Here is a 57671-nt window from a genome sequence, read left to right on the forward strand (position 1 = left end):
CCTAAGCAAATGGCAACTGATGGTAGTTTCCCATTAGAGTTAGCACGCACTAAAGCCTACGGCTATTCTATTTTTAATTTGGATGCATTTACAATGATTTGCCAAATCCTGTCTACATCAGGAGATGATCTATGGAAATTTGAAACAACAGATGGAAAATCAATCCAAAAAGGAATAAACTATTTATATCCATTTGTTGCAGATAAAAGTAAATGGACGTTAAAACCAGATGTCATGTTTTGGGAGAACTGGCCAGTTGCACAACCATTTTTAGTGTTTGGTGCGCAAGCGTATCAAAATCAGAATTGGTTTAATACCTGGAAAAAACTGGATTTAAAACCGACAAACGAAGAAGTGATTCGAAATTTACCAATTAGACACCCATTAATTTGGATGTAAAATCAAATAAGATTGAAAACAAAAACACGTATTATGAAATTGAAAGTTAATTTAATTGTAGGGTTAGTGTTAGGTTTTGGTGCTTGTAAAGCTCAAAAGATTGACGTTGCAAAATCGTTTGCAAATGCTGCAAAACAAACAGATGTGCTAGTGAAAAATGTAGATTCTGCTAGATTAGTTAAACCAGCATTGGTTTCTCCAAGAACAGTAGAAAATGGCCAATTTAAAATGGTGAACTCTAGAGATTGGACTAGTGGATTTTTTCCAGCAGAATTGTGGTATTTCTATGCCTATACAAAGGATAAAAAGTGGCTTGATTTAGCTAAGAAATATACTCAAGATATTAAAAAAGAACAATTCAATAAAGGTACACATGATTTAGGTTTCATGATTTATTGCCCATTTGGTAATGGCTATAAACTAACAAAAGATACCGCATACAAAGCCGTAATTATTCAAGCAGCCAAATCATTATCTACTCGATTTAATGCTAAAGCAGGTGTCATTAAATCATGGGATCACAATGGTGATAAATGGAAATATCCTGTAATTATTGATAACATGATGAATTTAGAATTGCTTTTCGAAGCTACAAAGTTTACAGGTGATTCATCATTCTATAAAATAGCGGTTTCTCATGCCAATACGACCATGAAAAACCATTTCAGATCTGATTTTAGCTCTTGGCATGTAATTGATTACGATACCTTATCTGGCAATGTACGCAATAAGTTAACTGCACAAGGCTACTCAAACGAATCAGCATGGGCTAGAGGTCAGGCTTGGGCATTGTATGGGTACACCTTATGTTACCGTTATACCAATAATCCGGCTTATTTGGCTCAAGCAAATGGCATTGCTAATTTTATTTTAAGCAGTAAAATTACGCCTGAAGATGGCATTCCATACTGGGATTACAATGATCCACAAATTCCAAATGTTTCAAGAGATGCTTCTGCTGCCGCGATTACTGCTTCTGCGTTATACGAATTAGCAACTTATAGTAAAGAAAGTAAAAGATACAAGGCAGCTGCCGATAAAATTTTATCTTCCTTAAGTACAAAATATACAAGTAAACCTGGTACAAATTATGGATTTATATTAGAACACAGTACAGGTCATCGTCCTGCTAAATCTGAAATTGATGTGCCTATAAATTATGCAGATTACTATTATTTAGAAGCTTTGTTGAGAAATAAAGGATATAAACAATGAAAAAAATTATAGGGATTTCCTTAGGAATTATTACTGTATTTACCTATTCAGTAGCAGCTCAAGATAGTTTAGATTTCAGCCAAAAAGTCGAGGTAAGAAAAGTATTAAATAACTCAAGCGAAAAAGCTTCTTTTACTGCATATAAACCTTTTTCCACAAGAACCTTAGCTAGCTTATCTAAATTTAAATCTAAGGCGATTAGAACAGATAAATATGGTGGTAGAATGGATAGAAAAGAGAAGGCTACTGGGTTTTATTATACGAAAAAGATAGCTGATCGGTGGTGGGCTATTGATCCTCAAGGCCATTTGTTTATTCATAATGCATTGAATGCTGTAAGCATGGGTTCATCGGACAGAAACAAAACTGCTTTTGCTAATTTATATGGAGATGAAAAACAATGGATCACTAAAACACAAGATTTTTTAGTTGCTAATGGATTTAATGGTACTGGGGCATGGTCTAATACAAAAGCAATTCAAAGTTCACCACTACAATCAACCAAGCCTTTGGCATATACTATTAATCTTGATTTTATGAGCGCTTATGGCGATAAAAGAGGAGGTACGTACATTGTCCCTGGTCATAAAGGCTATCCCAATAATGTTATTTTTGTATTTGATCCTGCATTTGAAACCTTTTGCGATGAAGCAGCTAAGAAATTGGTTGCTAACCAAAATGACGCCAACCTTTTCGGTTATTTCTCTGATAATGAAATGCCTTTAGGAATTAAAAATTTAGATGGTTATCTCACTTTAAAAGATCAACAAGATCCAGGATATGTTGTAGCTAAAAAATTTATTGATGATAGAGGAATAACACCAGATAAAATTACAGATGTAGATCGTCGTGAGTTTTTAGCTATAGTGGCTGATAAATATTTTTCTATCGTGTCAAAAGCAATTAAAAAATACGATCCAAACCACATGTATTTAGGGTGTAGATTTCATGGGCAGCAGGGTTTTATAGCAGAACTATGGAAATCCGCCGGCAAGTATTTAGATGCCATTTCAATGAACTACTATAATGCGTGGACACCAGATCAAACATTAATGGCTAATTGGACAGCATGGTCTGGCAAGCCTTTTATCATTACAGAATGGTACGTAAAGGGAGATGACTCAGGATTAGGGAATACAGCAGGAGCAGGCTGGGTGGTTAAAACGCAAGCAGATAGAGGGTTATTCTACCAGAACTTTACTTTGGGTTTACTTGAATCTAAAAATTGTATTGGCTGGCATTGGTTTAAATACATGGATAACGATCCTTTACAAAAGGAGCAGAACCATCTAATACCAATGCAAACAAAGGTGTTATTGATAATAATTACCAAGTCTATCAACCCTTGATGGAAAAGATGAAAGCATTAAACTTTCAGATGTATCAATTGGCAGATTTTTTTGATCAAAAAAAGAAATAGATGCGCTAAAATCAATTCCATGAGATATTTAAACTTAGTTATTGCCGTACTTCTTTGTATATCGAGTTGTTCAAAAAACAAGCAAACTAGCATTGCACCAGTGGTTACACCCATAGTTGTAAATCCAGTAAATGCCACTTTGAAAGACATGCCATTTAAATTTGGTGCTTCAGTTAATGCCCAACAGCTGGTAAATAACCAACCGTATAAAGCATTGGTAATTAAAGAATTTAATAGTCTAACCACAGAAAATGCATTGAAGTTTGCAACTGTTCATCCTTTAGAGGGGCATTATGATTTTACCGATGCAACTAATATTGTAAATCTAGCTATAGCCAACGGAAAACGCATGCATGGACATACGTTAAATTGGTATAAGTCATTACCTGCATGGGTTACTAATTTTCAGGGGACTACCGCAGACTGGGAAAATCTATTAAAAACACATATTCAAACTGTAGTTGGGCAATTTAAAGGAAAGATAGCCTCATGGGATGTAGTGAACGAAGCTTTTGAAGACGATGGTAGCTACCGAAACAGTATTTGGGTACAAAAATTAGGAACTGATTATATTGCTCGTGCTTTTGAATACGCACATCAGGCAGACCCTAACGCCTTGCTCTTTTATAACGATTACGGACAAGAATATAGCACGGCAAAACGGACTGCCATATTAAATTTGGTCAACAATTTAAAGGCTAGAGGTATTCCTATTCACGGGATAGGGTTGCAAATGCATACACGTTACAATCAGTCAGATGCAAACATTACCTTAGCTATTACTACAGCTGCAGCAACTGGTTTACTAGTTCATATTTCAGAATTGGATGTAGCCTTAAATCCAGATAATAACTTGTCTTTAACCTATACTGCAACTTTGGCAGAACAGCAGGCAGCCAAATACAAATCAATTGTAAAAGCATATTACACCATTCCAAAAGCACAACAATACGGCATAACAACTTGGAACGTTACCGATGCCGATAGTTGGATATCATCAACATACAACCGACCAGATTGGCCATTGCCTTTTGATGCAAATTTTCAACGTAAAGCTGCATACCAAGGTATTTTAGATGGTGTAAAATAAGTAACAACTGTAGTGTTTTTGATGGGGCTATAAAATCCGTTTACATCAACTATACAACTAATTTAGCAAAGCATAAAAGAATATAATAGAACATAAAATGAATAAATTTTCAAGCCTAATCCTACTACTCTTTATCGGATTTACCCCTAAACTAAATGCCCAAAAGAAGTCTATCGACCAACGTGTAAATTCAGTCCTAAGATTAATGACCCTAAAAGAAAAAGTAGGTCAGCTGAATCAATATTCGGGTAAAGAAGTAACAGGGCCAACAAGCGATAGGAAAAATTACCTACTAAACGATATCAAAACAGGTATGGTAGGTTCCATGTTAAACGTTAAAGGCGTAAAAGATACCCGAGAAATACAAGCCATTGCTTTACAATCTCGCTTAAAAATTCCTTTGTTATTTAGCTTAGATGTTATTCATGGTTATAAAACGGTATTCCCAATCCCTTTGGCCGAATCTGCATCATGGGATATGGCTGCCATACGACAAACTGCACATGTTGCTGCTGAAGAAGCTGCAGCGTCTGGTATACACTGGACATTTGCACCGATGGTTGATATTGCTCGTGATCCACGTTGGGGTAGAGTAATGGAAGGCGCAGGTGAAGATACCTACTTAGGTTCTGCAATTGCTAGAGCACGTGTTTTAGGCTTTCAAGGCGATGTATTAGGTGGGGTTGATGCAATTATGGCCTGTGCAAAACATTTCGCGGCTTATGGTGCCGCAATCGCTGGGAGAGACTACAATCCTGTAGATATGAGTGAACAGCAATTAAACGAAATCTATTTACCTCCATTTAAGGCAGCTGCCGATGCTAAAGTAGCCACATTCATGAATTCGTTTAACACCTTAAATGGTGTTCCAGCAACTGCAAATTCATACTTACAACGCGATATTTTAAAAGGAAAATGGGGCTACAAAGGTTTCGTAGTAAGCGATTGGGGTTCGATGAGAGAAATGGTGCCATGGGGATTTGCTAAAAATGGAAATGAAGCAGCTGAAAAAGCAATCTTAGCAGGTAGCGACATGGATATGGAAAGTGAAGTCTACAAAAAGGAATTAGAAAATTTAGTGAAGAGCGGTAAAGTAGACATTAAGTTTGTCGATGACGCCGTTAGACGTATTCTATACAAAAAATTCGAATTAGGTTTATTTGATAATCCATACAAATTCTCTGATGAAAAAAGAGAAGCTAAAGTAATGAATGATCCTAAGCACAAAGAAATCGCAAGATCTGCTGCACAAAAATCTATTGTCTTATTAAAAAACGAAGGTAGCATCTTGCCTTTGCAAAAGAATATTAAAAACATTGCCTTAATTGGGCCAATGGTAAACGCAAAACGCGACCAAGCTGGTAGTTGGGTGGTATATGCAGATACGGCTAATATCACGAGTGTATACGAAGGTTTACAAACCAAATTTGGTAAGTCGACTAAATTCACCTATACACAAGGCGCATCGGTAACAGATACAAGCACAGCAGGTTTTGGTGCTGCTATAGCGAATGCAAAAAATGCAGACGCTGTAATTATGGTGTTAGGTGAAACCTGGGACATGAGTGGTGAATCTAAATCAAGAACAGACATTAGCTTACCAGGTCGTCAAGAAGAATTATTTAATGCAGTTAAAGCAACAGGAAAACCGGTTATCGTAGTCATTATGGCTGGTCGTCCTTTAATTTTTAATAGCATTGCTGATAAAGCAGATGCGATTGTGTATGCTTGGTTTTTAGGAGATGAAGGCGGTAATGCGATCACAGATGTGTTGAGTGGAGATTACAATCCTTCTGGTAAATTGCCAATCAGTTTCCCTAGAAATGTTGGACAAATTCCAATATACTATAACCATTACAATACAGGTCGTCCAGTTACAAAACCTAAAGATATTACGTACAAATCTGCGTATATCGATTCACCAAACGATCCTAAATATGCATTTGGGTATGGATTAAGCTATACCAACTTTACCTACAGCGATCTAAAACTAGATAATACAGCAATTCAAAAAGGACAAACAGTTAAAATTAGTTTTACGCTCACCAATAGTGGTAAAGTAGTTGGAGAAGAAGTAGCTCAATTGTACATGCAAGATAAATTTGCATCAATCGTACGACCAGTTAAAGAATTAAAAGACTTTGCAAAGGTGAAACTAAATCCAGGAGAAAGTAAAACGATCACATTCCAATTAACCCCTGAAAAATTAGCATTCTTTAAAGAAAACTTAGGATGGATTATTGAACCAGGAGATTTTAAAGTAATGGTAGGCGGTTCTTCAGATGCAATTAAACTAGAAACAACTTTCGAACTGAAATAAGAGTAGAAAATATAGAATGGAGAATAAGAAGACTAATATCTTCTATTCTCCTTATTCGGACTTCCCAACTTTCGGACTTCCCGACTCTTTACGCTAACGTTTCCGTAACTATTTTTAGGATTTCCAAGAGATCAAATTTTTTTATTTCTTAATATTGGTCATCCATTATAAACAAAATGAATACAAAAAACCATAAACTACTACAAACATGGCGCTGGTACGGTCCATCAGACCCAGTAAGCCTACAAGACGTTAAACAAGCAGGTGCAACTGGCATTGTAACCGCTTTACATCATATTCCGCATGGCGAAGTATGGCCTTTAGCAGATATTAAAGAACGGAAAGCGCTAATTGAAGCATCAGGTTTAACATGGTCAGTAGTAGAAAGTGTACCTGTTCACGAAGCGATTAAAACCCGCAGACCAGATGCAGGAAAATACCTTGAGAACTACAATACATCTCTAAAAAACCTTGCCGAATGCTGTATAAAAACGGTTTGCTATAATTTTATGCCCGTGTTAGATTGGACTTCGAACACAGTTAGATTTAACCATGACAGACGGTTCTAAAGCCTTATACTTTAACTGGACAGATTTAGCCATTTTCGATCTATACATATTCAAAAGGGAAGGAGCAGCTGCAGATTACCAAGAGAATATCCTTGCAAAAGCAAAAGCTAAATACGCTAAAATGACGGCAGCAGAGCTCGATGAATTACGTATCAACGTATTAATGGGTATTCCTAACGAAAAGGAAATAGAAATTGAAGCCTTACGCACCGCAATCGATGAGTATACCGCAATTGGTACGGCAGGCTTAAAAGAAAACCTAACGTGGTTCTTAGCAGGCATCGCCGAAACCTGTACACAAAATGGGATCAAAATGACCATTCACCCAGATGACCCACCGTATCCAATTTTAGGCTTACCTCGCATTGCAAGTACAAAAGAAGATTTAACCTACATTCTAAAAAGCGTAGATCAACCGTTTAATGGCATTTGTTATTGCACCGGCTCATTAGGAGCAGGGATGGCGAATAACCTAGTCGATATTTTCGAAGCCATAAAAGAACGAGTTTACTTCCTACACCTGCGTAACGTAACCAAAGATGAAGAAGGAAATTTCTACGAAGCAGACCATTTAGGCGGCGATGTAAACATGTACGAAGTCATGAAAGTAGTGACTGCCGAAAACAGTAAAAGAGCAGAACCTATCCCTTTCAGACCAGATCATGGTCACCAAATGTTAGATGATCTAAACAAAATAACAAACCCAGGCTACTCAGCAATTGGCCGTTTACGCGGCTTGGCAGAATTGCGTGGCTTAGAAGTTGGGGTAACAGGAAATTATTAAATTTCTGAAAGTCCGAAAGTCAAGAAGACCGAAAGTCCGAAAGTATTAAGCTTTCGGACTTTTTTCTGTAGGTATACTTGTCAATATCTTTAGGCTTTAAATGAATAATTAATTAGTTTAGTATAAAATTTATAGACCATGAAAAAGCATATTATCATCGCTACACTAGCCTTAGCAAGCAGCCCATTTTTTGCAGTTCAAGCACAAAACAAACCAGAAGATACCGAATTTTATACCCCAGTCCCAGCAGTAGTTACACCTGGAACAACAAATGGCAATGCACCTTCAGATGCAATTATCCTCTTTAATGGAAAAGATTTAAACGAATGGGTAAGTGTAAAAGATAATGGGCCAGCCAAATGGATCGTAAAAGATGGAGCCGTAACAGTAGATAAAAGTACAGGCAACATTGAAACCAAAAGAAAATTCACCAACTACCAACTACACATCGAATGGCAAATCCCGGCTAACATTACAGGCGAGGGACAAGCAAGAGGAAACAGCGGTTTATTTTTAGCCTCTACAGGAAGTGGCGATGCAGGCTATGAATTACAAATCTTAAATTCGTACACCAATAAAACCTATACCAACGGACAAGCGGGTAGTATTTACAAGCAAACTACACCGTTAGTAAATGCAAATCGCAAACCAGGAGAGTGGCAAAGCTACGATGTAATATGGACAGCCCCTGTATTTAATGAAGACGGAAGTTTAAAAAGCCCAGCTAAAGTAACGGTGCTATTTAACGGCGTATTAATACAAAACAACTTCGAATTAAAAGGCCCAACACAATACATTGGTAAAGCAAGTTATGCAAAAGCACATGGTGCATGCCCAATTAAATTACAAGCACATGGTGATAAAAGTGAACCTATCAGCTTCCGTAACATTTGGATAAGAGAATTGTAGACTAATTTTTATGTAGCCAGTGCCACATTATAGCTGACACAACAGACTGTAATTAATTATAAATCAATACACAAACAAGGTTTATCACTAATTAACAACTGATAATTTTAAAATTTATTAAAATTATACGTTCAAAATTATATCTTTGCAGCATCAGACAAAAACAGTATCCATTGTTTCTGTTTGGAGATGCCTCCATAGCTCAGCTGGATAGAGCACCGGTTTTCTAAACCGTAGGTCATAGGTTCGAATCCTATTGGGGGTACAAAAGCCTTAGCGAAAGCTGAGGCTTTTTTTGATTCTATGCTATCTGCTCATTTCTATCCTACCCCATAGCTACTTTGTGAATTCTTTAATAAACATTTATTAAATCACAGGCACAATGCTTCCACCAAAATCAGTAACCACATTTACAAAAACATACAATCATGCAACCAAAATTTGTATTTATACGTCATTATCATATATTCACAGTGATATGAAAAAACTCCTTGCCCTTTTGTTAGCATGTATTCCCTTATCGTCATTTTCACAGCAATGCGATTGTCAACTAAACTTTGACTACACAGTTAGTCATGTAAAATCAGATTATGCAGGTTTCAACGATAAAATTAAGAGTAGCAATAAAAAGGCTTTCGAAAAATTTACAGCCGCATTAAGAAAAAGAGCAATAGCGGTAAATAATACCGATTCATGCTATGTTATCCTCAGAACATGGACCAATTATTTCGAAGACAGTCATCTTCGAGCACAGTTAGATTGGAGATACAGAGAAAAGCACCCAGAAACAGTCAAACGGTTAAACCAACAATTTGCGAAAACAAAGCGCATTTCAACCCCAACGGAGAAGCTGGAATCGAAAACTAATTTTAAACTACTCGACAATAAAACAATAGTATTACGATTGCCTTCCTTTCTATGGGATGAGAAAAGAAACATTGACAGTCTGCTTAAGGCGTATGAACATCAACTGAAGACGCTACCGAACTGGATTATCGATTTAAGAGGGAATGATGGAGGTACCGATTATGCTTTCAGTGGACTAATGCCTTACATCTATACCACGCCAATAAAGATTAAGCCCGATGAATACCTCTCTTCCAGTGAGAACATTAAAATCTTAACCGAAAACCTTAACGACAGTCAACTCTCAAAAGAAGGGAAGGATTTCATAGCCAACCTAATTAAATTGATGAAGCAATACCCCAACAAATTCGTCAATCCCTCTGGAAAAGATAACTTTGAAATCAAGCTCGACACAGTGTATCAATATCCAACTAAAGTGGCAATCCTAATAGATAGAAACACCGCTAGTTCAGCCGAATCATTTCTACTCAGTGCAATGCAGAGTACTAAAGTAAAAGTATATGGCGAAAACTCATCAGGCATGTTAGACTATAATAACACTCAATATTTTGATATTCCATGTAAAGATTTTAACCTCGTTATACCCATTGGGCGCTCAAAGCGTCTTCCCGAAAACCCAATCGACAATATAGGTGTGAAACCAGACATAAAAATGGATGTGAAAATAACTGACAAAATTGGATACATCAAAAAAGCAATGTAAATCCAACAAACCTTTCCCAAACCACAATCCATCACCAAGTACTAGGACATGTCTAAGTATCCCCGAAGGAGAAAGCAGTAAAAACTCTACATAACCCGGTTAATTGCTAAGAAAAACATTAAAAGAGAGTAAGAAATATTGCTGCTGCTTTAATGCAGTATAAGGATCAGAACCCGTTACAAAGGCGGCACCAATAGAAAGTTTCGCAGGATCCGACATAAAATAATAATCTACTCCAGTCCTAAACAGGTGGCTGTATTTTTCCGAATCCGAAGTGGTGTTGACTGCGGCATATCGCTGTGTAAAACCAGCTGTAAACCCTAATTTAGGATCGAGGTAGTCTTTTTTATTCAATAGATAAAATCCAAAATCTACCGTTGCAAGAGGGCGAAGCTTGAATCCGCGTTTTGTTTCATCCTTATCTGAATCGAGCACGTTTTGGACTTGGGTACCCATGATGAACGACAGTTTGGTAGAAACCCGTTTGTTTTTGTCATAGTTGGGTGTACCTCCGAAATTTACTTTCTTATTTGTACTCGTCCAGGTAAACAAGAGATTGCTCTGCAGCGAACTTTTTTCTTCAACAAGATCACGTGCGAACTGGGGATCAAAAATCAATTGATAAGCAGTGTTGCCATTAGTGCTTTTTGCAAATTGGTAATCACCTTTAAATCCTAACTGTATGTTATGTTGTTCATCATCTGTTAATGAATTGCGGTGGTATTCGCCAGTAAAAGCAGAGATAACATTTTTCATGCCCTTAAAATGTGGGTTAATGCCAATACCCAAATTAATAAGATAAGAAGTGCTTTTATCCTTTGGCATTGTTATGGTAAATTGAGCGGGCAATTCTTCTTGCTCAGATGTAGCTAACGATTGGCTGATGGTTACATTTCTGGTAAACCAATTGGTCTGACTTTTTGCAGTTAGGAAAACCAGTAGACTTAAAACTATGGTGAGAAATAATCTATTTTTCATATCTTTTTACTTTAGGTTTTCTTCAATCAAGTCAATAAGGTCTTGAACAGTGGATGCAGCCTTAACGTCATTTGCATATAGCGTTGGTGCATTAGGTTTATCCGCTAAAAGGGCAATGTTCAGCCGACCAGTTAAAATGTGGATATGTCCATCTTTGAACTTATAAACTGATAATTTTTGTGTATTATCGATAGTAGTGGGATTCGGTTCCTTAATACCAGACACATTAAGTACGGCAACTCTCACCCTATTTTCCAACTTTATGGTTGTATTAGCAAGATATTGGTTGACATTGAAGGCGCTGTGTTGTTCAAGTTCACCAGAAAAGGTTTTGCTTGGGTATTTCAGAACGATAATGTAAATAATAGATGCGATTAACCCTAGAAGGGTGATCGCGAGAAGCCAGTAAATACCACTGCGTGGTTTCTCTTTTAATTGATTCGAATTCATTGATTAAGAAGTTAAGTAAGAGTTAAATAATATCTTTTTGTAAAATCTCATTACCCTAATTTATGTAGAAAAGAGGGATTGTTTTACCGTAAAAAGACCTATAAAAACACCGTAAAAACACCTGTCATCAAGTAATTCAACATTAGATATAGCACAAGATAGCACCCATCACCAAGAGCTAGGACTGTCCTTGTAGCATTACAAAGTTTTAGTTATCTCCTCTGTATTCAAGAATATCAGCAGGCTGACAATCGAGAACCTTGCATATAGCTTCCAAGGTGCTAAAACGTATAGCTTTTGCTTTTCCTGTTTTTAAAATAGAAAGGTTAGCAAGGCTAAGTTCAACTTTTTCTGATAGTTCATTCAGTGACATCTTTCGCTTTGCCATCATTACGTCTAAGTTTACAATAATTGGCATAGTTATACAGTTAAATCGATTTCGTTTTGAATAGCAACTCCTTTTTTAAAAATAGTCGCAATAATATAGATTACAGCGCCCATTAAAATAAATGCCTGGCTGTCTGTCCAAAATTGATCCAAATTATCGGTAGCAAAACCATAATGCGTTAAATTTTTAGCGAAGTTTTTTCCAATGTAACTTAACAATCCAATTGAAAGAGTATAATAACTAATTTGTGAAATTTGCCTCGCAACAAAAGTGCTGAACGGTTTTGTTAAATCCATTTTGTGCATTAGCTTCACAACCATGTAAAATAAGCAAGCTTTTAAAATTGAAATGATTAGAATGAAGCTATAGATGCTGAAAAAAGCTAATCTATTACCTTCATATAGAGTAGATAAGTCTAACTTTTGGTAAAGATTTTGAACAAATTCAGGCTTGTATAGGCTGAAAAAGAAGTTTACTGCTAGGCCTCCTGCTTCAATGCTCAAGCCCACAAAAATAAGCCAAGCCACAATATATAGCCCCCAAAATACGAAGTTGTTTGTTTTTGACATCATGATAAAATTTAAATTACTTTGGCAAACTTAATAAATATTTATTGATAAACAATAAAAATATGATGATAAAAGGAAAATAATTACTATGCCATAAAATTAGCTATGGAAGATCTAGCAGCGGCGAGCTAGCAAACAGAAAGATCCTTCGACTACCCTCAGGATGACGAGCAGAGAGAAAAAGCGATAGTAAACTACACTATACAACTTTTCCCAACCCACAACCCACCGCCAAGTACTAGGACAGGCCTTGTAGCATCCCGAAGGAGAAAGTATTCGAACTTCTGCACACACGTTCAAAAACCATAACCCAAGACAGAAAGCAGTTTGATACTTCATCAAACCTTTTTCTGTCGCCCTAAAAGTTTGGATAGCTTAATCCAAGAGATGATACAGAGCCTTGATCTTTTGTTTCTTTTCTATCAAGAGAAAAGAAAGAGCCTAGCGGCGGCGAGCTAAAAAGAAAGATTAGGTTAGCTGAGCACTTCATGGTTCTCCACAACGATCCAAATAACAAGCATGGGGGAACATCAGAATAAAGAACAAGAAAACGAGCCCTATCGGCGGCGAGCTAGCAAAACAAAAAACTCTCGACTACATTCAAAACGACCAGCATGAGGGAAACAGAGCAATAATCTAAAATTAGTTTTGGCATAATTGTTGAAAAAAAATTCCAAACGATTATTTAATCGGTTTGTTAATATCGGATAATTACTCTTTTTAAGAATATCACTTGTAGTATATTATATACTTCTTTAGATTAGTCTTAAGATAAAATTAACATTATGCCAAAAGAAAAGGCCGCTCTTAAAAGCAAAAAAACAAACTTATTAGCAATAGCTAAAACACCAACCGGAATTAGTGGATTGGATGAAATTACCCTAGGTGGTTTTCCAAAAGGTCGCCCAACATTAATATGTGGAGGCGCAGGTTGCGGTAAAACCTTATTCTCTCTAGAATTTATTGTAAGAGGAGCCGAAGAATTTAATGAACCCGGCGTATTTATCGCTTTTGAAGAAAAAGCAGAAGAACTTGCCGCTAATGTTGCATCATTAGGCTTCGATCTTACCCAACTTCAAAAAGATAAAAAGTTAAGAATAGATTACATCCATATAGACAAAAGCGAAATAGAAGAAACCGGAGAATACGATCTCGAAGGCCTCTTTATTAGATTAGGCCACGCAATTGATAGTATTGGTGCCAAAAGAGTAGTACTTGATACCATAGAAAACCTATTTTCAGGATTAACCAATGAAGGGATCATCAGAGCCGAATTAAGAAGGTTATTCCAATTCCTAAAAGATAAAGGAGTTACAGCTATCATTACGGGTGAACGTGGCGAAAAAACATTAACCAGACAAGGCTTAGAAGAATATGTTTCAGATTGTGTAATCCTATTAGACCATCGCGTAAACAATCAGATTTCTACCAGAAGATTAAGAATAGTAAAATATAGAGGTTCGCTTCATGGTACCAACGAATATCCATTCTTAATTGACGATGAAGGTATTTCGGTACTACCAGTGACATCACTTAACCTTGATAAACCTGTTTCGAGAGAAATTATTTCATCAGGCATACCAGCTTTAGACAAGTTATTTCCAAAAAGGGGATTTTATAAAGGGAGTAGCATTTTAGTATCAGGAACAGCAGGAACCGGTAAAACGAGTATCGCAGCAAGTTTTGCAAATGCAACCTGTAAGAGAAAAGAAAAATGCCTCTTTTTTGCATTTGAAGAATCCCCACAACAGATCATGAGAAACATGGAATCCATAGGAATGGATCTTCAGCAGCATGTAGATAATGGATTTTTGAAATTTTATGCATCAAGACCAACACTTTACGGCTTAGAAATGCATTTGGTAGCTATTCATAAGGCTATCCAGAAATTTAAACCCAAAGTAGTAGTTTTAGATCCGATTACCAATCTCATTACCGTAGGCAGTTTTAGTGAGGTTAAATCAATGTTGGTTAGACTTATCGACTACTTACAACAAGAACAAATTACCGTCATGTTTACCGCACTTACACTCAATAATATTGTAAGTGAACAAACCGATGATGGCGTTTCTTCTTTGGTTGATTCATGGCTGTTTATTAAAGATATTGAAATTAACGGAGAAAGAAATAGGGGCTTATACATCATGAAAGCTCGTGGTATGCACCACTCTAATCAGGTACGTGAATTTGTCATCACAAGTGATGGCTTAAACTTAGAAGATGTTTATTTAGGTCCAGAAGGTATATTGACAGGTTCAGCAAGGGAAGCACAAATTTTACTCGAACGAACCGGCGAAGTTTTACACCATAATGCCTTGGATAGAAAAGACCGCGAACTATTAAGAAAGCGTAAAATATTAGAATCAAAAATAGAAAGCTTGAAATCAGAATTCGAATCGATGGAAGAGGAACTCAACAAAATCTACGATGACGAAAATATTAAACGAGAAGTAATGTCTACCACTAGAAAAGCAATTACAGATAAGAGAGGTGGACAAGATAAAGAAGAAAAGCAACAAAAAACTAACCCTAAATTGAAAAAATAGTGAGTAAGAAATATGAATTGAGGCTTTATGTTGCAGGTAAGACACAAAAATCTATTACCGCAGTTCAAAACTTAAAGCAGTATTGTGAAGAACATTTAATGGGTGAATATGTTATTGAAGTGATCGATTTATTAGAACAGCCTCAATTAGCAGAGGGGGATCAGATTTTAGCCATACCAACTTTGGTTAAAAAAGTCCCTGAACCTGTTCGTAAAATTATTGGCGATCTTTCCAACAAAGAAAAAGTGTTGGTTGGATTAGACATTCGACCTAAACTATAAACCCTATAACTATAAATTATGAATACAGAAGGCAGTTCTCTGCAAGATTGGGATAAAGCAGATGAGTCTATATATAGCCTTCGTTTATTTGTAACAGGTGCATCATCTGTTTCAATTCGTGCTATTAATAATCTTCAAGCTATTTTAGAAGAGCATCTGAAAGGAAGATACGAATTGGAAATTATTGATGTACACCAACAACCATTGATTGTTAAACAAGAAGATATCTTTGCAGTTCCCTTGCTCATTAAAAAATATCCAGCTCCTATTAAACGATTAGTAGGAGATATGTCAGATACAGCCAAAGTACTTCATGGATTAGGGCTAATTTAATAAGTTCAATGTTAGAAAATTCAAAAGCATATGAGGATATCTTAAGCGAGTTGGAAAATTTGCGGAAGGCGTATTTGGATTTAAAACATGCACATCAAGAAACCTTATATCGTTTAGAAGAAGCAACAGATACGATTGAAGCCATAAGAACTGGTGAAGTAGATGCTTTAGTAGTTAAAGGGAGTGAAGGACATCAGATTTTTACACTAAAAAGCGCTGATCAGAGCTATAGAATTTTTATTGAACAGATGACAGAAGGTGCCATCACCCTTAATGAAAGTGGCAATATCGTTTACTGCAATTCTCAATTCGCTAAACTTGCTGGCTCAAACTTGGAAAAAGTAATCGGTCAACCACTCCTCAAATATGTTATCCCCGAAGATCAACAATTAGGTCAGAAGTTAATTGATAGCGCATGGGAAAACATAGATACTAAAGGTGAATTGCGATTAGTAGATGATGGAAATCCAATCCCTGTACAAATATCCCTCAAGTTGCTTAATTTGGATGAAGGCATTTGTTTAAGTATTATTTTAACCGACTTAACTATCCACAAAGAGAATCAAAAACTATTAGAAGAGAAAAATTTTCAGTTAGGCATTGCAGAGCTGAAAGCAAGAGAACAAAATATTAACCTAGAAGCAATTGTAGAAGCCAGAACTAAGGATTTACAATATAGCATTGAAGATAAAACACGAATTGCAGAAGAATTAAATGCCAATAGATTGCAATTGCAAAACATTTTGGCAACAATGGCAGAAGGTGTGGGCATTGTGAATGAAGAAGGTAAGCTAGTTTATGCAAACCCTATGGCGCAACAAATATTGGGAATCAATATTGAGGAAATGGAAGAGAAAATCTATCACGATCCCAATTGGCAAAAAATAAAGTTAGATGGTACACCATTGTTGAAACATGAGTTTCCACTTTTCATTGTCATGAGCACCAAAAAACCAATCTATGATTTTGAAATAGGAATTATACCTCCAAATCGAGAACAATTTTATATTTCTATTAACGCGGCACCTATAGTAGATGAAAATGGCAACGTTACAGGTGGTGTAGCTACATTTATGGATGTGACCAATAGGCGTAAAATCATTCAACAAAAAGACGATTTCATTAGCGTGGCTAGTCATGAGCTCAAAACCCCAATTACAAGCTTAAAAGGTGCCTTACAATTGCTTAACCGTATTAAAGATAATCCGAGCGAACAAATGCCTAAACTTATTGAACAGGCAAATAAAAGCATGGATAAAGTGAGCTTAATGGTTGAAGATTTACTTAACGCTAGTAGAGTAACGCTTGGCCAGTTACACATGAATATGTCTACCTTTAAGCTCTCAGTAGCAGTAGAAGATAGCTATCAGCACATTAGAGCAATAGATAAAGACAAAATAAAAATTACTGGCGATTTGGAGCTGAAAGCAGTTGGTGATCCTACTAGAATAGAACAAGTAATCATTAATTTCATTAATAATGCATTTAAATATGCACCAAATACCGAAGAAATTCGAGTAAGCATTTTTAAACAAGGCGATCTTGTGCGCTTGGAAGTGCATGACGACGGACCTGGAATTGCAGCAGAAAAATTACCCTATCTTTTTGACCGATATTACCGTGTAGATGATAGCGGACTACAATATTCAGGTTTAGGCCTTGGCTTATACATCTGTGCAGAGATCATTAAAAAACACAATGGTAAAATAGGTGCCGAAAGTGAAGTCGGAAAGGGTAGTACTTTTTGGTTTACACTACCATTAGGTAATTAAAGCCTTACTATCAATAAAAAGTAAGCCCTAGCGGCAGCAAACTGTTAGCTTTTAACTGATCAATCAGGATATAAAAGATACTTTTTTCGTATAGCCTTAAATTTTTGCAGTTCAGGCTCCCAGCTTTTCCTGATTTCGGCTTCAGGAACTCCAGCAATAATCTGTTTTCTAAGTTGATCTGTACCTATGCGCAAGTCGAACGGCGATACACCTGTACTAGCTCTTTCCTGGCCAAAGAAGTGGGCCTTGTCTGGATACGCCTTATAGAGTTCGATTACCCATGTTAAATTAATCTGATGGCGCTTACGCAGGTTGTCTATATCGTAGTTGCGAAGGTCTAGACCATAACACACAGAATCTTTATGGTTCGGACGCTCACTCATTCCAGGAATACTTATTGGTTTGTAGGAAAACGAATATTTATCCTTCAGTGCAGGCGCACCCAAAATTGTAAATGGCATCTTTGTTCCACGGCCTTCATTAATGGCTGTTCCCTCAAACATACATAAGCTAGGGAAAAGCATCACAGCTTGTTGGGTATTTAGGTTTGGAGAAGGATTAATTGGTAGTACATAGGGCATGTCATGATTCCAATTGGCAACTGTGATAACCTTTATCTTGCACTTTTCCTTTAGGTATCCCTCACCGTTTAGGTATTGTGCAAATTCTCCTATGGTCATGCCATGGGTCATCGGCGTGTGGTGTATTCCAATGCCCGATTTAAATTTATCATCAGTCATTACTGGTCCGTCCACTACATAACCATTGGGATTGGGCCTATCCAAAATCAACAGTTCCTTGCCGTTTTCTGCGCAAGCTTCCATCACATATTGTAACGTATTGATGTTGGTATAATACCTACAACCCACATCTTGGATATCAAAAACCATCAAATCAACATCTGCCAATTGCTGCTTTGTCGGTTTCTCATTCTTTCCATATAAGGAAATGATTGGAATGCCGGTCTTGGGGTCTTTTTCATCTCCCACTACAGCTCCATTGCTGGCATTGCCCCTAAAACCATGCTCAGGACCAAACACTTTTACAATCGTAATGCCTAGGCTTATTAAACTGTCAACACTGCTTTTGCTGCCAATAAGCGAACTTTGGTTTGCCACAAGACCTATCCGTTTTCCTTTTAGATAGGATAAATATTTTTCGGTCTGGTCGGCACCGGTAATAATTGCATGTTTACTAGAAGTAGTTACGTTTGAAGAGGAAAGCTGAGGGACACAGTTGATTCCGCTAATTGCAAGGAAAGTCAATAAAAATATAGAGGTAAATCTCATCTTTAGCTATTTTTTAGGATGAACTAAGACCAATTGAGGCCTTTGTTTCCCAAATATAATAATTTTAGATAAGGATTTTTGACAACCAGAGCCAATTACTTTATCTCACTAATCCCATTTTTTATACCTAAAATCAAAAAAGCCAATCGCTAAAACTCCTGCTAAATAAGCAACAGACGACCATAAAACTGCCGGTACCTTTGCAGCGTATTGTTCTAAAAATATATAACCACTATAATTGATTGGAAATTTAGCTGCATCAATTACAGGATAACCAAGCATATTGATCATTCCTAAAATAAAAAGCATAACTCCTGCACCCATAGGGATTAAGAAACTTTTAAAGCGTATGCCCATCCAAAATTGTATAGCCGAAAGACCTAAAATTGCCACATAAGCTTTTGCAAAGGCCAACAGCATTTTTTCCCAGTTTAGCGGGTGTGCGTAAAAATGAAACTTTGGATTTAGGAAAGAAGAAATCACACCAGATAGCGCAATAGACGCAATGCTTGCTATAATGAAAACAATGATAACGAACTGAAAGATGATGAATTTAGAAAAATAAAGTTTCCCATATGATTGTGGCGAAGCCAATACCTGTTTCCATGTATGGTTTCGATATTCGATTTGTGGCAATAGCGTACTCGTTAAAATGATAAACATTGGCAAGAATACAAAACTGATGATCCCCGTGCCTTGATAATAATAATAATCCCAAGCTCCTTTGGCCATTTTTACAATATCATCAGAAGGTTTCCCACCATCGTGTGTTTCACTAATGGCCAAAAGTAATAATGCAGGAGCAAGCATAGCAGCTACGAAAGTTAATATCCAAATAGGAGAGCGCTTAGTTTTTGTAAATTCAGATCGTAAGGTAATCGCTAAACTCATGCGTGTTGTGTAGTTAAATCCATAAATAATTGTTCAAGGTTGTTTTGCTGCGGATGAAGCAAGTAAATGTCCAACTGCTTTTCGTGTAATGCTCTACTCATTGATGCAATTTCTTTCTCATCTGAGTAGTTCACTGAAATAGTATTTCCACTATGTGCTGGTTTATATGCATTAAGTACTTGCATTGCCAATGCGTCATCAGATGTATGAATAAGCAATTGAGATTGTTTCTTTTGTAATTGACTCAACTGTGGTAGTGAGCCCTGAAAAATGATTTGCCCTTTTGAGATAATCCCCACATGACTTACCATTTTTTCTATTTCAGAAAGTTGGTGGCTCGACATAAGAATAGTCATACCTTCTTCCTTGTTTAATTTTTTAACCAATTCTCTCAACTCAATAATCCCAGTAGGATCTAAGCCATTTGCAGGTTCATCTAAAATCAACAGCTCTGGATTGGGCAGTAGGGCCAAAGCAACAGATAAACGCTGTTTCATGCCCAAAGAGAATTGTCGTACTTTTTTAGTGCCCGTGTTTTCCAATCCAACAATTTTCAACACTTCAACTAACCTAGCCTTTGTTGCACCGTACAACTCACGATACACTTCTAAATTCTCACTTGCCCTTAAATGACCATATAAGGAAGGGTTTTCAATTAATGAGCCTACTTTTTTTAAAATCTCAATCCGATTACTTGCAAAGTCTTTTCCGAAGATTTCAATCTTGCCAGTTTGTAATTTGGTTAAACCCAATAGTAACCGTAAAGTTGTCGTTTTACCAGCCCCGTTAGGACCTAAAAAACCATAAATTTCTCCTTTTCTAACAGCAATATTAACATCGGTAAGTGTTTTTACACCCTTGGTATGGATATGCTCCAGCCCAGTAGTTTTAATACTATAATTTTCGTTCATTTTTATGTGTTTAATTAAGTAGAAGCTTGGAACGTAGGATTTACGCTCAACGTTCCAAGCCAACTAACTACAAACTTGTACCTTCAGAAACGTCGTTATTGTTAATTCCTTTTTTGTTTTTCTTAATGCTATCTTTCAATCTACCGAAGCGATAATTTAAGCTTGTGGTAAAATTGCGCTGATAGTTTTGGCTGTAATTTTCTTGAGTAAAACCAGTTCCATTGATGTATCTAATGTTGTCTCTATACTTACTAAAGGCGTTGTTAGCGGCAAATGAAAGTGAAAGTTTATTATCAAAGAAATCTTTATTTACACTAAATGAATAGAAAACGAAAGAGTTTGAAGTGCCTTGGATAGATAGGTTAGGGCCATTATAATTCACACTTCCACTAGCTTGCCAAGTTTTACTTGGACGATACGTTAATGATGTAAAGGCACGTCTCATTAATCCTTTTTTCTCTAGTTCTACACCGTTAATTTTGGCGTTGACCATACCGTAATTCGCCATAGCACCAAGAACACCTCTTAATTTGTTATTAAATGGATAGTTTAAATTAAGATTTAGCCCTATTAAAGTAGCCGTACCTGTGTTTGCATAACTATTTTGTGTAACAGTACCTACAGTTATTGCACTCGGCATAATAATATTGGTACCTCTAAGTGCACGTAAGCCTATATTAACTGCTAATTTTTTAAATCGGCTATAACTCACCTCAATGCTATGTCCTTTCATTGCCTTTAGATCAGGATTTCCTGATGATGTAAAGTTTGGATTAGAACGATCAACAAATGGATTTAATTGATTGATACCAGGGCGTTGTATTCTAGAGGTGAAACCGAAATTGAGGCTGCTCTCTTTAAATTTGCGGTTAACCGAAATCGAAGGAATTAAGTTTAAAGAGTTTTTATCTAGGATTGTACCAGATGAATTGGCATCAATTTGAGTTTGTTCTAATCGAACTCCAGCTTTAACACCCCATTTATTGAGGTTAAATTGATAGGTATTGTATACTCCATACACATTTTGCTGATTATCAAAAACATTTGTTCTTAATGGATCAAGTACATAATTGCCAGAAGAGTTTAACGATAAATACTCAAAGTCACTAGTGTTATCCCTAAATATAGCTTTGATACCTGCTTCCATTACCACTTTTTTAAATGGATGTACATAATCTACCTGAATGGTTTGCTCTACCGAACCACCCGTGTTATCTTGTTTGTAATTAGGTTCAGTATAAGCAACTGGATTAAATACGTTAACGGTATTAAACTGATTATTACTAAATTGATAGTAACGATAAGAGAAAGTTAACAACCTGTTTTTATCTTTTTTAAATCCTAACTGATAGTTAACAGCGGCATCAAAACCATCTCCAGAACCGTTTAAACTGTTGTTAAGGTTATAACTTTGCAGCAATGAACTTGTATTGTTAAGAACAGAATTTTGAGTGCTTAAGCTTTCATTCGAATTGGCATTATAATTTAACTGTCCAGAAATTAAATTCAAGCTATCAATTTCATAACTCAATTCTGCTCCCACATAGCCACTTTTTCCAGAAAAATCACTCGTACCAGTTTGAAATAACTTGGTAGGATTATTTTCTTGAGTAAGTCTTAAAATACTATTGCTTAATTGTGGCGAACTGTTTAAACTTCCACCTGCATTAGTTGCAATACCAAATTTTCCAGCCTTAGCTGTAAATGTTCCACCAATACCAGGGCCACCTACAGGGAAACGTTCACTTACATTAACGGTACCATTAGTGCCATTATCTGCTTTTTTATAGGTAATGATGTTAATAATCCCTGCTAATCCTTCGCCATCGTATTTTGCTGGTGGGGTAGTTATTACTTCTATTCGTTCAATACTAGAAGCAGGCATGCTTTTTAAAATATCTTTTGGATTTCGCTCCATCATTCCAGATGGTCTTCCATTAATTAAAATCTTATAATTGCTATTTCCTTGAAGTTGTATGTTGTCATCACCATCAACAGAAAGCATAGGTACTTTGCGCATCATTTCTAATACGTTATTTACTTTGCTTTCAGGGTCGGCCTTCACATCGTAAGCAATACGATCTATTTCTTGTTTAATAAGTGGGCGTTCTCCTGTAACCGTTACGCCTTTAAGTTGAGTAGGAGATGGAACCAAAGAGATAACATCTAAATTTTTTGAAGTAGCACCTAATACTACTGGAATTGTTTTGGTTTGATACCCTACATAGACAATAACAAGTCCGTAATTTCCAGCTGTTAAACCCGTAAGTGCAAACGAACCATCCTTTGCTGCTACCACTGATTTTACTTGAATTTTTTTATCGTTTTTAAGTAAAACCGTAGCAAAACTAATCGGTTTTTGAGCTGTGCTGTCGGTAATTTTCCCAGTAATTTGCAAAGATGGGGTTTGACTAATTGCGTTTAAGCTTATTAAAAGGCAACTAATGAAGATAAATATACGTTTCATACGTGTGTTGTTTGATTAGTGTATTAGTTAAATAATACACAAGTATACGTACTTTTTTTTTACTTCCAAATTAAATGTGATAAACTGCTTAAAAAATGTGACGAACGTTGAATTTTTGGTGATGCTGTTGCTCGCTAAAAGTTTGTTGTTGAGCAATGACAAGCATGCTGATAGAGGCAGTATTATTTGCATTTAGAGAATCGAACTTAACATGTTAAGGTGTAACCATCTTTTGCGCCAAAATTTGTATCTTTAACTTATCCCTTTATTCCTCGACAATAATTGTCAAAATTCAATAGTCTTTCTTAAGCTTACCGCGACGTTATGGCGACATTACAGCGACCTTACCGCGACTTATGTTCTGGTCATCTCCTAGAATACTCCACCTATGCTTCGTCTATTGATTAGGATTTGTTCTTAACGGCATACCTAAAATCAACGTTTCCTAGAACTAAACCAGACTAAGACTCGAACTTGATCACAATTCTACTTGCTGTTATTAAATGGATTGGCTAAACTTGTTTATTCAAATATGGACAGCGAATTTTCCGATAACACTCAACATAAACTGGTTACATCATTTGATGAATTGATACATACTCAATTTCAGGGTGCAATGAATGCAATTTGCTGGCACAGAAATCTAATTGGTGATTTTAAAGAAATTGTAACTAAGCTACCATTAAAAGAAAACGTAACAGTTGTTTCTGTTGAAGAGCTTTTGGCCTTATCGTTATCACCAGCAGGGGATATGGCTAGAGAAATTATCCTAAATGACTTTAATTTATTGAAAGATGTTGGCGCATCGCCAGTGCTCAATCTACTCAAAAACTACGAACGTGATGAGGAATTCGATTTCATTTCAACCGATGTATACTCTTATCATGTAGATCGTTCACCGATTGCTACCGATACTTTCTTATGCACCTATTATGGCGCTTCAAGTGATATTTTGCCAAATAGTGAAGTTGAACAGCTGATATTAATTCCTGAAATTCGACAAAAACTGCAAGAGGTATACGATGGTCCAACAGCTGAATTTGATACCTTCTTGACGGAATATTTTTTTGATTTACATTATCAACCTAAGCCGCATGCTCATCCTTTAAATTTAGGTGTAGGGCATTTGTGGAAATTGGCAGTTGATCATCCAGAACAACAGGCATTACCTTGTGTGCATAGAGCGCCTATAGAAAATGAAGGTGAATACAGACTGCTACTAATTTGTTAATTGTTTAGACATTGCACCTTGTGCAGTGTTAGATAATTTATAAGAGAAAAGTTCTAGCATTAGTTTTAACCTGGGTTGATTGAAATCAATATGCAATTGTTATTGCCAAAGGGATATGCCACTATTTCCATATGTTCATGATAATGGAATATACTTGACAAATTCTCACATATGTATACAATTAACGCATCAAACTCTAAATAGGGGTTGGTAAAAACAATAAGTCTTCCTTTATCATCAAAATGAGCAGCTATGGTATGCTCACCAAAATAATCAATGAATTCATTTAGAAAAATTGCAGAATGGCGTCGTCTTAACATGGTCGTCTTTTTATCTGATAACATTCTATTGAAACTTTTGTTTAGTATATACTCTCATCTTTGTAGTTCATACTATAATTTTTGATATATCCTGTAAACTCTATTTGCAACTATTTGTTAAAAACACTTTTACATTCAGCTTTGTAGTATAGATTAGTCATTTTGCCCATAAGTTTATGAAGATGAAAAGCCCTATTTCTGTTGATAAAAATCCATTGCTTGAAGGTCCAATTCTTCAATCACTATTAAAATTGACCATACCCATTATATTTTTGCAACTACTTCAGGCCGCTTACCAGCTTATTGATGCTTTTTGGGTAGGTAGACTTGGTGGTAATGCAGTTGCGGCAGTATCGGTTACCACACCTTTTGTATTTTTATCTATAGCAATAGGAGCAGGTCTTGCCATAGCTGGTTCGGTACTGGTGGCGCAGTATGTTGGCGCAAGAAACCAAGCCATGGTAAACCATGTGGCCGGGCAAACTCTGCTTCTTGTATTGTTAATTTCAATATGTTTAGGAGCCTTAGGATTTGTATTTGCACCTAATCTTTTACGCTTAATGAAAGTTTCTGATGCTGTGTTTGATGGCGCATTAGGATTTATGCGTTTTTCGTTCATTGGCCTAGTATTTAATTTCCAGTTCATCATGTTTACGGCCTTTATGCGTGGTGTTGGAAACCCTACTGTTCCAATCTACATCATTGTTGGAAGTGTGGCGCTGAATTTTGCACTGGATCCGTTGTTTATTTTTGGTTGGAAAGGTGTTGCTGGCTCGGGAGTAATGGGAGCAGCGATGGCAACATTAAGTACCCAAGCACTAGCAACTGTAGTGAGTTTAGCTATTCTATTTCGTGGCAAAAGAGGAATCAAATTAAGGCTTGCTAATCTTATACCAGATTTTACCTACATAAAGAAAGCATTTTTTCTTGGACTTCCTTCCTCTATAGAACAGTCTGTTCGTGGACTTGGTGTAACGTTGATGACTTTTTTAATTGCCACCCATGGCACACTATCCTTGGCTTCTTATGGAGTTGGAGCAAATGTATTACAGGTAGTGATGATTATGGGAATGGGTTTTTCTCAGGCAATTTCTACACTTGTTGCTCAAAACATTGGTGCTGGCAAAGTAACAAGGGCTGCCCGTATTGGGCGACTTGGCGCAATTATTTCTTTTTGGTGCTTATCGGTTATTGGACTTGTTGTGTTTATTTTTTCTAAACAAGTCGTTTCTTTTTTTGTGCCTGAGGATGCTGCAGTTATTTCTGGAACTAGTGTATTTCTTCGCATAATTGCACTAAGTTGGGGGTTTTTAGGGGTACAATTAGCTTTTACAGGAGTTTTAAAAGGTTCTGGAAATATGGTGACTTCAATGATCCTAGCGCTAGTTTCTCAATTCGTATTTCAGTTTCCCTTAGCTTTTGTGCTTTCTCATCATGGATCAATGGGGGTGATTGGGATTTGGTGGGCATTTCCGGTATCGAATGTAATGATGTCACTGATTGCTATTTCAGTTTTTTATAGAGGAGATTGGAAAAAGAAAAAGATTATTGAAGATCTAAAAGAGGAAGATGAGCTCATTGAGATTGTAAACCGTGAAACAATTGTACAAGAAGGGATAAAGTAAACTCATTACTTATTCTTATGTTCTAATCTTGATCTCACTGCGTATTTATAGCTTTTTAAATATATAGAAACCAACCACTTCTTCATTAAATACTCGAATTCATTTTTTGTGTCACAAAAAATTTGTGAAAGAAAAATCATTTTTCAAAAACTTTTATCCAGCTAAGAGCGTATATTGTCTAGATATTTTAATTAAAATATAGACAAAATGAAATTATCCATCTCAAATCTTGAGCAACTTAGTGGTGTTCCAATACATACTATACGTATTTGGGAACGTAGGTACAATGCACTCGAGCCGCAAAGGTCTTCAGGAGGCACACGTTTTTATACTGATCAAGACCTCAAAAGACTGCTCAACATTGTAAGTCTGCAGCAAGCCGGTATAAAAATCTCACAGGCTTGCGCTTTAAGTGGAGCACAGATGGACGCAATGCTAGAAAAGGATTTAAATACCTCGATATCCTCAAATGCAGGTCATGAATTTTATATTTCTCAACTGTTAAAAGATGGAATAGAGTATAATGAACTAGCTTTTAGTACCTTATTGGATCGTTGTATCAACGACTATGGCATGCTGGAATGCTACACAGAGGTTATGTTTCCGCTTCTGCAACGTTTGGGTTTAATGTGGCGATTAGATCATATTTGTCCAGCACATGAGCATTTTATAGCTGCAATTGTAAGGCAGAAGCTGATGACAGCTATTGGTTCTACTCCGCTTACTGAACAAACTGGATCAACATGGCTGTTATTTTTACCAGAAGATGAAGGTCATGATATTCCCTTGTTATTTGCTAGTTTTCTTTTACGTAGTCATGGTTTTAAGGTAGTTTATTTAGGAGAGCGTGTGCCTATGACATCACTTAAAGAAGCGCAATCTGTTGTACATGCTGAAAATTTGCTGTTTTTTATGGTGAGACAAAGACCGATTGGAGAAGCGAGCGATTATCTTTCGGAACTTGGGAAAATTTTTGGCGAAAGCAATATTTACCTTGCTGGAAACAGTAGGTTAATCAATGAACTTGAACTTCCAACTAATGTGACTTGGTTTTCTTCCATTTCAGCATTTAAACAGATTTTAAGTAGTGGAAATGGATAATAATGCAATACCATATAAGTCTAAAGTTGCCGTGATAGGTTCAGGGTTTGCAGGTTTAAGTGCTGCCTGTTACCTCGCAAAGAGTGGTGCGGAGGTAACTGTCTATGAAAAAAACCTTCAGATTGGTGGTAGGGCAAGGCAATTGGTCACAGAAAACAGATATAGTTTTGATATGGGGCCTAGTTGGTATTGGATGCCTGCGGTATTCGAACAGTTTTTTGCAGATTTTGATTGTTTGCCTGCAGATTTCTATGAACTATCACAGCTCGATCCTGGCTTTTCCATTGTGTTTGGCAAAGATGATACAATGCATATCCCAAAATCAATTGAAAAATTAGAAGAGGTTTTTGAACAGATCGAAAAAGGAAGTTCCATAAAACTTAGAAAATTTCTCTCAGGTGCAGCTTTCAAATACAAGGTTGGTATGGAAAATTTAGTGCAGAAACCTGGGCTTTCTCTTACTGAGTTTTTGGATATGGACGTAATTAAGGGTGCTTTTAGATTACAATTATTGCAATCCTTCCGCAAACACGTGAAAAAGTATTTCAGTCACCCAAAACTTATAGCGCTGATGGAATTTCCAATACTTTTCCTTGGAGCAACTGCAAAAGACACCCCAGCTCTATATAGCTTAATGAATTATGCAGGTCTTTCACTAGGTACTTGGTACCCTAAAGGAGGTTTGGCTGTTGTAATAGAAGGGATGCGCACATTAGCTGAAAACCTTGGTGTTAAATTTCTAACCGACGAGCCCGTATCAGGTTTCACGTATGATAAGCGTAAGATTACAGCTGTAAAATCTAAACGTTTCAATTTAAAATATGATGGTGTAGTTGCATCGGCAGATTATCACCATGTAGAAGCTAGCTTGCTAGGAGAAGAATTTAGAAATTATTCAGAACAGTACTGGGAAAAAAGGGTGCTTGCCCCATCAAGCTTAATCTTTTATTTAGGGGTAACTAAAAAATTAGATAGCTTATCACATCATACACTTTTCTTCGATGAAGATTTGGATGTACATGCTACGGAGATTTATGAGAAATCCGAAATGGCCATCAAAACCATTGTTTTACGTTTGTTGCCCTTCAAAAACGGATACTACAGTTGCTCCTGAAGGTCATGAAAACATTTTTGTACTGATGCCGCTTGCAACCGGATTGGAAGATACTCCAGAACTTCGTGAACGTTACTTTACCATTATTATGAAGCGTTTAGAAAATTTTTGCGGACAGGAAATCGCAAATCAGCTAGATTATAAACGAAGTTATTGTATACAAGATTTTATATCAGACTATAATTCTTATAAAGGAAATGCTTACGGATTAGCCAATACCTTGATGCAAACGGCAAATCTTAAGCCATCAATTAAAAACAAAAAAATTGACAATCTATTTTATGCTGGCCAATTAACTGTTCCAGGACCTGGTGTTCCTCCTTCAATCATTTCAGGAAAACTGGCAGCAACAGCATTAAATAAAAACCTAGGAAAAAACGATGAAAGAAAAATTTGATAATCTTTCTGCACAATGCAGCAAGATCACCACTATCCGTTATAGCACTAGCTTTTCGCTGGGAATATACTTCCTACACAAAAAAATAAGGCAACCCATCTATTCAATTTATGGATTTGTACGTTTGGCTGATGAGATTGTGGACAGTTTCCATGATTTTGATAAGGCTTATTTATTAGACAAATTTAGAAGAGATACTTATGAGGCAATTGATCAAGGGATTAGCTTAAATCCTATACTCAATTCTTTTCAACAAGTGGTAAGCCAGTACAAAATAGAAAGAGAGTTGATAGATCTATTTTTAAATAGCATGGAAATGGATCTCAAAGAGGAAACTTATACTAATGATAAATATAATCGTTATATATTAGGTTCAGCACAAGTTGTTGGGCTGATGTGTTTGAGAGTATTTACCGCTGGCGATAAAAAAGAATACGAAAATCTTAAGGAATCAGCTATGCTGCTTGGCTCTGCTTTTCAGAAGGTGAACTTTTTAAGAGATCTAAATGCGGACTACGTGCAGCTTGGAAGAAGTTATTTTCCTGGTGTAAACCTTTCAGCATTTGGCAATAAAGAGAAAAAACAAATAGAATTGGAAATTGAATCTGAGTTTAGGGCTGCGCTAAAAGGAATTAGATTGCTGCCAAGAGAGGCAAGAAGTGGTGTTTACCTTGCTTATATCTATTATCTTGAACTGTTCAAGAAAATTAAAAGAGTTTCCGCAGAAAAAGTATTAGAAAGTAGAATTAGGATATCTAATGGGCACAAACTAGGACTAATGTTCGATTCGATGATCCGTTATAAGATGAATGCGATATGAGAGCTTTATTGATTTTATTATTCATTGGAAATTGGTCGTCTAATGATGCTCCTGAGCTATCAACGCTAAGAAAACTTTACTATAGAGCAGCAGTGGAATCCTCGGCATCAACCTCACTTTCAAAAGAACTAAAATCTGTTGGACCAGATTCAGCACCCATTCTTTTATGTTATAAGGGCGCAGCATTTATGATGGAGGCTAAATATGCTTTCAATCCCATTACTAAGTTATCTAGATTTTCAAAAGGTAAAAAAGCTATCGAAGAAGCTATTGCTAAAGAGCCAAGTAACATGGAAATGAGGTTTATCCGTTTTTCGATTCAAACCAATTTGCCTGGCTTTCTTGGGTATCAAGGTCACATTGATTCAGATAAAAAGAAACTACTAGCAGGAGTGGCAAACGTAACCGATAAGGTATTAAGGGAAAATATTACTGCATACCTCATCGCTTCGAAAAAATGTACAAGTGAAGAAATTAAAAAATTACAACAGTGATGGAGAAAGTTATATTAGTGGATAGTAATGACAATCAAGTTGGCATGATGGAGAAAATGGAGGCTCATCTCTCTGGTGAGTTGCACCGAGCTTTTTCAATATTTGTCTTCAACTCCAAAGGAGAGTTATTGTTACAGCAGCGGGCTTTGAATAAATACCATTCAGCAGGGAAGTGGACAAATACCTGTTGCAGTCATCCACGTGAACATGAACATACCATTATGGCGGCTCACAGGCGCCTGAAAGAAGAAATGGGAATGGAATGCAAATTGGACTATGGGTTTAATTTTATCTATAGAACAGAAGTAACAGAAGGTATTTTGGAACATGAGTTTGATCACGTTTATTTTGGTGTTAGCGACGATAGCCCTATTTTAGCACCGTTAGAAGTTGCAGCCTTTCGATATATGAGTATGGATGAGCTTTCAAAGGATATCAAACTTAACCCTGGAGAATATACCGAGTGGCTGAAGATTTGTTTTGAGAAAGTGAAGGTCTATTATAAAAAAATGTTGGACGATGGATATATTGGTTAACATAGGTATTGTATTATTGACATTTCTTGTAATGGAAGGAGTGGCATGGCTTACGCATAAATATGTGATGCATGGGATTTTCTGGTTCTTACACAGAGATCATCATAATAAGGATCATGATGATTTTTTAGAACGCAACGATTTTTTCTTTTTGATATTTGCCATTCCTGGAATAATTTGCCTTGCACTTGGTAATTTTTATGGTAAAGAACTGGCTCTTTATATTGGGATTGGTATTACGCTCTATGGCGCATGTTATTTTCTGGTGCATGATATCTTTATTCATCAACGGTTCAAAGTGTTACGTAATTCAGATAACTGGTACCTTAAAGCCATTAGACGAGCACATAAAATGCACCATAAACATTTAGGAAAGGAGCAGGGCGAATGTTTTGGAATGTTGTGGGTACCGTTTAAATATTTTTTAGAAGCTAGAAAAAAAGCATGAGAAACTACACGTATCTTCTAGTCGATTTTTTTACGATTGTTGTTCCCTTTCTTTTTTCCTTCCATCCAAAGCTACAATTTTACAAAGCTTGGAAGGCATTTTTTCCTGCGGTAATATTAACAGGCCTGTTATTTTTGTTATGGGATATTTATTTTACCTACCTTGGTGTATGGGGTTTTAACTTAAATTACATCATTGGGTGGAAACTTTGGGGACTTCCTTTAGAGGAATTGTTGTTCTTTCTATGCATTCCCTATTCCTGTGTATTTACGTATCACTGCCTAACCTTGTTAATGGATTTAAAGCTAGCTAAGCCATTAGAGGATAGCATTACTTATGTATTAATACTCTTAGGGTTAATTAGTACAGTTTATTATTGGGGACAGTATTACACGGTATCTACAGGAATACTTATGATTGTACTTTTGTTAGTTGCAAAAAACGTGATGAAAGTAAATTGGCTAGGAAAATTCTATTTAGTTTATTTAGTACTACTATTTCCTTTCTGCATTGTAAATGGCATTTTAACGGGTACTGGGTTAAATGAACCTGTGGTATGGTATAATCCAGAACATATCATAGGACTTAGAATAGGGACTATACCTTTTGAAGATGTTTTTTATGGTTTAGACCTTATTCTACTTAACCTTTTAATTTATCATTGGTTGAGGTCAAGGCTGATTAAATAAATTTTTTACAAGGAAAGAAAGAATCTTAGCTTGTACGACATAGAAATAATATAACCTTATTGTTTTACTTCAACTGCATTTTTATTGATGTAAAAATTTCTATCACCCACTGATACCCTTGCTTTCCCTTTATAAAATCCAAAAGCATAATCGTAATTGAAACCAATAGTAGTTTTACCTTTGTTGTCTATAAAACCCCATTTTCCTCCAACCGAATTTCCAACATAATTTTTAGAAGCACCAGCATTTACAGGAGCAAGTCCTTCGCTAAAGCCGCCTGCACTATCATAACTATAAGGAATAACAACCGCCCCACTTTTATTAATAAAGCCCCACTTATTGTTCTTTTTAACGGGTGCTAACCCTTCACTAAATCCTCCAACCTTTTCAAAACTATATGGTATCATTAACTTAGCTGTTTTATCAATGTATCCCCATAAGTTATTGGTTTTATCATAAACTTCGGCAAAACCATCTGAAAATGAATTAGCTAATGCAAATTTTGGAGCAATAACTTCGTTTCCCTGTTTATCAATATACCCATATCTACGTTCCTTATTCCACCCATCTGTAAAATCAGTTCCTATACAACTTAAACCTTCACTAAAATCATAAGCATCATTAAATTTAAGTGGAATGATTATTTTGCCAGTTTTATCTATAAAACCAGTTTTGTAATCTAAAGATTTAATTCTTGCTAAACCATCTGTAAAATCTCCTATAAATTCATACTTGATAGGAAGTAGCTCTTTTCCATTATTATCTAATAAGCCGTATTTGTACTTAGATTGTACTACAAATACATCTACATTTTCCTTCCAATAAATTACATCATATGTAGGAGGAATGATCACGGTATTATTTTTATCCTTTAATCCATAACGATACGTTTTCTGATCATAAAACTCTGTTAAATTTTGTGCATTTAATTGGTATGTAAATGCAATAAAAAATAAAAAGACAAGTGTTTTTTTCATTTCTATACTTTCAATATTATATCAAAAATATACATGAATTTAAAAAATTGCAATACCTAAAATTAAGTATTCAATATCTTTGAATTGTGTAGAGATCTAATTCTTTTCCAAATGATCTTCAATACGTTTTTGAAGGTGATGCTTAAAACTATCATCTAATTTCAACTTAATAAAATCTGATTGAAAAAGTTTTTTAACCATTTGATTAAGTACCAAACTTTGCTGCATAAAGGTTATGCATATTGAACATCCAGCAAGGTGTATTTTTAATTCCAATTGCTCTCTTGCAGTTATCTTTTCTACTTGTTGCTTTTCAATTAAAAAAGTAGCTTTTCGGCAATTATAAGCTATCTTCTTTAGTTCGCTTGCATTTAATTCTTTCATGATGTTAAGTTAAATCCAGTTTTTTTGAAGACAAGACCTTAGGCTTACTTTAGTTCTGTGCATAATAACTCCAAAATTTGATGTAGTTACTTGCAATTCCTTGCAAATCGTTTGTGTCGATTCATCATCTATATGTTTTAACGTAAATACTGCAAACCATAAAGAAGGTAATTTCTTCATACAAGCCTGCAGTATTTTTTGAAACTCTTTATTTTCAAGTGCATTTGGTTGTTCAATTCCGAATAGGATAGGTCTGTACTCATCATTCCAATGTCCGTTTTTAGAATCGAAGAAATCTGCATCATCCTGTTCAGTTAAAATATTCTTTTTAAGTCCTGATGATTTAGCTCTATATACATCGATAATTTTGTTTTTTAAAATTGCAGTAAGCCATGTTTTTTCTGTACTTCTACCTTCAAAATTGTCTTTACGTTCCAATGCTGCTAAAAAAGTTTCTTGCAAAAGATCTCTAACCAAATTTTCATCATGAAGACGGGTTATCGCAAAAGCATACAAGTAATCAGCATATAGATCAACCCATAGGTGTGGATTAAGATGTTTTTTCTCACTAGTTTCTGGTTCGTCTGTTTGCATTCGTAAATTTAATATTCTAAAATTGTTTATGTCAGTTTGAATTACTTTAATACTTGTTTCCCGAAATCAATGAGCTGTTTTGCATTCAGATAACCTATGGAGCGAAAAACAACCTTTCCATTGTAATCAAGAATTAAAAGTGTGGGATATTCTTGCACATCCCACTTTAAAGCTAGATTAATTCCCTCACCTTTTTCCATATCTAGTCCTACGTTCACAAAGTTTGTATTAAAAAAATCAGCAACCTTTGCATCTTTAAATGTGGTAACTTTTAACTGTCTGCATGGACCGCACCAAGTTGCATAGGCGTCAACAAATATAAATTTACGTTCTGCTTTTGCTTTCTTTAATGCAATCGAAAAGGTATGCTCAATAAATGATATGCGTTTGTTTTTAACTATAGGACTGTTGAACGTAGAGAATGAACTCAGTGATAATAGTGCTCCTAATAGGAACAAATGATAGATTTTAGCTAACATAACTAATTAAATTTCTTCACGAAGTGCAGCAGAAGCAGCTTTCAATAATGGTGCGCTTAATCTTTGAGTGATATTTGGGTTGATGTATTCAAATAGAATCATTCCCTTTTTATTTAAAATAAAAACCGATGGAACTGGTAATAATTTATCAACGTTTTTTCCTCCTGAAGTCTCTGGTAAAAACTTATCGTAACTTTTTGGACTTTTAAAAGCAATGCCAAAACGCTTCGATGCAGCTAAGTTAGCATCAGATAAAAGTGTATAAGTGAGTTTTTGCTTATCCATTGTTTTACTCAAATTATCTGGGCTGTCTGTGCTTATTGCGATAATCTGATAACCCATCTTCGTCAAATCTTTTTCAATCTCCTGTAATCCAGCAAGCTGTTTTGAGCAATATGGACACCAACCTCCACGATAAAAAACAAGAATAGTAGGCGTTTCAGCAACCGATTTGTTCAAATCAAATAACTCACCTGAAGATTTTGGTAATTTCAAAATAGGAATTTGCTCACCAATTAATAAAGGACTTACATCTTCTGGTTTCAAAGGAACACCCGCTGTCATTTTAATGGTATCTACAGAAACAGTTGGTACTAAACCAATGGAAGAACCTGAACTTTTACTTGCAGTAGTACTCCAACTAAATGCTGAAAAACTGATAAAAATAAAGAGGAGCAATGAATTTTTTAAAGTAGTTTTCATAATTTTTTATGGCTTAGTCGAAAATTTCGTCGAGTTCTTACAGTAAATATTTTTTAATTTAATTTCTAAACGTAAAAAAGCTTATTACAAAAAAATGCCACTCATTTGAGTGGCATCTATACTATTAGAATTTAAAAAATAACAAAGCATTTAAACTATTAAGTAGGTCTTATTATATTCCTTTTGCTTAAAAAATAAAAACCTAATCCCCCTACAACAATTAGTAAAAATCCAATATAGTCATCAATAGGACACATGATATAACCTGTTAATTGACCAGACTGTTCATAATAATAATCAGTACCACCTCCAATTTTATAATCATAAGGTCCAGTACATTCAGTACAACGTGACCGTGTTCTAATTACACAATTACCTAGGTCTGTTCCATGACAATACATACCAGATCCTATTTGACCTGATGTAACTACGGCATTAGTTTCATAAGCAGGTCCGTACCAAGATCCACGTGGGCTATTAACCCCTGACGGATTTGTATAAAGATAACCTGTGTCATCAGAAACACATCCTGTAACGGTATAAGCGTAAACAGTATTACTTAAAAACAATAAAAGAGCAACGAAAAAATATTTTAGTCTGCTTTCGGCTTTTGCACCGCAAAGAAAATGGCGCAATTTATCTAGAGTATCCATAACTATATTTTTATGTCGATATACCATCTTCAAGGTATATGCCATAACTATTAAAAAAGATTACAAAAATAAATAAAAGCTTCTTAAAATGCAGTAAATGCAGGTTAATTTTAGGTAACATTTAAACAACCTTTCGGAATGAAGCAAGTTTTGCAATGAGTTCGCAAAGTCTATACTTAATAGTTACTGTCTCAATAGATGTGAAGGCTGATTTTTAAAATTCAAAAAAAAACGAAAAGGCCCTTTTCAAGGCCTTTTCGTTCAGTTTCTAACTGAGATTATGAATATTTCTGCAAAATTTTATTTTAGATAATTTTGATACTCTGCATCTGTAGCACAATCCCACCAAACAGGCATAGACCATATATTTGGATCAGTTGCATGTGGATTTAAAGCTAGGGTATTAATAGAATTATATTGTATTTCATATACAGGTGGCAATGCCCAACGGCGCATCCAATATCTTGGATCAGTTTTACCAGCACCTGTTAATTGAGCATTACCAGTAAATAATGGACCTCTATCATAACCTGGATAAACAACACCAAAACTTCCTACGTTACCTGCACTAAAATTAAAGCGACGCATATCATTCCAATTCTCAATGCTGCAACCCATGGCAATGAATTTTTGCAACATAATGTCTTGCATGGTTAAAACACCTCCATTTTGGGCAACTGCACTACTTGAAAGATAAGTTGCAATATCGCCTGCATTCATTGGTCGCATATCAGGATTAGTTGTACCATAAGTGCCTTGCCATTCAGTTAATTTTGTTTGCATCATATTAAGGTGTGCTGTAATGCCTCTTTTATAGGCATCATGTGCTTTGGCAGTTTCACCTTTTCGCAAATAGACCTCAGCCTCTATAAAGCACATTTCATGATAGGTTAAAATCTCAAAATCTGAAACAGGATGAAGTTGGAATGAACCTGTAGAACCAACTACGCCTGCATTAAAAGCTGTTGCATTCACATACCAATTTACATCTGTTTGACCTTGAGCTGGATTTCCAGAAGTGGCAATGGAGTTACTACGTAAACTTACATAAGTAGTATCGCCAGCTAATACATAATTAGTACTGTTAATAAACATTGAACCAGCTTTATAGGTAACAGTAACATCGTTTCCACTAACCGTATACGTTTTCCCTTTAGCCACCAAAGAAGCAATAAAATCAGCCCTGTCAGTGGAGTTTGAAATTGTATACTTTATATTTGTATTGGCGGCAGCATAAGTTGGCGTAGCAATAGATGTAGGACTTCCTGCCTTCAATAATCTTGTTGCAGGTCCATAAGAATCAACACCTATAGAGCGAATCCAATCATAAGATTGCACTTTACCGTTTCCATCCAATTTAACATTAGACATCGCAGCAGGTACAATTTTCGTCATCCTTGGATCTGTTATACCTGAAGAGCGCATATTAGTTAAGAGATTGTAATAGAACTGAGAGATACGCTGATTATTACCATAAGCTGCATAATTAAAGTTTCCATTTGTTACGATTGGGTCACCAATCAAATAATCGGTTACTGTACTGTTATTAAGACCTTGTTCAACTACGTTGTCGGCATTCGATTGTGGGCCTTTCGATAAACAGATCAATATAGAATCTGGATTATATGCATCTGCTTTTTTAGACAGTTTAAGCATGTAACGGGCTTTTAATCCCCAACATAATTTTATCCATTTGTCAATGTTTCCTTTGTTGATCATATCACCACCTGCAAGCGCTGGTGCACCTGCTTCCTGTGCTTTGCCGAATAGGCTGATGGCTTCATTCAATTTTGCCATACAGCCATAATAAATGGTTTTGCCGTTATCTGGCTTAGGGCTTGGGTTTCCTGTTCCCGCCTCTTTGTAGGGCATTTCTCCATAAAGATCTAGCATTTGCATATAACCTAAGGCATGGAAAACATCAGCTGCTGCCATATAGTGATAAGCACCTTGTTTTTTAGCGCTATTGTACATATCCTCTACGTTTGAAGATGTAGCTACAAACCAAGTTTGGTATGGAGTAGTAGAATTGGCATTGGAAGCTTGCCATGTAGTAGAGAACGTATTTTGAGCTGCTGCAATGGCATAATAAACACCTGATTGGCATGCAGTACGAAAATTAGTTACACCTGCTGAGTACATATAAAAATGCTGAATCCAAGGCAACCTGTTTTCAATCAATACCGTTTGGTTATTTGGGTTATCTGGATCTACGTTAACATCCAACCATTTTTTACACGAAGTGACCGTGGCTACGAGTATACACCCGAATATAATATATTTTAATTTTTTCATGATATATTTTTCAATTGATTAAAAAGAAACATTTAGTCCAAAGGTAAAGGTCCTAACTGCTGGTACCCCAAGGTAATCTATACCAGTAGAACCCGAGCCACCTGTTCCGCCCGCTGCACTTACTTCAGGATCCATACCTTTATAATTGGTCCACGTTAAAAGATTAGTTCCTACTACCGAAGCAGATAACCCTTTAATAAACGTGGCTTTCTTTACCAAATCTTTAAAGTCATAGGTTAATGATACGGAACGTAGTTTCAGCCAGTTTACAGAAGTAAGGAAGTTATAAGAATTAGCAGCATAGTTATCCCAATAGCGTTGGATCATGTTTGTACCTGCAACAGTAGTTGTTCCAATAGTGTAAGTTTTACCAGCTTCATAGGTCTGTGTAAAATCTGCTCCAGTAACACTATTCACTCCGCTTACAGTAACCGATTGTCTATCGTTTAGTAATGTACGTTTGCTTAAGCCATTTGCAACCAAAGCATATTCAGTACCATTAAACACATCACCTCCTTTACGAATATCTAGCAAGAAAGAAAATGAAAGGTTCTTGTATCGGAAATTATTATTAAAACCACCAATAAAATCTGGCTCACGATTGCCTACAACAGGGTTGTTCGTGTTTAATTTATACAGACCAGTAGTAGGGTCAACCTGGTAACGGCCATTTGGAATTTCTGCTTTATTTGCATCTAATTCACGAAGATAAGGAGAACCAGTCAATCCAAGAAAATAACCGCCATTAGGAACCGATGCTGCCTTTACTGTTCCAAATTGGGCATCTGTTGGGTAAAAGTAAGCTATTCCAGGAATAAAGCTACCTAATCTACCCTTGTTGTAAGAAAAGTTAAGTGTTGCATCCCAAGAGAAATCCTTATTGGCTATTGGCTTTGCTGTTAATGCAATCTCCATACCCTTATTAATTACAGTACCGCTGTTAAGTACACTGAAAATAAATCCACCAGATTGTGCTAAACGTGGCGACCCAATTTGATTTCTTGTTTCACTATGGTAATAAGTATAATCTAAGCCAATACGTCCTTTCAAAAATCTAAGCTCTGCACCGATTTCCCACGAACCCTGCTTCTCTGGTTTTAAATCTGGGTTACCAGCCGCCCATTGGTTACCAACGGCAGTATAAGAGCCAATAGTATAAGGCGCATTTACATAGGTCAATGTTGCATATGGGTCTGTATCTTTACCTACATCTGCCCAACTTGCCCTAATCTTTCCGAAAGATAGAATATCGTTTTTAGGGAAAAGTTCTGTAAACACAAATGACCCACTTACTGATGGATAAAAATAAGAATAGGCATCAACAGGTAATGACGATGCCCAGTCATTGCGTCCTGTAAATGTTAAATAAGCAATACTCTTATAAGATACGCCTGCTTCTCCATAAACACCTACCAAACGCTTTCTACCAGTTGCATCCGTAAAAAACTTATTGGTGTTCGCAATATTAGCTAAACTGATAGTACCTGATGTTATAAAATTATATCCCCAATGGTTCTGACGTAACGTTTCATTACTTTCAGTAGTACCACCTAACATGATATGAGCATCAAAGTCTCCAAATGTTTTATGCCAGTTGCTCATTAGCGTAGTTGTGATGAAGCTATAGTTCACCATATTTTTGCTTAAACGACCATTCTGATATAATGGAGCAAGTGCAGAACCTGGAGTAATGTAAGTGTAGTCATTGGTGGTATATTGATCATAACCTACACGGGCAGTAACATCCCACCAGCTCGCTATTTTATAATTAGCACTAAGCCCTCCGGTAAAGCGCTTGGTTTGTGAGGTTAACTTATCTTTATTAATGATCCAATACGGATTATCTCTATCAGATGCCAAATCAAGTGTTCCGGCATAAGGACGAAATTGAGTGCCATCTGGATTAACATAATTCTTAATATCAAATACAGTAGGCCAACTATACAATGCTTGCATACTTCCTACACCACTTCCATATAAACCAGAAGTAGTTAAGGTTCTATCGATATCAGCGACAGAATAAGCTGCATTTGCATCTACAGTCAACTTTCCGTATTTCTGCTGACCATTAAAACGGAAGGTGGTTTTATCATATCCAGTGCCCGGAACAATACCAGACTGATCAAAATTTGATGCTGATAAAAAGAAACTTCCGGTTTTTGAACCTCCAGAAACGTTAACATTATTATCATACACCGCACCGTTCTGAAAGAAAGTGCCAATGTTATCATATGTTGGTGTACCTGCGGCAATCGGTTTACCCCATGAAGTATATGCATTTAAATCACTAAAGACACCATTAGCTGCATAAGAACCTGGACCAAAAGAGGTTTGCACTTCCGGCAGCTTATTAGCCTGAGATGTACTTAATCTACTAGAGAAATTTACCTGAATAACACCTTCACTTCCCTTTTTAGTAGTAATAATGATTGCTCCATCAGCAGCTCTAGAACCATATAGTGCAGCAGCAGCAGCGCCTTTTAAAATAGATAAGCTTTCAATATCTTCCGGGTTGATATCCATTACACGGTTCGAATAAGTGGTATTACTACGTGTTAAACCATCTGTGCCTGAATTACCAGATACCGAAGTGGAGTTGTCATAAATTATTCCATCTACTACAAATAATGGCTGATTTTGTCTGCCCTCTGCTGTAGAACTACCTCCACGAATGGTAATTGAAGCTCCTGCACCAGCCGAACCACTAAATTGGGTCACATTTACGCCCGGTGCCTTACCCGTTAAGGAATTGATAATGTTGGTGTTTTTGTTTTTCATCAATTCTTGCGAATTCAGCTCCGTAACAGAATAGCCTAAAGCCCTTCTTTCTTTTTAATACCCATCGCAGTAACTACCACACCCTCCAGTTGAGCTGCAGATTCAGCTAAGGACACCTGCATGTTATTAGCTGCTTTTACGCTTTGAGTGGTAAAACCAAGATAGCTAAATTCAAGCATCTCTCCTGGATTTGCCGAGATCGAAAAGTTACCTTGGTCATTGGTAACAGCTGTTCGACTAGGATTGAATGCTTTCACAGATACTCCTGGAATAGGCGTTCCACTGTCGGAGGAAAGCACTTTTCCATTAATAGAAACCCTCTGAGCCATCAGAGTGCTCGAGATCATGCAAAAAAATGCACACATGATCCAACTAAAAAGTCTACGTTTTCTCATAATTAATCTAAGTTGTTTTTATAATTGTTTGTTAATTGCACGTTTATTCTGCAAACCTAAAATAGCACTCATTCGAAAACATATCCAGAGATAAAAGATAGGTTCAGTTTGTTGGTTTAATCATCTCATGTGATCTATTTTTTTCAAAGAAAATCAACCACGAAATGTAGATAAAAAATATCTAAGCATAATTTATCATAAATTCAATAAACTTTCAATTTTTAGTAGTTAATTTCTTCAACACATTCTAAACATTACAGTTGTATAAAGCATTTATGCTTGATTTCAAGTATCTAAAGAGTATTTTAGTCTTGTTTGTAACTTAATAAATATGTGATTTTGAACAGTAAAATTTTTGATAGATATAGCTGAGTTTATTGATATTAGTTCCAACAATTATCAACATTAAAAATAAGCTTGATTTTTGAAACATAACATCTAACGCTTTGTTTCCTTTATACTAACATCACAACTTATGGCTAAAAAAACACTTACACCAGAACAGGCAGCATTGCCAGGGAACCAAAAAACCAAAAAACTTAAACCACATACTGCTGATGCCACGGGACAACCCATGACAACAGACCATGGCGTTAAAATTAACGATGATCAAAATTCTTTAAAGGCAGGCGACCGTGGTTCTACCTTACTAGAAGATTTTATACTTCGTGAAAAGATTACTCACTTCGATCACGAACGCATTCCCGAAAGAGTTGTACATGCCAGAGGTTCTGGTGCACATGGCGTTTTCAAGTTATACAAAGCAATCCCAGAATTAACCAAAGCACAGTTTTTAAACGATACTGAAATAGAAACACCAGTTTTTGTGAGGTTTTCTACAGTAGCAGGTTCAAGAGGATCAACCGATTTAGCTAGAGACGTACGTGGCTTTGCCGTAAAGTTTTATACTCAAGCAGGAAACTTTGATTTAGTAGGCAATAATATGCCCGTGTTCTTTATTCAAGATGCAATGAAATTTCCAGACTTAGTGCATGCAGTAAAACCCGAACCAGATAATGAGATGCCACAAGCAGCATCTGCTCATGATACTTTTTGGGATTTTATTTCTCTAATGCCTGAGTTTGCCCACATGGTGATGTGGCTAATGAGCGATAGGGCAGTACCAAGAAGTTACCGTATGATGGAAGGTTTTGGTGTACATAGTTTCCGTTTAATTAACGAAAAAGGAGAATCACATTTTGTAAAGTTCCATTGGAAACCATTATTAGGCGTACATTCAATAGCATGGGATGAGGCACAAAACATTTCAGGAAAAGACCCAGATTTTCATAGACGAGATTTGTGGGAAGCTATTCAAAGTGGAAACTTTCCAGAATGGGAATTTGGTATTCAAGTAGTACCAGAAGCTGATGAACATAAATTTGACTTCGACTTATTAGATCCTACTAAGCTAATTCCTGAGGAACTAGTGCCAGTGCAACGTATCGGTAAACTAACATTAAATCGAAATCCAGATAATTTCTTTGCAGAGACTGAACAAGTTGCCTTCCACGTTGGACATATAGTTCCAGGGATAGATTTTACAAATGATCCACTCATGCAGGGACGCCTATTCTCTTACACAGATACCCAATTAATTCGTTTAGGAGGGCCAAATTTCCATGAAATACCAATAAACAGACCAGTTGTTCCGGTACATAATAACCAAAGAGATGGCTTTATGCGCCAAACCATTAACGTAGGCAAAGCCAGTTACAACCCAAACAGTACAGGAGGTAATGATCCAAAACAAGTTAAGGAAGCAGAAGGTGGATTTGTTAGTTACAATGAAAGAATAGATGCAAGAAAAGTAAGAGCAAGAAGCAAAAGCTTTTTCGATCATTACTCACAAGCTAAATTATTCTACAATAGTCAATCACAACCAGAAAAAAATCACATAGTGGATGCCTTTAGTTTCGAACTTGGCAAAGTAAAAACACCAGCAATACGCGAACGTATGCTAGCAGTACTTAGTCAGGTAGATCTTGATCTGCGTAACAAAGTAGCTGCAAATTTAGGTATAGCAGCCAGCAAGAGATCAGAACCAGTTACAAACCAAGGCATCCCAGCCGATGCTGAACAAAAAGACTATCAATCCGCACAAGCACAACCATCAGTAGAAAAATCGCCAGCATTAAGTATGGCAACAACTATAAAAGATACCATCAAAACACGAAAGATTGCATTTCTGGTAGCAGATGGGGTAGACGAAGCTTCGCTAAGTAACATGAAAAAAGCATTGGTAGCCGAAGGAGCAGTAGTAGAGCTAATTGGCAACAGACAAGGAAGTGTAATGACTGATAAGAAAACAGCAATGCTATTAGATGAAAGTTTATTAACAGCATGCTCAGTACTGTACGATGCAGTATTTGTACCAGGAGGGAAGAAAAGCGTTGATGCACTTAGCCACGAACCAGATGCAATTCATTTTCTAAATGAAGCATGTAAACATTGCAAAGCAATTGCATTAGATGGAGAGGCGACAACATTACTAGAGTTAACTTATTTTGGTAAAGGAGCAACTAAAAAACCAGTAAGTGATGATGGGGTATTAATAGGGAATAGTAAAGAACTCGCCACCAAATTTATAACTGCCATAGCAGGACATAGGTTTTGGGAACGAGAAAAACAACGTAAAGTACCAGCATAAATAAAACCCAATAAAATAAAAAAGGCTACAATTAATTGTGGCCTTTTTTATAAAGGTTATGCGGTCAGCAAATCAATTGCCTCTTGGTTCCCTTGTTGAGCAGCCAAATCAGCAGCCCTAAGCCCCTTAGTATCACAAATTGTGGTATCAGCGCCATACAGTAGTAAAAGCCGCACCAAATCATTCCTGCCAAACATAGCAGCAAACATCAATGCTGTACCACCGTTTCCATGCTGTAAGTTTAAATCAGCACCATTTTCAATCAGCAGTTCAGCAATATCTGGGTATCCCTTAAAAGCTGCACCCATCAAGGCAGTATTACCGCCAAGATCAGCAGCATTAACATCTGCACCATGTTTAATTAATAATCTTGCCGCATCAAGCTGATGGTTATAACAAGCTATAATCAATGGAGTATATCCTTTCGGATCATGTACATTCAAATTAGCATCCCCCTTAATAAGTTCAGTAAGAACATCAAGGTCACCAATTCTCGAAGCGTGTATTAAAAGTTCTGGTTCAAGTTCCATAGTTTTTATGTGAGGTTTTTGTGCTAGAATAACAAAAGAACAGCAATATGGTTTGTTATCTTGATTATAACTTAACTGCCTAATTCGAACTACTTACTGCAACCTTCTAATTAACAGAAAAGAATAACAATCAAAAGCACTAAAAGCTAAATTTATTCCCTGTGAGCTCGTCTATAATCCGCATTGTCTTAATCCCTTCTTCAGCAGGACAAGGGTTAATTGCAATTTCATTCGTAAAATACCGAACAACTTCTGCAATCATCGGTTCTTGCACATGCTTCGAATGGATAAAAGGAAAATCAGTAACCTGTCCATCCTTAGTCAGGGTAATCATATTCCCATGAAAAGCAAACCGAATACTTCCGTTAGCACCCACAATCTCACACAAATCTTCCTGCATGGGCGCATCAAAGCACCAAGTACCCGTAACAGGTAGCGTTCCATAAGTTAGCAAAGCTGAAACAATATCGTCAGCCTTACTTTGTAAGGATTGATTGGCCGAAAAACCATGGACAATCGTCGGGGTTCCAAAAAACCAATTAAGCAAATCAATATGGTGAGGAGCTAAATCGTGAAAAAGACCACCGCCAGAAATTTCAGGATGTACCCGCCAATTCTCTTCAGAACTAGCAACAATCGATGTAACCACAGGTTGATAAAATCTAATGGTTACAAAACGAAGATCACCAATTTCATTAATCAGTTCTTTAATCTTGTTAAAATAAGGCATCGCTCGTCGGTAATGGGCAACCGTAAGTTTTGTGGAATATTCTTCAGCAGTTGTCGCCATCCGCTCACAACTTTGTGCAGAAAGAGCCATTGGCTTTTCTACATATACGGGTTTTCCAGCTTTAAGCGCTTCAATAGTATACATTTCATGAGTAGAAGGAGGAGTAGCAATATAAATAGCATTTACCTCAGGATCATGAATTAGATCATGAGCCGATGAATACCAAACCGGAACACCATGGCGCATGGCATAATCTGCAGCCTTTTCTGCATTTCGTCGCATAACAGCATAAAGTTTAGAATTTGGAATGTGATTAAAATCAGGACCACTTTTTACTTCAGTAACATCACCACAACCAATAATACCCCAGTTTAACAAGTGTGTAGTATTCATATTCAAATGTATCTATTCTGCTCAATTTAGAAAAAAAGAAACTTAAAAATCAACTAGTTGAATAATACCTTCCTATGAGAATGAATGAAACAAATTGATACACCAACTGTTATTAAAACATAATATTTAACCGTTATGAACAACGATAAGAAAATAGAAACACCACCTACAATAAAGGAAAGTAACATCAAAGGAGAGAAAATCATTTTCGATATTCCGATTAAAGAAAAGTTAGCTCATGTTATCGTCATCAAAGATGAAGACCAATACCATATCAACCTAGATGGTGAAGATTTAGGAAGTTTTAGTAAAGAAACCAATGGAAAGATTAAACGCTTTGAACAACCAAAAGGTGCACACTTAGATGATGAAAATTATGTTAAACCCATTGAAGAAAAACTCAAAGAGTTAAACAAGTAAACGATTAGCAATGCAATTAATCTAATTGCTGTTAAAAAAAACCATACGGATAAAGTTGTTCAATCCGATCAGCTATGGTATGCAATAGTGGTTCCTTTAAGTTTCCGTGGTTCTTACATAAATGCAAAATATGGTGACGATCCGGAGTAAAGCTAGCAACTAACTTCCCATCCTTATACACACTAACTTTACAACGCAGTTCATCAGGATGTGGATATTCCCCAACTTGGAAATCATATGTCTTTTTATCTAAAGTAACACGAATAGGATGCATGGTACAATTAATTAGTTTTCTTTTTCTTAACAGTTTCTTGCTTCTCTTTTTTCATCACTTCCTTTGCTCGCTTAAGACCAGTCGCAATAGCAATTCCTTCATCACCCGATTTCCTCAAGTATAGCGTTAGCAATTTCCACAGCTTTCTCTCTTAAAGGAACAGGGAGGTTTTTATAAGATGGTGGGTAATCTCCTTTTGGCCAAGGCATACGCTTAAAATTTTAGTTTAATTGGATAACAATTTGCACTTAAAAGGGTTTTGAGAAACTGCTGTCAATTTTTCTTTTTACTGCATTTTTTGCAGGTTGAATGTAAAGTCGTGCAAAATTGCAATAATATCATTCCATTAATGGAAAGCTTTCACCCAGACCTCGTGTTAGTTGAATACCTTCTGCCGTCTGTAAAAAAAGATAACCGTTTTTCAGGTATTCCAGTAATCTTGTATTCAGCCTATCAACAAATTTTATGGTCTGTAAAAGCATATGGCTGTGATGAATTTATCGCGAAACCATTTGAGTTAGATGACCTGTTATTTTCTGCAGAAAGATTAATAGTGAGAGTAAAAGAGAAAAGAAGATTTTCGCTTTTAGTAGACACGGTCAAGAACAGATTAAGTTATATGGGGAAGTTCCTTGGACTAAAAGGATTAACAGCTTGATTTTAATTTAATTTTTCACGAAACATTTCCGCACTGCGGTTGTTTTTTAGGTATAACTTTTAAAAAAAACTAATTATGGGATTTATCAAAGGAGCACTGTTTGGCATTGCTGTATATGCGGCAGTTCAACACATAACTAAAAAAGACATACTTACTGGAAGATCATTGCTAGATGATTTTATGGATAAAGCACCGGAATACGTAGATAAAGTAAAGGACTATGCTTCACAAGTAAGCAATGAATTTACCGACGACTTTAGAGAACCAGAAATGAGAATATAAAGTATTACACATCTACCTTAAAGACCAATCAATTTGATTGGTCTTTTTTTTTATTAAGAATCACTACCAGGTAATCTCCAACTGTTGATCTCCATTTACGAAGAACTCGAAATGTCCTTCCCTCGTCTTTTTAGATGATAATGTAGTACCATCAGCTATTTTTAAATGGAATCTGCCTTTTACGCCATTTGGAATAATCCGTAAACGGCATTGTATTCTTTTATCTCCCCCTAATTGAATGCTCAACGCAGTAGAGCTTGTTTTTCGCTTAAATGGAATTGGATAATCCGCATACAACAAAAATTTTTCATCAACATTGTGATAGTGCCGTGGTAGAATGCCAAAAGCATTCCCAGCACCATAAACCTCCTGACCAACCTCACCAGATTTCTCCCAACCATCGTGTAAATCTTCCAAAGCAACCCACAATTTATTATCAACCTCACCAACTTTTACATCTTCAGATAACATATCACTTGGTAGCATTGGCGGATAATAATACACAGCTCTATTTACCAAGTAACGAATATATTCGTTTGCCAAAAGCTTAATTGATGGAAGAATATCAACCTCTTTAGCATGTAGTAAATAATCATGCAGTGCACAAAAAACTTCTTGCTCCTCATAAACTGCGGTATAAGGCGCATCAGATAACGGGAATAGTGCGAAGAAAGTTGGATAATTCTCACCATAACCATAATTGCAATCCCAAAGTTGTACGTTTTGAAATACATTTGCTAAGCATAAATTAGAGAGATAGAGATAATCCTCGTTTTTAGTAAGCTTATATAAACGCAGTAAAGCGCCAGCCGAAAAAGTAGTATTATTAGCCTGATAAAAGAGCTTAAAGCCTTTACCTTTTAAACTCTTCGCCGATAGTTCTGCTTCTTTCAGGTATTTTTTATCATTCGTCAACTCATAAGCCTGAAGCATAACATGCGCATAAATCCCAGCCACATCATGTTGTCCACCTTCGCCAGGTTTGGTTTCTTCCTTAATCACTTCCAAAGTATCCATCTTGTAAAATACGGGCCAATTGTATTTAAAATGTTTAGCTACTTTTGTAGCATAAGATAAAGAATTAAGAAAAAGTTCATTTGCTATTTTATCTCCCTTAAGTGCCAATCTAGATAAGTTCAACAACGGATGATGTAAATACCAAGAGTCCATAACCATGGGTTTTTTTTGTTCTTCTTCTCCCTTTAACTTATCTTCAGCTGCGGGTAACCAACGAACAATGGTTTTTAATTTTTCATCCCAGAATTGTGGAAGACCATTCTTGATCTTATCAATAACAGGTAATAATTTACCACTCCATTCTGTATAGTCTAATAGAGGCAACAACACCGCTAACTGTACCATAATTTCTGGCGGAGTATCGTAATCTGAAATGTAAGCGTTAAAATACTGGTTGCCTTCCACTTGGCACCAACATCCAGGCGCATCAATTAAATCATGCAGTCCTTTGTTCAAAATGTCTGGCCAATTAATATATGTAGTAGTGGGTTTTGGAATTTCCAAGTAAACAGCCGCAAGTAAGTTTAAGTATTGAGTAGTAAGTTCGCTTTCACCTTTCGCCGTGTTTGCATCAAATGCAATAATTGCATCGCTAATAACGTAAGTTGTACCAGCTTGTAACGGATCATCTTTGGTTACAGGTAAAGAAAATCCAAGTTCAGGCCATAATCCACCAACTGTTTCTCCAGCAGAGGTTTTAGTCTGTTGGTTATAATCTGCAAGTGAAGTTAAATTTTGGAAATATAACAAACTTCCAGTATGAGGTTCATCTAAACTAAAATGCAGAATTCCAGATCTTGTACCTACTTGTTTTACATGTACAGTTCCTTTATTTTTTTGACTGTGTGAATTTTCACGTAAAATGATATCCTTTGGCCAAAAAGGGATATGCAAATTGGTTTTAGGAATAAGTTTAGTGTTATATTTTAAAATTGGAAATTCACCATCTGTGAACGCTATCTTAACTTTAGAGGTTCCCATACTAGATTCTAATGAGATAGTGATTCCATTATCAGTCATCGTTTTCCTTTTAATCACAAGGCCGTGATCTGGCGAATAAATTGGCCTAAAAGCGATATTACCATTTTGCCATTTACAATAAATGTATAGCGCATCGCTAGAATTTAGAATAGTAAAGCAGTAGTCGCCAATTGTTTTCTCAAAAACGGTTGGCATTTCATCATTAATAAGAGAAGTAACTGCGGCTATTTGCCAAGGTGAGATTCCATTCATTCCAAAAAATTAGCTGTAATAACAATAGGTAAACACCTAATTTTTTTGGTTGTTTTTAAATTGTTAGAACTATTCGTTACGCTTGGTGTTTTTTTTACATGAAAGATTTAGCAAAACGTTTTCCCGATAATCCAATTTTATTGCCAAAAGATATTGCATCTAGCGATAATGGACTTCAGGTAATTTGTTTACTTAATCCAGGTGTTTTTCGTTTTAAAGGGAAGATATGGTTGTTAGTTAGGGTAGCTGAGAGCATTGCGCAAAAAGAAGGCTTTATCTTTTTTCCAGTGATGAATGAAATGGGTAAATTAGAAATTATTGAAGTTCCACTAAACGACCCAGACCTTATAGGTAGCGATGCCAGAGTAAGAAATTATAAAGGATTAGATTACCTAACTACAGTTTCACATTTGCGCTTATTGTCAAGTACAGATGGAATTTCTTTTACAGAAGAACCTGAATATGCAGGATTATTCGGAATGGGAGAACTAGAACGTTTTGGAATTGAGGATTGCAGAGTGGTAGAAATAGAGGGAGTATTTTATCTCACCTACACTGCAGTTTCAGATTCTGGGGTAGGGGTTGGCCTTAGAACTACAACTGATTGGAAATCTTTCTCTACTCCTGTAATGATGTTACCACCACACAATAAAGATTGTGCAATCTTCGAACGCAAGATCAATGGTAAATTTTATGCAATACACAGACCGAGTTCTAAAGAGATTGGTGGCAATTTTATTTGGCTTTGCGATTCAACTGACGGTTTACAATGGGGCAATCACAAATGCATAATTAAAACCAGACCAGAAATGTGGGATAGTGCAAGAGTAGGTGCAGGCGCCTCCCCAATTTGGACAAAGCAGGGTTGGTTAGAGATTTATCATGGCGCTAATGCAGATCATAGATACTGTTTGGGTGCTTTTTTAATGGATCTCAACAACCCATCAATTATACTAGGAAGAACGGAAGAGCCAATTATGGCACCAACAGAAAGCTATGAACTTTCTGGTTTCTTTGGTCATGTGGTTTTTACAAATGGTCACGTAGTGGATGGAGATAAATTAACAATTTATTATGGTGCGGCAGATGAATTTGTATGTGGTGCAGAATTTTCAATTGCTGAAATAATAAAAAAGACTTTAGAAAACAATTAATAAAATAGATATGAGCCAATATAAATTAGTGCCCGAGCAACTACATGGTAGTGAAATGAATGCAAGAAGCGAAACAATAGTGCCAAATATTGAGCAAGCGGTAACATTTTATCAATTGGTAAAATTGAGATTGTTTGAAGTAAGTAATTGGGATAGGGTATGTGGTACTTCTGCAACAACCTTTCAACTTACACTACCCGATGGTTCACCTTCTTTTAGATTAGAAGTTGGAAATCTAATCAGGATAGATATACCTGGTCCAGGTACTTCTGCAGGCGATGGATATGATTGGGTACGAATTGAACAGATTGATAAAAATGAAGGAGCAGAGCTAGATGAATGGACTGGATTTACCGTTAGACCTTGTTCAAATCCATTTCATCCTGAGCTTGGCGTAGCACATTTCTTTTCTGATGTAGCTACGTCTACTTTTATTGTAGGCAGAAGCGGGCAAACTGTTTGGGCTGAAATGCATGGGCGTAATGAGGTGCCAAATGGAACTACCGAGAAAATTTTTGATGGGTTACGTAATGCAATGGTTGGTTGGACAGCAAAAGTTGGACTTTCTTATCCGCAATGGAAATTATTAGTAGATGGATTGGTTAAAAAAGATGATTAATTTTAAAAGGATACTATATGGTTAGCCAACTTTTTCATTCTTCGAAACTATTTATTCGCATTACTGTTTTCTTTATAGCAAAGTAATAGCAATGGGACTAGATAAATATAACCAAAAACGAGATTTTTCTAAAACCGCTGAACCAAAGTCAGGTAGAAGCAAAGATCCTGATAAATTAATGTTCGTCATTCAGAAACACGATGCTTCTCGTTTACACTATGATTTTCGTTTAGAAATGGAGGGCGTACTAAAAAGTTGGGCGGTACCCAAAGGACCAACTTTAGATCCCAAAGTAAAACGATTAGCAATGATGGTCGAGGATCATCCATTTGATTATAGAAATTTTGAAGGAATTATCCCGCAAGGCGAATATGGAGGTGGAACTGTAATTGTTTGGGATCAAGGTTGGTATGAAACGATAGATCCAATTAAAGGGAAAAAGGCTCAAGAAAAGTACCTATTGTCAGAGCTTAAAAAAGGTTCTGTTAAAATGCGATTGCATGGAGAGAAGCTCAATGGCGAATTTGCCTTAGTCAGAACTCATGGTATGGGAGAAAATTCATGGTTATTAATTAAGCATGATGATGATTTTTCGACCAAAAAGGATGTATTGAAGTTAGATAAATCCATACTTTCTGATAAAACAATTGACGAAATGGAGAAATCCAGTGATAAGGTATGGCACAGCAATAAAGAAGAAAAAATTGAGGCTAAGCAACCTAGTAAAAAAAAACTAAAGCAAAATCAAAAAAAGAAGATGAACAGCTGCTAGAAGATTCTGAGGTTTCTGATGATTCAGTCAAAATGGATACAGCTAATATTTTAAAATCTGCACCAAAATCTGCCATATTAAAAAATGTAAAACCAATGCTCGCAACATTGGTTGATGCTCCCTTTGATGACCCAAATTGGCAATATGAAGTGAAATGGGATGGATATAGAGCGTTAGCTTTTATCAACAAAGGAAAAGTCGAATTACTTTCACGTAATAATAAATCTTTTAACGACAAATTCTATCCAATCCATAAAATCATTTCCTCTTGGAAGATAAATGCAGTAATTGATGGAGAAATTTTGGTGTTAAATGATAAAGGAATTTCAAATTTCGGCTCGCTGCAAAACTGGAGGAGTGAAGCAGATGGAGAATTAGTATTTTATGTTTTCGATATACTTTGGTACGAGGGTAAAAAATTAACAGGATTGCCTCTTGTAGAAAGACAGGCAATTTTAAATGAAATACTACCAACAGATGATGATAGAATACGGATTTCCAAAGTATTCGATGCCAATGGTACAGATTTCTTTGCAGCTGCAGAAAGAATGGGACTGGAAGGAATTATGGCCAAGCTTAAATCATCTACCTATGTGCTTTCTAATCGTTCTAAAGATTGGTTAAAGATTAAAGTTTCAAGGAGACAAGAAGTGATTATTGCTGGCTTTACCCGTAATGAAGATACTTCTAAACTTTTCAGTTCATTGATTTTAGCAGTATGGGAGAACAAAACTCTTACTTATGTAGGTAAAGTGGGAACTGGATTTTCAGACTCTGACCAAAAAGAAATGATGGAGGCATTTAAGCCCTATATCACAGACAAAAGTCCATTTACTGTCGTTCCAGATATTAACAAACTATCTCGCTTTCAGCATAAACAATTAAATGCCAAAGCAACGTGGATGAAACCTGAATTGGTAGGTGAAGTGGCTTATACCGAAGTAACCGATGAAGGAATATTTCGCCATCCAGCATTTAAAGGGATGCGGATGGATAAAAATGCGAAGGATGTAGTGCGTGAAACAGCTGCTCACACTGAAGAAGTAGTGCAAGAAGTTGAAACGAATATGGATGATAAATCCAATGAAACAGAAATTTCACCAAATAAGCATGCTACTGCCATACGACCACCAAAAGTTACCATTCCTAAAACTTTATTAAATCCAAAAGATGAAACCCAAGTACGTAAAGTAAATGGAAAGGAACTTAAGTTTACTCATTTAAGTAAAGTGTATTGGCCAGAAGATGGCGTAACCAAACGTGAAATGTTTAACTACTATTATCAGGTTGCCGATTTTATGTTACCTTATTTGAAAGATAGACCACAATCCTTAAATCGTTTTCCAGGCGGAATTCATGGACAAAGTTTTTATCAAAAGGATGTGAAAGGGAAAGCGCCAGAATGGGCAAAAACTTTTCCATATTCTACAAGTGATGGCGAAGAAAAAGAATATTTAGTTGGCGATGATGTAGCGACACTACTTTGGATGGCTTCTTTGGGTTGTATAGAGATTAATCCTTGGTTTTCAAGAGTGCAGTCGCCAGATAATCCAGATTATTGTGTAATTGATCTTGATCCCGACAAACATCATTTTGACAAAGTAATTGAAGCCGCCTTGACCGTAAAAGAGGTATTAGATTCAATTAATGTTCCTAGTTATCCTAAAACTTCTGGTTCAACAGGCATACATATTTATATCCCTATGGGTGCAAAATATACCTATGACCAAACGCAGCTTTTTGCAAGGATTATCGTTGGTATAGTAAATGAAAAACTACCTGATTTTACATCCTTAGAGCGTATGGTTTCGGCCAGAAAAGGAAAAATGTATTTAGACTTTTTACAAAATAGACCTGGAGCAACTATTGCAGGCCCTTATTCTCTTCGTCCAAAAGTAGGTGCTACTGTATCTATGCCTTTAGAATGGGATGAAGTAAAACCAGGATTAAAGATGAAAGACTTTACCATTTTTAATGCAATAGAACGACTTAAAAAGAAAGGAGACATCTTTAAAGGGGTATTGGGTAAGGGTATTGATTTAGAAAAAGCAATTAAAAAAGCACAAGAGATTTATCCATAAATTAATAATAGACCGATGGAATTGAACAAGGATAATTTAGGCTTCGAGGAAAATATTCCTGATCCGGATGAAATAAGAGAACGTTATCCAATAGAAGATGATAGTGATACACTTGAACCTTTTGTAGATGAAAATGAGTGTCGAGAAATAAATACTTATGATCCAGAAGATGTAGCTCACTGGGCACAGGAGTTTCAAATTAGTGTAGAAGATTTGAAATCAGCAATTGTACTCAATGGAAATTCGGTAAAGGAAATTAAGAAATATCTGAGTGTGTAGTTATGGCAGAGTTACCAGATTTAGAAGTGTTTGCTGAGATATTATCTCGCAGGTTTAAGGGTAAAACGTTGAAGTTGCTAGAAGTTAAAGAAGCAAAGAAATTAAAGATTACAATTAAGGAATTTAAATCAACGTTAGAAGGCGAAAAACTCACATCAGTAAGCAGATATGGTAAGACTTTGCATTTTCATTTTGGAGATGATCACGTTCTGCAAATACATCTCATGTTAAGGGGGGAATTGTTGCTTTTAAATAAAGAGAATACATCTCCAAAGTTCGCGATAATGGTGTTTCATTTTTCAGGAGGTGAAGGTTTTGCAGTAGTAGATATATTGAAGCAGGCTACTCCAACTTTAAACCCTAAGCCTGCTGATGCACCAGATGCATTAGAAATGCAACTTGATTATTTTACTACTATATTTTCTAAATCTAAGAAAAAGGTAAAAGAAGTAATGATGGACCAGCATAAAATGAGGGGTATTGGTAATTCTTATGCAGATGAGATTTTGTGGCATGCTAGGATTTCACCATTCTCATTGTCAAACGCTATTCCAGAGAAACACATTAAGAAACTCTTTAATTCTGTAAGTACAGTATTGAAAAAAGCAATAGAAGAGATTAGAAAGGAAAACGGTGATGAGCTTAGGGGTGAACTTCGAGATTTTATGAAAGTTCATGGTGCTGATATTAAAAAATCGCCAACTGGGGTAGTTATAAAATCGGAAAAGATTAATGGGAGAAGTAGTTATTATACTGATGAACAAGAAGTTTTCCTTTAACGAAACAAAAAAAGGCAATGGCTGTTTTTTAAGTAGTGAATTAAACTCAATCGTCTATCTAAAAAATAAATATTATGGCAAAGCAAGGACCTTCTGATCGTAAAAAAGTAAATTCATCGCAAGATTATGAACTTTCTCATGTGGCAACAAAAATGGGTGTAAGTATACAACAAGTTGTTGGTGCAAAACGTGCAACTGGCTCTAACGATCGCAAAGTAATTGAAAAATACATCGCTGATAAGGGAAAGAAATAACCGCTACGAAAATCATTTGCTAATAAGCTAGCAAATCTATTAAGTTGGACTTTCTGTTGGAAAGTCCATTTTTGTTTGACACTTTCTTATCATAATCTATTGAAAATAGCAACTTATAACGTGAATGGCATTAACGGCAGATTGGCCGTTTTGCTCCGCTGGCTAAAAGAGGCAAAGCCAGATATTGTGTGTTTGCAGGAATTGAAATGTCCAGATAAACTATTTCCTCAGGATGCTCTCTTAAAAGCTGGATATCATTCCATTTGGCATGGACAAAAAAGTTGGAATGGGGTAGCAATACTTGCGAAAGAAGAAATCAAAGAAACAAGACGAAATCTCGATGGAGATCCAGCTGATGTACACAGCCGCTACATTGAAGGTTTTGTTTATGGAATGGTAATTGGTTGCTTATATCTTCCAAACGGTAATCCAGCTCCAGGCCCAAAGTTTGATTATAAGCTGTCTTGGTTTAAACGCTTACACCAACATGCCAAAAAATTGTTGTCTTTTAACCTTCCAGTATTGCTAATTGGAGATTATAACGTAATTCCAACCGAGCTTGATACGTATAAACCTGAGAAATATATAACCAATGCACTTTTCTTTCCAGAATCTAGATTAGCCTATCAAAAAATGCTCAAACTAGGTTGGACTGATGCAATTCGGTATTTACATCCTAATGAACGCATTTATACCTTTTATGATTATTTAAGGAATGCGTATGGTCGCGATGCAGGGCTTCGTTTAGATCATTTTTTATTGAATGATGTTATTTTACCAAGGTTAGTTTCTGCAAAAGTAGATAAAGAAGTTCGTGGATGGGAAAAATCTAGTGATCATTGCCCTGTATGGATTGAACTTACTGCATAATATTTAGGATCATTGATTTTTTGCAGCATTATTTTTTCTTTTATTGCTGATTTTTAACGGGTCATCTCCTTGGTTAGCTTTTTCTTTTAAAATGTCTTCACGGATTTTTACCGTCATATCATAATGATGTCTTAAAATTGGTAATGTTTTGGTAGCAAAAGCAGAAATAGATTCTATTGGCATACCAGAAGCTACTGTAAAGAGATTAATAGCCTCATTATGTTCGGTTACCATCAGATTAATATAGAACTCATTCTTTGCTTCATCATTTAAGCTTTCTAAGTCTTTTAAAATTTTTAGTTTAGCTTTAGGTAAAGTAGTAGGAAGTACAAAATTCTCTCTTTTAGCAATAGCTTTCAATTCCTCATTCGCTTTCATATGATCATCTTTAATCATTTTAGCGTGAGCTAGTACTGCTGGATTATTTTTAGTTTCTGCCAATATTCTCGAACTTGCTTCCACTTCCATCATTCCTCCAATAGCAGCATTTGTAAAAAATGTAGTTTTATCTTCTTGCTTCATTTTTTTATCGCTCTTTTTGATAATATTAGTATCATTTGAAGTAACTGGTTCAGCGCTGGCTTCATCCTGTTTTTGTTCAGCATTTCTACAAGCAAATGAGAATGAAATAATGGTTAATAAAAATAAAATTCTAGTTTTCATGGTATGATATTCAAGTTATAATTACTTTATTAATAAATGAAGTTTTCAATTTCAGCAGCAATTTGATTGATCTTAGGTAAATTCAATTCAAATTTTAATTGTTCATGGCCTCCGTTTTTATATTCAAATAAGGGCAATGCACCTGGTTCTATTTCATCTTCCTCAAGTAATTCCCATTCCCCTTCAGTTTCTTTTATTGCTCCAATAATTGCACCAAAGTAAATGAGTTTAAAATAGTCTTTTTCAGGTAACACTGTAAGTGTTATTTCTTCGCCGTTATGTTGAATATGTATATTGAATGGTTCCATGAATTAACAACGAATAGCATTAAAAATTGTTTAGGTTTTTTATGTGTTAATCTAAAATTTCATAACTAAAACATTGTTTAATAAATAGTGTTTGTGAAAAGTATGGAGCCAGTAACAGTTATTATTGAAACACCCAAAGGAAAGAAATACAAATGTGATATTGAACAAGGGTATATAAAGCTTAAAAAGATATTGCCTGCTGGTTTAATTTTTCCTTATGATTTTGGTTTTATTCCTGGTACTATTGGTGGAGATGGTGATCCTTTAGATGTAATGGTTATTTCAGAAATAGAAACCTTTTCTGGGTGTGCAATAGATTGTAGAATAATTGGTGGCTTAAAGGCTGTGCAAACAGAAAGAGATGGTAAGAGAACACGTAATGATCGTTTATTTGCTATTCCAAAAATCTCCGAACAATATGTGGCAATTGATGAATTAAAAGACTTTCCACAGCAACTGTTAGATGAAGTTGAGCAATTTTTTATCAACTATAACAAACAAGCAGGTAAAGTTTTTGAACCA

The 57671-nt window shown here is 36.0% G+C and carries 56 protein-coding genes, 1 tRNA gene and 1 pseudogene (2 of these 58 only partly in view); 36 read left to right on the forward strand and 22 right to left on the reverse strand.

The window, feature by feature from the left end; all coding sequences use genetic code 11:
- The 9 genes and pseudogenes from ACHMWN_RS12090 to ACHMWN_RS12130 all read left to right on the forward strand — a co-directional run.
- Window positions 1–399, forward strand: partial view of an alginate lyase family protein gene (locus ACHMWN_RS12090; RefSeq protein ID WP_397301342.1) — the 3' end only. The gene continues 762 nt to the left of window position 1, outside the view; the window shows 399 of its 1161 coding nt (coding positions 763–1161); its start codon lies off the left edge, out of view; it ends in the stop codon at window positions 397–399.
- Between the two features lie 33 nt (window positions 400–432).
- The gene (locus ACHMWN_RS12095) at window positions 433–1614 is read left to right on the forward strand and encodes a glycoside hydrolase family 88 protein (protein WP_397301344.1); all 1182 of its coding nucleotides are present in this window, start codon (window positions 433–435) and stop codon (window positions 1612–1614) included.
- Window positions 1611–2963 carry a hypothetical protein gene (locus ACHMWN_RS12100; RefSeq protein ID WP_397301346.1) on the forward strand — a complete coding sequence of 451 codons (1353 nt, stop codon included), beginning with the start codon at window positions 1611–1613 and terminating at the stop codon, window positions 2961–2963. The genes ACHMWN_RS12095 and ACHMWN_RS12100 overlap by 4 nt, the downstream gene beginning before the upstream one ends.
- A gap of 90 nt (window positions 2964–3053) precedes the next feature.
- Window positions 3054–4124: an endo-1,4-beta-xylanase gene (locus tag ACHMWN_RS12105; RefSeq protein ID WP_397301349.1), complete on the forward strand. Its 1071-nt coding sequence runs from the start codon at window positions 3054–3056 to the stop codon at window positions 4122–4124.
- A 97-nt stretch (window positions 4125–4221) separates the two neighbouring features.
- On the forward strand, window positions 4222–6444 hold the full coding sequence (locus ACHMWN_RS12110; protein WP_397301352.1) for a glycoside hydrolase family 3 N-terminal domain-containing protein: 2223 nt from the start codon (window positions 4222–4224) through the stop codon (window positions 6442–6444).
- Window positions 6445–6620: 176 nt separating this feature from the next.
- Window positions 6621–7797 (forward strand): annotated as a pseudogene (gene uxuA, locus ACHMWN_RS12115) (mannonate dehydratase).
- 138 nt (window positions 7798–7935) lie between these two features.
- Window positions 7936–8706, forward strand: a complete 771-nt coding sequence (locus ACHMWN_RS12120; protein ID WP_397301355.1) for a DUF1080 domain-containing protein — start codon at window positions 7936–7938, stop codon at window positions 8704–8706.
- A 191-nt stretch (window positions 8707–8897) separates the two neighbouring features.
- A tRNA-Arg gene (locus ACHMWN_RS12125) sits at window positions 8898–8971 on the forward strand.
- A 213-nt stretch (window positions 8972–9184) separates the two neighbouring features.
- Entirely contained in the window at window positions 9185–10276 is a 1092-nt protein-coding gene (locus ACHMWN_RS12130; protein WP_397301357.1) for a S41 family peptidase, read from the forward strand.
- A 99-nt stretch (window positions 10277–10375) separates the two neighbouring features.
- On the opposite strand, the gene ACHMWN_RS12135 is transcribed toward ACHMWN_RS12130, so the two are convergent.
- The 4 genes from ACHMWN_RS12135 to ACHMWN_RS12150 form a co-directional block, all read right to left on the reverse strand.
- On the reverse strand, window positions 10376–11254 hold the full coding sequence (locus tag ACHMWN_RS12135) for a hypothetical protein (protein ID WP_397301360.1): 879 nt from the start codon (window positions 11252–11254) through the stop codon (window positions 10376–10378).
- A 6-nt stretch (window positions 11255–11260) separates the two neighbouring features.
- The gene (locus tag ACHMWN_RS12140) at window positions 11261–11704 is read right to left on the reverse strand and encodes a hypothetical protein (RefSeq protein WP_397301362.1); all 444 of its coding nucleotides are present in this window, start codon (window positions 11702–11704) and stop codon (window positions 11261–11263) included.
- A gap of 208 nt (window positions 11705–11912) precedes the next feature.
- Window positions 11913–12122, reverse strand: coding sequence for a helix-turn-helix domain-containing protein (locus ACHMWN_RS12145; protein ID WP_397301364.1), 210 nt, complete (start codon window positions 12120–12122; stop codon window positions 11913–11915).
- 2 nt (window positions 12123–12124) lie between these two features.
- Window positions 12125–12661: a DUF2975 domain-containing protein gene (locus ACHMWN_RS12150; protein ID WP_397301366.1), complete on the reverse strand. Its 537-nt coding sequence runs from the start codon at window positions 12659–12661 to the stop codon at window positions 12125–12127.
- A 785-nt stretch (window positions 12662–13446) separates the two neighbouring features.
- On the opposite strand from ACHMWN_RS12150, the gene kaiC reads away from it, so the two are divergent.
- Genes kaiC through ACHMWN_RS12170 form a run of 4 tightly spaced genes read left to right on the forward strand, consistent with a single transcriptional unit; the run spans window position 13447 to window position 17593 of the window.
- Window positions 13447–15207, forward strand: a complete 1761-nt coding sequence (gene kaiC, locus ACHMWN_RS12155; RefSeq protein ID WP_397301368.1) for a circadian clock protein KaiC — start codon at window positions 13447–13449, stop codon at window positions 15205–15207.
- Window positions 15207–15488, forward strand: coding sequence for a circadian clock protein KaiB (kaiB, locus tag ACHMWN_RS12160; RefSeq protein WP_397301371.1), 282 nt, complete (start codon window positions 15207–15209; stop codon window positions 15486–15488). The genes kaiC and kaiB overlap by 1 nt, the downstream gene beginning before the upstream one ends.
- An 18-nt stretch (window positions 15489–15506) precedes the next feature.
- Window positions 15507–15821, forward strand: a complete 315-nt coding sequence (locus ACHMWN_RS12165; RefSeq protein ID WP_397301374.1) for a circadian clock KaiB family protein — start codon at window positions 15507–15509, stop codon at window positions 15819–15821.
- 8 nt (window positions 15822–15829) lie between these two features.
- Complete coding sequence (locus tag ACHMWN_RS12170) at window positions 15830–17593, forward strand: ATP-binding protein (RefSeq protein ID WP_397301376.1); 1764 nt, start codon at window positions 15830–15832, stop codon at window positions 17591–17593.
- A gap of 59 nt (window positions 17594–17652) precedes the next feature.
- Here ACHMWN_RS12170 and ACHMWN_RS12175 read toward each other — a convergent pair whose 3' ends face one another.
- From ACHMWN_RS12175 to ACHMWN_RS12190, 4 genes are all read right to left on the reverse strand, one after another.
- Window positions 17653–18882: an exo-beta-N-acetylmuramidase NamZ domain-containing protein gene (locus ACHMWN_RS12175; protein ID WP_397301378.1), complete on the reverse strand. Its 1230-nt coding sequence runs from the start codon at window positions 18880–18882 to the stop codon at window positions 17653–17655.
- A gap of 108 nt (window positions 18883–18990) precedes the next feature.
- Window positions 18991–19773: an ABC transporter permease gene (locus ACHMWN_RS12180; protein ID WP_397301381.1), complete on the reverse strand. Its 783-nt coding sequence runs from the start codon at window positions 19771–19773 to the stop codon at window positions 18991–18993.
- On the reverse strand, window positions 19770–20684 hold the full coding sequence (locus ACHMWN_RS12185) for an ABC transporter ATP-binding protein (protein WP_397301383.1): 915 nt from the start codon (window positions 20682–20684) through the stop codon (window positions 19770–19772). Before ACHMWN_RS12185 ends, ACHMWN_RS12180 begins: the two co-directional genes overlap by 4 nt.
- A gap of 67 nt (window positions 20685–20751) precedes the next feature.
- Window positions 20752–23151: a TonB-dependent receptor domain-containing protein gene (locus ACHMWN_RS12190; protein ID WP_397301384.1), complete on the reverse strand. Its 2400-nt coding sequence runs from the start codon at window positions 23149–23151 to the stop codon at window positions 20752–20754.
- 532 nt (window positions 23152–23683) lie between these two features.
- On the opposite strand from ACHMWN_RS12190, the gene ACHMWN_RS12195 reads away from it, so the two are divergent.
- From ACHMWN_RS12195 to ACHMWN_RS12240, 10 genes are all read left to right on the forward strand, one after another.
- Window positions 23684–24382 (forward strand): DUF1826 domain-containing protein, encoded by a 699-nt coding sequence (locus ACHMWN_RS12195; RefSeq protein WP_397301386.1) that lies wholly within the window; start codon window positions 23684–23686, stop codon window positions 24380–24382.
- A 502-nt stretch (window positions 24383–24884) separates the two neighbouring features.
- A complete protein-coding gene (locus tag ACHMWN_RS12200; RefSeq protein ID WP_397301388.1) occupies window positions 24885–26327 on the forward strand; it encodes an MATE family efflux transporter in 1443 nt (480 codons plus the stop codon).
- 207 nt (window positions 26328–26534) lie between these two features.
- Window positions 26535–27428: a MerR family transcriptional regulator gene (locus tag ACHMWN_RS12205; RefSeq protein WP_397301390.1), complete on the forward strand. Its 894-nt coding sequence runs from the start codon at window positions 26535–26537 to the stop codon at window positions 27426–27428.
- A complete protein-coding gene (locus tag ACHMWN_RS12210; RefSeq protein WP_397301392.1) occupies window positions 27421–28542 on the forward strand; it encodes a phytoene desaturase family protein in 1122 nt (373 codons plus the stop codon). The genes ACHMWN_RS12205 and ACHMWN_RS12210 overlap by 8 nt, the downstream gene beginning before the upstream one ends.
- A gap of 25 nt (window positions 28543–28567) precedes the next feature.
- Window positions 28568–28939, forward strand: a complete 372-nt coding sequence (locus tag ACHMWN_RS12215) for a phytoene desaturase family protein (protein WP_397301394.1) — start codon at window positions 28568–28570, stop codon at window positions 28937–28939.
- Window positions 28923–29759: a phytoene/squalene synthase family protein gene (locus ACHMWN_RS12220; protein ID WP_397301397.1), complete on the forward strand. Its 837-nt coding sequence runs from the start codon at window positions 28923–28925 to the stop codon at window positions 29757–29759. Before ACHMWN_RS12215 ends, ACHMWN_RS12220 begins: the two co-directional genes overlap by 17 nt.
- Window positions 29756–30253, forward strand: a complete 498-nt coding sequence (locus ACHMWN_RS12225; RefSeq protein ID WP_397301400.1) for a hypothetical protein — start codon at window positions 29756–29758, stop codon at window positions 30251–30253. Before ACHMWN_RS12220 ends, ACHMWN_RS12225 begins: the two co-directional genes overlap by 4 nt.
- Window positions 30253–30789: an isopentenyl-diphosphate Delta-isomerase gene (gene idi / locus ACHMWN_RS12230; protein ID WP_397301403.1), complete on the forward strand. Its 537-nt coding sequence runs from the start codon at window positions 30253–30255 to the stop codon at window positions 30787–30789. Before ACHMWN_RS12225 ends, idi begins: the two co-directional genes overlap by 1 nt.
- The gene (locus tag ACHMWN_RS12235) at window positions 30773–31237 is read left to right on the forward strand and encodes a sterol desaturase family protein (protein WP_397301405.1); all 465 of its coding nucleotides are present in this window, start codon (window positions 30773–30775) and stop codon (window positions 31235–31237) included. Before idi ends, ACHMWN_RS12235 begins: the two co-directional genes overlap by 17 nt.
- Complete coding sequence (locus tag ACHMWN_RS12240) at window positions 31234–31926, forward strand: lycopene cyclase domain-containing protein (protein WP_397301407.1); 693 nt, start codon at window positions 31234–31236, stop codon at window positions 31924–31926. Before ACHMWN_RS12235 ends, ACHMWN_RS12240 begins: the two co-directional genes overlap by 4 nt.
- Before the next feature lie 56 nt (window positions 31927–31982).
- Here the strand turns inward: ACHMWN_RS12240 and ACHMWN_RS12245 are convergent, their stop codons facing one another.
- The 9 genes from ACHMWN_RS12245 to ACHMWN_RS12285 all read right to left on the reverse strand — a co-directional run bounded on the left by ACHMWN_RS12245 (window position 31983) and on the right by ACHMWN_RS12285 (window position 41117).
- A complete protein-coding gene (locus ACHMWN_RS12245; RefSeq protein WP_397301409.1) occupies window positions 31983–32903 on the reverse strand; it encodes a WG repeat-containing protein in 921 nt (306 codons plus the stop codon).
- Window positions 32904–32999: 96 nt separating this feature from the next.
- Window positions 33000–33287 carry a hypothetical protein gene (locus ACHMWN_RS12250; protein ID WP_397301411.1) on the reverse strand — a complete coding sequence of 96 codons (288 nt, stop codon included), beginning with the start codon at window positions 33285–33287 and terminating at the stop codon, window positions 33000–33002.
- A gap of 9 nt (window positions 33288–33296) precedes the next feature.
- The gene (locus ACHMWN_RS12255; protein ID WP_397301413.1) at window positions 33297–33881 is read right to left on the reverse strand and encodes a sigma-70 family RNA polymerase sigma factor; all 585 of its coding nucleotides are present in this window, start codon (window positions 33879–33881) and stop codon (window positions 33297–33299) included.
- A gap of 41 nt (window positions 33882–33922) precedes the next feature.
- A complete protein-coding gene (locus tag ACHMWN_RS12260; RefSeq protein ID WP_397301416.1) occupies window positions 33923–34360 on the reverse strand; it encodes a thioredoxin family protein in 438 nt (145 codons plus the stop codon).
- Between the two features lie 6 nt (window positions 34361–34366).
- Window positions 34367–35062: a peroxiredoxin family protein gene (locus ACHMWN_RS12265; protein WP_397301418.1), complete on the reverse strand. Its 696-nt coding sequence runs from the start codon at window positions 35060–35062 to the stop codon at window positions 34367–34369.
- 158 nt (window positions 35063–35220) lie between these two features.
- Window positions 35221–35715, reverse strand: a complete 495-nt coding sequence (locus tag ACHMWN_RS12270; protein ID WP_397301420.1) for a hypothetical protein — start codon at window positions 35713–35715, stop codon at window positions 35221–35223.
- Window positions 35716–36015: 300 nt separating this feature from the next.
- Window positions 36016–38010: a SusD/RagB family nutrient-binding outer membrane lipoprotein gene (locus tag ACHMWN_RS12275; RefSeq protein ID WP_397301422.1), complete on the reverse strand. Its 1995-nt coding sequence runs from the start codon at window positions 38008–38010 to the stop codon at window positions 36016–36018.
- Between the two features lie 18 nt (window positions 38011–38028).
- Window positions 38029–40788: a SusC/RagA family TonB-linked outer membrane protein gene (locus tag ACHMWN_RS12280; protein WP_397301426.1), complete on the reverse strand. Its 2760-nt coding sequence runs from the start codon at window positions 40786–40788 to the stop codon at window positions 38029–38031.
- Window positions 40789–40823: 35 nt separating this feature from the next.
- Entirely contained in the window at window positions 40824–41117 is a 294-nt protein-coding gene (locus ACHMWN_RS12285; protein WP_397301428.1) for a carboxypeptidase-like regulatory domain-containing protein, read from the reverse strand.
- 541 nt (window positions 41118–41658) lie between these two features.
- Here ACHMWN_RS12285 and ACHMWN_RS12290 point away from each other — a divergent pair.
- On the forward strand, window positions 41659–43833 hold the full coding sequence (locus tag ACHMWN_RS12290; RefSeq protein WP_397301430.1) for a catalase: 2175 nt from the start codon (window positions 41659–41661) through the stop codon (window positions 43831–43833).
- A gap of 56 nt (window positions 43834–43889) precedes the next feature.
- Here the strand turns inward: ACHMWN_RS12290 and ACHMWN_RS12295 are convergent, their stop codons facing one another.
- On the reverse strand, window positions 43890–44363 hold the full coding sequence (locus ACHMWN_RS12295) for an ankyrin repeat domain-containing protein (RefSeq protein WP_397301432.1): 474 nt from the start codon (window positions 44361–44363) through the stop codon (window positions 43890–43892).
- 139 nt (window positions 44364–44502) lie between these two features.
- On the reverse strand, window positions 44503–45486 hold the full coding sequence (locus tag ACHMWN_RS12300) for a Gfo/Idh/MocA family protein (RefSeq protein ID WP_397301435.1): 984 nt from the start codon (window positions 45484–45486) through the stop codon (window positions 44503–44505).
- A 135-nt stretch (window positions 45487–45621) separates the two neighbouring features.
- Here ACHMWN_RS12300 and ACHMWN_RS12305 point away from each other — a divergent pair, with 135 nt between their 5' ends.
- From ACHMWN_RS12305 to ACHMWN_RS12315, 3 genes are all read left to right on the forward strand, one after another.
- Window positions 45622–45906 (forward strand): hypothetical protein, encoded by a 285-nt coding sequence (locus ACHMWN_RS12305; protein WP_397301438.1) that lies wholly within the window; start codon window positions 45622–45624, stop codon window positions 45904–45906.
- 623 nt (window positions 45907–46529) lie between these two features.
- Window positions 46530–46838: a hypothetical protein gene (locus ACHMWN_RS12310; protein ID WP_397301441.1), complete on the forward strand. Its 309-nt coding sequence runs from the start codon at window positions 46530–46532 to the stop codon at window positions 46836–46838.
- Window positions 46839–46913: 75 nt separating this feature from the next.
- Window positions 46914–47120, forward strand: coding sequence for a YtxH domain-containing protein (locus ACHMWN_RS12315; protein WP_397301443.1), 207 nt, complete (start codon window positions 46914–46916; stop codon window positions 47118–47120).
- A gap of 63 nt (window positions 47121–47183) precedes the next feature.
- Here the strand turns inward: ACHMWN_RS12315 and ACHMWN_RS12320 are convergent, their stop codons facing one another.
- Entirely contained in the window at window positions 47184–49370 is a 2187-nt protein-coding gene (locus ACHMWN_RS12320) for a hypothetical protein (RefSeq protein ID WP_397301445.1), read from the reverse strand.
- Between the two features lie 98 nt (window positions 49371–49468).
- Here ACHMWN_RS12320 and ACHMWN_RS12325 point away from each other — a divergent pair, with 98 nt between their 5' ends.
- The 8 genes from ACHMWN_RS12325 (at window position 49469) to xth (ending at window position 56178) form a co-directional block, all read left to right on the forward strand.
- Window positions 49469–50524: a glycoside hydrolase family 130 protein gene (locus ACHMWN_RS12325; RefSeq protein ID WP_397301448.1), complete on the forward strand. Its 1056-nt coding sequence runs from the start codon at window positions 49469–49471 to the stop codon at window positions 50522–50524.
- A 10-nt stretch (window positions 50525–50534) separates the two neighbouring features.
- Window positions 50535–51143, forward strand: a complete 609-nt coding sequence (locus ACHMWN_RS12330; protein WP_397301450.1) for a hypothetical protein — start codon at window positions 50535–50537, stop codon at window positions 51141–51143.
- A 91-nt stretch (window positions 51144–51234) separates the two neighbouring features.
- Window positions 51235–51915, forward strand: a complete 681-nt coding sequence (locus ACHMWN_RS12335; protein WP_397301453.1) for a DNA polymerase ligase N-terminal domain-containing protein — start codon at window positions 51235–51237, stop codon at window positions 51913–51915.
- Window positions 51916–51947: 32 nt separating this feature from the next.
- On the forward strand, window positions 51948–53996 hold the full coding sequence (gene ligD, locus ACHMWN_RS12340) for a DNA ligase D (protein WP_397301455.1): 2049 nt from the start codon (window positions 51948–51950) through the stop codon (window positions 53994–53996).
- A gap of 15 nt (window positions 53997–54011) precedes the next feature.
- Window positions 54012–54275 (forward strand): DUF3606 domain-containing protein, encoded by a 264-nt coding sequence (locus ACHMWN_RS12345; RefSeq protein WP_397301458.1) that lies wholly within the window; start codon window positions 54012–54014, stop codon window positions 54273–54275.
- A 2-nt stretch (window positions 54276–54277) separates the two neighbouring features.
- A complete protein-coding gene (locus ACHMWN_RS12350; protein ID WP_397301460.1) occupies window positions 54278–55054 on the forward strand; it encodes a DNA-formamidopyrimidine glycosylase family protein in 777 nt (258 codons plus the stop codon).
- 74 nt (window positions 55055–55128) lie between these two features.
- Window positions 55129–55308, forward strand: coding sequence for a DUF3606 domain-containing protein (locus ACHMWN_RS12355; RefSeq protein WP_397301463.1), 180 nt, complete (start codon window positions 55129–55131; stop codon window positions 55306–55308).
- 99 nt (window positions 55309–55407) lie between these two features.
- Window positions 55408–56178 (forward strand): exodeoxyribonuclease III, encoded by a 771-nt coding sequence (xth, locus tag ACHMWN_RS12360; protein ID WP_397301466.1) that lies wholly within the window; start codon window positions 55408–55410, stop codon window positions 56176–56178.
- Window positions 56179–56187: 9 nt separating this feature from the next.
- Here xth and ACHMWN_RS12365 read toward each other — a convergent pair whose 3' ends face one another.
- Both ACHMWN_RS12365 and ACHMWN_RS12370 read right to left on the reverse strand, forming a co-directional pair.
- Window positions 56188–56841 carry a DUF4142 domain-containing protein gene (locus ACHMWN_RS12365; protein WP_397301468.1) on the reverse strand — a complete coding sequence of 218 codons (654 nt, stop codon included), beginning with the start codon at window positions 56839–56841 and terminating at the stop codon, window positions 56188–56190.
- A 29-nt stretch (window positions 56842–56870) separates the two neighbouring features.
- Window positions 56871–57149, reverse strand: a complete 279-nt coding sequence (locus tag ACHMWN_RS12370) for a hypothetical protein (RefSeq protein WP_397301471.1) — start codon at window positions 57147–57149, stop codon at window positions 56871–56873.
- Between the two features lie 102 nt (window positions 57150–57251).
- On the opposite strand from ACHMWN_RS12370, the gene ACHMWN_RS12375 reads away from it, so the two are divergent.
- A protein-coding gene (locus ACHMWN_RS12375) for an inorganic diphosphatase (protein ID WP_397301474.1) crosses the window boundary here: on the forward strand, window positions 57252–57671 show its 5' portion. The gene runs 375 nt beyond the window's last position; the window shows 420 of its 795 coding nt (coding positions 1–420); its start codon is at window positions 57252–57254; its stop codon lies off the right edge, out of view.

It is taken from the genome of Pedobacter sp. UC225_61 (genome assembly GCF_044452285.1).
Classification (GTDB): domain Bacteria; phylum Bacteroidota; class Bacteroidia; order Sphingobacteriales; family Sphingobacteriaceae; genus Pedobacter.

Excerpts from the sequence above, each read along its gene's own strand:
- ACHMWN_RS12095 (WP_397301344.1), top strand. The coding sequence starts at position 433 with ATGAAATTGAAAGTTAATTTAATTGTAGGGTTAGTGTTAGGTTTTGGT.
- ACHMWN_RS12100 (WP_397301346.1), top strand. The coding sequence starts at position 1,611 with ATGAAAAAAATTATAGGGATTTCCTTAGGAATTATTACTGTATTTACC.
- ACHMWN_RS12105 (WP_397301349.1), top strand. The coding sequence starts at position 3,054 with ATGAGATATTTAAACTTAGTTATTGCCGTACTTCTTTGTATATCGAGT.
- ACHMWN_RS12110 (WP_397301352.1), top strand. The coding sequence starts at position 4,222 with ATGAATAAATTTTCAAGCCTAATCCTACTACTCTTTATCGGATTTACC.
- ACHMWN_RS12120 (WP_397301355.1), top strand. The coding sequence starts at position 7,936 with ATGAAAAAGCATATTATCATCGCTACACTAGCCTTAGCAAGCAGCCCA.
- ACHMWN_RS12130 (WP_397301357.1), top strand. The coding sequence starts at position 9,185 with ATGAAAAAACTCCTTGCCCTTTTGTTAGCATGTATTCCCTTATCGTCA.
- ACHMWN_RS12135 (WP_397301360.1), bottom strand. The coding sequence starts at position 11,254 with ATGAAAAATAGATTATTTCTCACCATAGTTTTAAGTCTACTGGTTTTC.
- ACHMWN_RS12140 (WP_397301362.1), bottom strand. The coding sequence starts at position 11,704 with ATGAATTCGAATCAATTAAAAGAGAAACCACGCAGTGGTATTTACTGG.
- ACHMWN_RS12145 (WP_397301364.1), bottom strand. The coding sequence starts at position 12,122 with ATGCCAATTATTGTAAACTTAGACGTAATGATGGCAAAGCGAAAGATG.
- ACHMWN_RS12150 (WP_397301366.1), bottom strand. The coding sequence starts at position 12,661 with ATGTCAAAAACAAACAACTTCGTATTTTGGGGGCTATATATTGTGGCT.
- kaiC (WP_397301368.1), top strand. The coding sequence starts at position 13,447 with ATGCCAAAAGAAAAGGCCGCTCTTAAAAGCAAAAAAACAAACTTATTA.
- ACHMWN_RS12165 (WP_397301374.1), top strand. The coding sequence starts at position 15,507 with ATGAATACAGAAGGCAGTTCTCTGCAAGATTGGGATAAAGCAGATGAG.
- ACHMWN_RS12170 (WP_397301376.1), top strand. The coding sequence starts at position 15,830 with ATGTTAGAAAATTCAAAAGCATATGAGGATATCTTAAGCGAGTTGGAA.
- ACHMWN_RS12175 (WP_397301378.1), bottom strand. The coding sequence starts at position 18,882 with ATGAGATTTACCTCTATATTTTTATTGACTTTCCTTGCAATTAGCGGA.
- ACHMWN_RS12180 (WP_397301381.1), bottom strand. The coding sequence starts at position 19,773 with ATGAGTTTAGCGATTACCTTACGATCTGAATTTACAAAAACTAAGCGC.
- ACHMWN_RS12185 (WP_397301383.1), bottom strand. The coding sequence starts at position 20,684 with ATGAACGAAAATTATAGTATTAAAACTACTGGGCTGGAGCATATCCAT.
- ACHMWN_RS12190 (WP_397301384.1), bottom strand. The coding sequence starts at position 23,151 with ATGAAACGTATATTTATCTTCATTAGTTGCCTTTTAATAAGCTTAAAC.
- ACHMWN_RS12195 (WP_397301386.1), top strand. The coding sequence starts at position 23,684 with ATGGACAGCGAATTTTCCGATAACACTCAACATAAACTGGTTACATCA.
- ACHMWN_RS12200 (WP_397301388.1), top strand. The coding sequence starts at position 24,885 with ATGAAAAGCCCTATTTCTGTTGATAAAAATCCATTGCTTGAAGGTCCA.
- ACHMWN_RS12205 (WP_397301390.1), top strand. The coding sequence starts at position 26,535 with ATGAAATTATCCATCTCAAATCTTGAGCAACTTAGTGGTGTTCCAATA.
- ACHMWN_RS12210 (WP_397301392.1), top strand. The coding sequence starts at position 27,421 with ATGGATAATAATGCAATACCATATAAGTCTAAAGTTGCCGTGATAGGT.
- ACHMWN_RS12215 (WP_397301394.1), top strand. The coding sequence starts at position 28,568 with ATGCCGCTTGCAACCGGATTGGAAGATACTCCAGAACTTCGTGAACGT.
- ACHMWN_RS12220 (WP_397301397.1), top strand. The coding sequence starts at position 28,923 with ATGAAAGAAAAATTTGATAATCTTTCTGCACAATGCAGCAAGATCACC.
- ACHMWN_RS12225 (WP_397301400.1), top strand. The coding sequence starts at position 29,756 with ATGAGAGCTTTATTGATTTTATTATTCATTGGAAATTGGTCGTCTAAT.
- idi (WP_397301403.1), top strand. The coding sequence starts at position 30,253 with ATGGAGAAAGTTATATTAGTGGATAGTAATGACAATCAAGTTGGCATG.
- ACHMWN_RS12235 (WP_397301405.1), top strand. The coding sequence starts at position 30,773 with ATGGATATATTGGTTAACATAGGTATTGTATTATTGACATTTCTTGTA.
- ACHMWN_RS12240 (WP_397301407.1), top strand. The coding sequence starts at position 31,234 with ATGAGAAACTACACGTATCTTCTAGTCGATTTTTTTACGATTGTTGTT.
- ACHMWN_RS12245 (WP_397301409.1), bottom strand. The coding sequence starts at position 32,903 with ATGAAAAAAACACTTGTCTTTTTATTTTTTATTGCATTTACATACCAA.
- ACHMWN_RS12250 (WP_397301411.1), bottom strand. The coding sequence starts at position 33,287 with ATGAAAGAATTAAATGCAAGCGAACTAAAGAAGATAGCTTATAATTGC.
- ACHMWN_RS12255 (WP_397301413.1), bottom strand. The coding sequence starts at position 33,881 with ATGCAAACAGACGAACCAGAAACTAGTGAGAAAAAACATCTTAATCCA.
- ACHMWN_RS12260 (WP_397301416.1), bottom strand. The coding sequence starts at position 34,360 with ATGTTAGCTAAAATCTATCATTTGTTCCTATTAGGAGCACTATTATCA.
- ACHMWN_RS12265 (WP_397301418.1), bottom strand. The coding sequence starts at position 35,062 with ATGAAAACTACTTTAAAAAATTCATTGCTCCTCTTTATTTTTATCAGT.
- ACHMWN_RS12270 (WP_397301420.1), bottom strand. The coding sequence starts at position 35,715 with ATGGATACTCTAGATAAATTGCGCCATTTTCTTTGCGGTGCAAAAGCC.
- ACHMWN_RS12275 (WP_397301422.1), bottom strand. The coding sequence starts at position 38,010 with ATGAAAAAATTAAAATATATTATATTCGGGTGTATACTCGTAGCCACG.
- ACHMWN_RS12280 (WP_397301426.1), bottom strand. The coding sequence starts at position 40,788 with ATGAAAAACAAAAACACCAACATTATCAATTCCTTAACGGGTAAGGCA.
- ACHMWN_RS12285 (WP_397301428.1), bottom strand. The coding sequence starts at position 41,117 with ATGGCTCAGAGGGTTTCTATTAATGGAAAAGTGCTTTCCTCCGACAGT.
- ACHMWN_RS12290 (WP_397301430.1), top strand. The coding sequence starts at position 41,659 with ATGGCTAAAAAAACACTTACACCAGAACAGGCAGCATTGCCAGGGAAC.
- ACHMWN_RS12295 (WP_397301432.1), bottom strand. The coding sequence starts at position 44,363 with ATGGAACTTGAACCAGAACTTTTAATACACGCTTCGAGAATTGGTGAC.
- ACHMWN_RS12300 (WP_397301435.1), bottom strand. The coding sequence starts at position 45,486 with ATGAATACTACACACTTGTTAAACTGGGGTATTATTGGTTGTGGTGAT.
- ACHMWN_RS12305 (WP_397301438.1), top strand. The coding sequence starts at position 45,622 with ATGAACAACGATAAGAAAATAGAAACACCACCTACAATAAAGGAAAGT.
- ACHMWN_RS12310 (WP_397301441.1), top strand. The coding sequence starts at position 46,530 with ATGGAAAGCTTTCACCCAGACCTCGTGTTAGTTGAATACCTTCTGCCG.
- ACHMWN_RS12315 (WP_397301443.1), top strand. The coding sequence starts at position 46,914 with ATGGGATTTATCAAAGGAGCACTGTTTGGCATTGCTGTATATGCGGCA.
- ACHMWN_RS12320 (WP_397301445.1), bottom strand. The coding sequence starts at position 49,370 with ATGAATGGAATCTCACCTTGGCAAATAGCCGCAGTTACTTCTCTTATT.
- ACHMWN_RS12325 (WP_397301448.1), top strand. The coding sequence starts at position 49,469 with ATGAAAGATTTAGCAAAACGTTTTCCCGATAATCCAATTTTATTGCCA.
- ACHMWN_RS12330 (WP_397301450.1), top strand. The coding sequence starts at position 50,535 with ATGAGCCAATATAAATTAGTGCCCGAGCAACTACATGGTAGTGAAATG.
- ACHMWN_RS12335 (WP_397301453.1), top strand. The coding sequence starts at position 51,235 with ATGGGACTAGATAAATATAACCAAAAACGAGATTTTTCTAAAACCGCT.
- ligD (WP_397301455.1), top strand. The coding sequence starts at position 51,948 with ATGGATACAGCTAATATTTTAAAATCTGCACCAAAATCTGCCATATTA.
- ACHMWN_RS12345 (WP_397301458.1), top strand. The coding sequence starts at position 54,012 with ATGGAATTGAACAAGGATAATTTAGGCTTCGAGGAAAATATTCCTGAT.
- ACHMWN_RS12350 (WP_397301460.1), top strand. The coding sequence starts at position 54,278 with ATGGCAGAGTTACCAGATTTAGAAGTGTTTGCTGAGATATTATCTCGC.
- ACHMWN_RS12355 (WP_397301463.1), top strand. The coding sequence starts at position 55,129 with ATGGCAAAGCAAGGACCTTCTGATCGTAAAAAAGTAAATTCATCGCAA.
- ACHMWN_RS12365 (WP_397301468.1), bottom strand. The coding sequence starts at position 56,841 with ATGAAAACTAGAATTTTATTTTTATTAACCATTATTTCATTCTCATTT.
- ACHMWN_RS12370 (WP_397301471.1), bottom strand. The coding sequence starts at position 57,149 with ATGGAACCATTCAATATACATATTCAACATAACGGCGAAGAAATAACA.